Below are 55,833 nucleotides of genomic sequence, written 5' to 3'. Positions count from 1 at the left end.
AAACATCCATTTTTATTTGACGTTTGCCTATTTCAAATTGGCTGTCATTTGCCAGCAAATTTATTACCGGTTCCGCCGCGGACAGACAACTGACGAACGTTTTAGTAAATTTGGAGATTTTGTTCAGTCGCTCATTCAGCATGCGTGGCAGTTGACGATCGGTTGAGGTGAGCAGATGAGAAAGGTTCACCTTTTATTTCGAAAGGAAGAAATGGATGAAACGAACTTGGTTAACGGGAACGTAGCGGTTGTTTTTGATATTTTGTTGGCTACATCGACGATCACAGCCGTATTGTCATTTGGAGCGGCTTCTGTCCTCCCCGTACGGAATGAGGAAGAAGCGAGAGAGAAAGCGAACCAGTTGCCAAATGGCAGCTATCAACTGGTGGGAGAGTATGAGGGGGCTATAATTGACGGCTTCTCTTCTCCAGCCCCGCTTTCTCTTCAATATGCCTGCCAAGGAAAAACGGTCATTTTATCGACTACGAATGGGACAGTAGCGATCCAAAAGGCGGCGCAGGCAAAATATCTATATGCTGGAAGTTTGTTGAATAGCCGTGCTCTTGCCCAGTATATTGTCCGTCGCCATTTGTCGGAAACAGTTGTCTTGATATGTTCGGGCACATCAGGGAGATTTTGTTTAGAGGATTTTTATGGAGCGGGCTATTTTATCTCATGTTTACTAGAAAATGGCGTTTCTGTTGATGAGCTTTCCGATTCAGCGCTGGCGGCTCTTTTGTTATATCAAAACTATCGTACTATAAGCGAAGGAAAGACGATACTGCGGCTTTCTCGTGTAGGAAAATGGATGGCGGCATGCGGACTTGAAAAAGAAATAGATTATATTAGCCAGCATGGGGTCCTTTCAGTCATCCCAATATTTGAAGTCACCAAATGGGGAGGAGAAATGTTCGACGCGGCCACCCGCCCGTTTCCCGCATGAAATTTACGTAGGTAAAACTTGCAAACAATGCGAGGGGGTTGCCGAGTTGCCGTATTAAGAAAGCAATGGAAAGGGGAAATAAAAATGAAAGTGATACAGTTTAACGAATACGGCGGTCCGGAAGTTTTGCAGATGATGGAGACAGAAACACCGAAGCCATCAGGGAAAAAAGTTCTCATTGAAGTCAAAGCGATCGGTGTCAATTATGCGGATACGGCGCGTCGTGAAGGAAAATATGTGGTTCCAACGCCGCTTCCATTCATTCCAGGCACAGAAATTGCGGGGGTCGTATGCGAAGTCGGCGAAGATGTCACTTCGGTGCAACGTGGACAGCGAGTTGTTGCCTTAATTGAATCCGGAGGATATGCCGAATATGTGCTTGTTGATGAGCGAAGCATTATTCCGCTTCCAGACGGTCTTGATTTTCAGACTGCGGTCGCTCTCCCTGTGCAAGGTTTGAGCGCTTTTCACATTTTAAAAACGATGGGGAGGCTAGAAGAAGGAGAAACGGTATTAGTTCACGCGGCAGCTGGAGGAGTCGGGACGATTGCTGTTCAGTTAGCCAAAATATTTGGTGCAGGGAAAATCATCGCCACGGCAAGTAGCGAAGAGAAGAGAATGCTTGTGAAAAAGCTTGGGGCTCATATCGCTATAGACTATACGAAAGAAAGATGGAAAGAAGAGGTATTAGCAAACACAGATGGCAATGGGGTTGATCTTGCCTTGGAGATGGCAGGAGGTGCGGTGTTTCATGAGACGCTTGCATGTTTAGCTCCATTTGGCCGTCTTGTTGTATATGGTGTAGCAAGCGGACAATTTACGAGGATGAATCCAGCGGCGCTCATGGGGAAAAACATATCAGTGATCGGATTCTTTTTGCCGCAAATCATGCGAAAGAAGAATTTGTATCAACAAAGCTTGCTAGAGTTGCTGGCATATGTACAAACTGGCGCTGTTCAGCTGATGATCGGCGGTGTTTATCCGCTTGAACGGGCGGCAGATGTCCATCGCTTATTGCAGGCACGAGAAACGTACGGAAAGCTCATTCTCGTGCCGTAATGAATAAAAAGGTGGGAAGCGGATCCGCTTCTCACCTTTGATATTGCCGAATGTATTGTTCCATTCGATCTAAACCTTCCTTCAACGTTTCAAGGGAATACGCATATGAAAGCCGCACGTAGCCTTCCCCGTATTGGGAAAATGCGCTGCCGGGAACGACCGCTACTCCAGCTTTGTCTACCAAATCGAGGGCAAAATCGAAGGACGATTGTCCAAACGAATGAATAGATGGAAACAAATAAAACGCGCCAGTCGGCTTTTCCACTGACAACCCCATATCGACGAGACGTTTGTATGCATACTCGAGCCGTTCTCTATATTGTCTTTTCATTTCTTCGGCATCGTCTTTTCCGGTTGTCAAGGCGGCGAACGCCGCTTTTTGCGAGATGGAAGTGGCACATGATACACTATATTGATGCACTTTAATCATATGCTTGATTAAAAATTCTGGAGCGAAGACAAATCCAATTCGCCATCCTGTCATCGAGTGGGATTTGCTTAACCCGTTAATGACGATCGTTTGATTGCGGAGCCGCGCAGCGATCGAGTGATGCTTTCCATCATAAACGAGTTCGCTGTAAATTTCGTCTGATACAATCCAAATTGGACGGCCTTCAAGCAGTTCGGCGATTTTCGCAAGTTCCTGCTCAGACAATGTGGCCCCTGTTGGGTTCGAAGGGTACGGAAGAACGATGCAACGTGTCCGGTCGTTTATGTATGGAGCGATGAGTTCAGCTGAAAGGCGAAACCCGTTGTCGCGCGTATCAACATATACAGGTACAGCTCCGCACATGCGAATAATTGGTTCATATCCTGGATAGACCGGACCCGGTAAAATCACTTCGACACCTTCTTCTAAAATCGTGCGAAAGGTGATATCAATCGCTTGGCTTGCACCAATCGTGACAATGACTTCTTGTTCATGATAATTTAGTCCGTATTTTTCAAGGACAAAACGACAGGCCGCTTGGCGCAGTTCAGGCACTCCAGCGTTATGAGTATATGTGGTAAAGTTGTTTGCGATCGCTTCCTTCCCAGCCTCTTTCACATGCTCGGGAGTCGGAAAATCCGGCTGTCCGATCGTTAAGGAAATCAAGTTTGGCCGGTCAGCCACCATGTTGAAAAATTTTCGAATCCCTGAAATTTCAATGTTTTTGACACGTGGATGAATGAGGTGTTCCACAATAGGTCCTCCCTTCCGTCATAAGATTTTTTTTTATTGTATCACGGAAAACATAAAAGGTGAGCCTTCTTCTATCATTTATGAAGAAGTGGCTCACCTATCCACACGTCAGAATGCTATGTTTCTGTGAGGCTTCACATTCCACCATTTTCTATGCTCCCGTTTACGCTCCGTGTTTTTTTAGCAATTCATTATATTGAGCGGACAACTCTAAAAATAGATCCTTATTTTTTTTCGATAACGCTTCATCGATTTTTTCCATTAGTTTATTTTTCTGATAAAGGAAGATCGCTTGTTCAAGAATTTTTTCAGCAAGAGAGCCGTAGCTATTTTTTTCTTCCGACTGACCAAACATCATAATTCCTTCGTGAGGATATTGTTTTTCATACATAATGACTCCCCCTTGTTCGGGAACGAGAGATTCCCTTTTTTATATTATCTTCTTTTTTAATGCAAATGTAAAGAAAATTTTGATAAATAGAAAGGTAGTAATTTTTTCAAACAATGGACGTTTTTTCGGTTATCATATGTAAAGGAGGGTGGATACGATGATCCGAACGTGTGCTATTACAAAAGATTTTGAAGTTATTTATGATGTGCCCTTTGAGTTTTTAAACAAACCGGACGTTTCTTGGTATTGGGTCGACTTTCATGAGCCTACAGATGAAGAAGCAAGGTTACTTGCGGATTTTTTTCATTTCCATCCGCTAGCGATTGAGGATTGTTTAGAATTTGTGCAGCGTCCCAAGCTTGATTTTTATGAACAGTATTTGTTTGTGATCGTGCATTCAATCAATCAAGCGACGCTAGAGGCTGAGGAAGTCGATTTATTTATCGGACAAAATTTTCTTGTATCGTTTCATAAACACCCTGTTTCGGGGATTAATCAAGTATGGGAACGCCTGCAGAATGAAAAGCATTTTAAAGCAGGTCCATTCCATGTGATGTATCATATTTTAGATAAAATCGTGGACGATTATTTTCCACCGCTTTATCGCATTGAAGATATGTTAAACGATCTTGAAGAAAATACGAACGACGAAACGATTCAAGAAATTATCGAAAAAGTGTTTGACATTCGCGGGGACTTATCGAAGCTCAGGCGAACGATTGTGCCGATGCGCGATTTACTGTATCGGATCATTAATTCTGACCGGCTTGCGCGCATGAAAGAACAGCATATTTATTTCCATGATATTTATGATCATCTTTTAAAGCTTGTAGAAATGATTGAGGCTAATCGAGATATCACGTCTGATATTCGAGATAGTTATTTGTCATTGAATTCGAACCGGATGAATACAATTATGATGACATTAACAGTTATTACGACGATTTTTATGCCGCTAACGTTCATTGCTGGAGTGTACGGAATGAATTTTGAGTATATGCCAGAATTGCATTGGAAATATGGTTATTTTGCGGTAATTGTCGTGATGGCATTGATCGCAATAGCAATGTTTTTCTGGTTCAAGAAAAAAGGTTGGTTTCGTTTTCATAAAGGAAATCGGTGAAACGGGAGAGACTATAAATGAAACGAATTGCAGTGATTGGACAATCAGGGGATATTCCTGAAGAAGTAAGAAAAATTGCTGAACAAGTAGGAGCCGAAATTGCCAAGAGGAAGGCGGTGCTGCTCACTGGAGGCGGCAGTGGCGTGATGGAAGCAGCTTCTAAAGGAGCGAAGGAGGCAGGAGGACTTGTAATTGGAATTTTGGCGGGCGACCGTACGGACGTCGCCAACGATTATCTAGATGTACCGATTACAACGGGGCTTCATTTTGATTTCCGCAGCATCGTCCTCGTTCATTCATCGGATGCTCTTATTATGATTCGCGGCGGCAACGGTACGCTTGGGGAGTTGTCTGCTGCCTATATGAACAAAAAACCAGTTGTGATTATTGAAACAACCGGGGGATGGGCAACTAAAATAAAAGAAGCGGCTTTCGAAGGAGGATATTTGGACGAGCGACGCACTGTTGAAATCGTTTTTTGTAACTCAGCTGAGGCGGCGGTGGAGTTGGCGTTCAAACGAATCGAAGAACCGCTCGATGAGGAAAAAAATACAGGGCGGATCGGCGAATAAAAACGGGATTCCTATAACAGGAATCCCATTTTTTATGAGTTTGCTCCTTTCGATTGCGCAGCGAATTGGTCGGTTAAGCGTGCCGGTCCCATTAGAAAAATGAGGATAATCGCAATCACGACCGGAATAACGGCCCAAGCAAACATTGTGGCAATCGAGTCTGATAAAGCATTGATAATTTTATCGAGCACTTGCGGAGGAATGTGCGAGCGAGCTTCTTTTGAGAGCAGAACCCGCGAATCGCCAGATGGGTTAAATTGTTTCATCATCGGCAATGCTTTTTCTAATTTGTTCATCAATAGGTGATTTTGAATCGTTCCATAAATCGTGACCCCTAATGTCATGCCGATAGAACGGAAAAACGTGTTCGTTGAGTTGGCTGATCCTCGCTGACGCACATCAATGCCGTGGATCGAAGCCATGCTTAATAAAGGAAAGGAAAATCCAACTCCCATTCCCGTAATGACCATATAGATGGTAACAGCCGAGCGAGCGGTATCAGCAGAAAGGGTGCTAAGCAGATAAATGCCAAGTAAGAATATAAAGCCGGATGCAATCATTAAGTTGCGGTATGACGTTTTCGCCGCAAGACGCCCGCCAATTTGGCTGCCAGCGACAGAACCGAGCATCATCGGCGTTAAAATCAAACCAGAGTTAGTTGCCGTTCCTCCATATACCCCTTGTACAAAAATCGGAATAAAAATCGTTCCAAGAATGAATGTCGCTCCATATAAAAATCCTATTCCCTGAGCGGCCGCAAATAGCCGTCTTTTAAATAAATGGAACGGAATAATAGGGTCTTTCGCTTTTGTTTCCGCCCATAAAAATAAAAGAAGAAAGGCAGCAAATCCAGCAAATAAACTAATAATCACAAATGAATCCCAATCGTATTCTTTTCCGCCTAGTTCGAGCGCAAACATGAGGCAGAGAACAGAAGATACAAGCAAAATGGCGCCCCACCAATCGATTTTTTGTTCGCGGCGATCAAGCGATTCAAAATAGCACTTAACAATCAAACCAAGCGACACAAGCCCCAGTGGAACGTTGACGTAAAATACCCAGCGCCAGTCGATGTAGTCCGTGATATAAGCACCTAATAGCGGACCGAATACGCTGGAGATGCCAAACACAGCTCCGAACAGTCCAGACATTTTCCCGCGCTGTTCCGGCGGAAAGGTATCGAACATGATCGTAAAGGCAATCGGCATTAAAGCTCCCCCGCCTAGACCTTGAATTGCCCGGAAAATGCTTAGCTGCACCATATCTTGGGCAAGACCGCAAAGAATGGAACCAATTAAAAATAGTGTCAATCCAGATATGTAGAAAAGTTTTCGTCCGTACATGTCGGAGAGTTTTCCGAAAATCGGCATGCCGGCTACGCTGGCGATCATATAGGCTGACGTGACCCAAACAAATTGATCAAGCCCGCCAAGTTCGGAAACGATCGTTCCCATGGCCGTAGCGACGATCGTATTGTCCATCGCCGCCATTAAAATGCCAAGCAGCAACCCGAGCACGACGAGTTTTTTATTGCTTTTTTTCGTCATCATTGTCATTCTTCCCCTTTTCTAAAAAAAATCAACATAACTTTATTATAATCAAAGTCTTTACGCTTACAACAAAAAAGGACTATCCGATTGGACGGCATCATACGATAAAGTGAAGGGATCTTTGACCAGAGGAGGGGGTATCATGAACCGTCTTGATCCATACGGTGCGTTTTCTACGTATGTACCGGGATTTACTGAAATGTTAATTGACTATTACGAACGTGAACAGAGCGAACGAAATCAGGAGTTAGATGAGATTTGGCGCGTCATTCGTCCAGCGCTCGCGCCTCTATATGCAAAGCTGGAACAATATTATGTTCCGCGCAATGTATCGCGCTATATGTTTCGCGTCATTGTGCAAATTACACTCAATCATAAAAATGAGGTTAGCGGAGCGCTTGAACAAAGGGTTCAGCAATTGTTTCAAACTGTAAGATTGACGTCCCCTTGGATGTTTACTGTTTTTCAAGCGTATCGCATTCCGCAAAATGAAATTGAACAGATTGTGAAAACTGTCATTCGAGCGGTTCTAGAGAATATCGGCTATCGACCAGAGCGAGAGTGGAGTAAGTGGGAAAGCTTGGGTGGGGTGTTATCATCAGGACCGACTGTTGCCTCTTGGCGCCCCAATCGGTTAGATGTATTTGCTAGAGGCGTGAACCGGCAATTGCTGCATAAGTGGTGGGACGGTGTTCGTTGGAGCGAGTGGGAAAATCTATCTGGAATGTTAACTTCATCTCCAGCGGCCGTTTCGTGGGGAGAGAATCGAATTGATGTGTTTGCCCGCGGTCCGGAGCGCCAGTTATTGCATAAATGGTGGGACGGTGTTCGTTGGAGCGAATGGGAGGATTTAGGGGGAGTATTAAGTTCCACTCCTGCTGTAGCATCATGGGCAGCCAATCGCCTTGATGTATTTGTGCGGGGGGATGATCGCCATTTATATCATAGATGGTGGGACGGCGCTCGTTGGAGCAATTGGGAGAATCTGGGTGGTGTGATTACATCGGCACCAGGAGCAGTTTCATGGGGAGAGAATCGAATTGATGTGTTTGCCCGCGGTCCGGAGCGCCAGCTGTTGCATAAATGGTGGGACGGCGCCCGTTGGAGCAATTGGGAGAATCTAGGGGGTTCTCTCACGTCAAGTCCAGCTGCCGCTTCTAGGGGTGTGAATCGCCTTGATGTGTTTGCCCGCGGAGCCGACAACGAACTTTTATACAAATATTGGGACGGAACACGTTGGAGCGATTTTCTTCGTTTAGATGGCCGCATTACATCGGAGCCAGCCGCCGTTTCATGGGGCGGAAATCGTCTTGATGTATTTGCGCGCGGCGAACGCAATGAACTGCTCCACCGTTGGAAAAGCTAAAAACAAAAAACACGCTTGGCTATCGATTTGCTGCCGGCGTGTTTTTTTATTTTGATGAAAAAGCAATACAATATAGAAACAGAATATGGTACAATGATGGGCGATGTATGGATGAACGGAGGAAATCAAGAATGATTTTCATGATTAAGCCTCTTATTGTTAATATTACAATATTATTGTCATTAACGTTTAATGCCAATTTATTTTTTCCGTTTCGCGATCGGTTTATGTTAACCACAAAGCAGCAAATCGTTTATGGATTGTTTGCCGCGTTTGCCGCGGTATTATGCATGTTTTATCCGATTGAAACGCTCGGTGACACACATTTTGATTTTCGTATGCTTGTGATTTTAATCGTTACGTTGTACATTGGTTGGCTGGCTGGTGGGATATGTACAGCCGTTGTAGTAGTTGGGCGGATCTTGATCGGCGGTTCTTTTGTTTGGATTGGAGTGCTTGTTTCGGTTGTTTCATTTGTGATCGCTCTATTGTTTCGCCCATTTTATCGAAAAGCGGAAAATAGATGGGGGTACGCATTGATCATTGTGCTCCTTTACTTCGTTTTTTATTTTACCGTTATTATTCATACAGTGTTCTTTTTAAAATGGGAATTTTATAGTATATACTTTGTTATGTTTTTGCTGACATATATCATTATCGTTTTTTTAATCGAGCGTTTAGTGGTTTATAATCGCCAATTTGATGAAATGGTATATATGGATAAATTAGCAATGGTCAGCGAAATGGCTGCCTCGTTCGCCCATGAAATTCGCAATCCCATTACAACTGTCCGGGGGTTTATCCAGCTTTTACAAAAGGATGCTGGGGATAAGCAGCTAGAACAGTTTGCTCCTCTTATTTTAGAAGAATTAGACCGGGCCAATAAAATTATTACCGACTACTTAAAATTAGCAAAACCAGCCGATTTTTGCCTCCGTTCCATTCATTTAAATAAAGTGTTGTACGATTGCATTAACTTGCTTCGTCCGTTAGGCGCGTTCTCTAACGTATCGATTGAATGGAAGGTTCGAGGGAATTATTCTGTATGGGGAGACGAACAGTATTTAAAGCAATCATTTTTAAACATTATTAAAAATGCGATTGAAGCAATTGACAAAAGCGGAACAGTGACGATTACAGCTGAATCCCTTCCGCAACAGCAAGCAGTAAAGGTGGTAATCGAAGATAACGGAAAAGGGATGACAGACGAAGAATTAAAAAAAATTGGTCTTCCCTACTATACGACAAAAACGAAAGGAACAGGATTAGGGAGCATGATTGCGAACCGCTTAATTCGTGAGATGGGAGGAACGGTTCACTATACAAGCCGCCTCGGAAAAGGCACGCGTGTTGAGATTACATTGCCCCTTATGAAATAAGACAAACTGTTCACGTCATATATATAGAAAAAGTGCAGGGAGAAAGGAAGGAGAGGTATGGCGAGAACGGTTTGGGGAGTGGATTCTGCAGCGAGAGTAACAGAACAACTATTTTATTGTGTAAGAAATGAATTGGGCTATCCGAAGTTTTGGGGACGTTATTTAACAGATGTGCCAAACGTTTCCGATGGATTGACAGGACAAGAAATCACGCTTCTGCGAAACCATGGCGTAAAAATATTGTTGATTTATAACGCATTTCGTCAAGCAACTGGATATGCAAACGGACAAGTAGCCGCGCGTAATGCTGTGTTTCATGCGCGACGTCTTGGCATTCCAAAAAACAAAGTGCTGTTTGCAAACATTGAAGATTTTTTTGCCGTCGACGAAGCGTGGATTCGGGCGTGGGTGGAAACGCTCCATCCGACAGGCTATCGTCCGGGACTGTATGCGGACCCTTCAAAAGGAGATTTTGCAAAAGCGTATTGTGAAGCAGTGCAAAACAACAACCAAATCGCTGTGCAATCGATTATTTGGAGCTCAGCTCCAAGACCCGGAACAACAAAAGAACAAAGAGCGCCCAAATACGCGCCAGCTGCCCCAAACTGCAAAGCGAATGTGTGGGCATGGCAATATGGGCGGGACGCAGAATCGTGTCCTGTGGATACGAACCTAGCTGATCGTCGCTTACTTGAATTTTTTTATTAAAAAGTTGCCTTTATACCGGCAGCTTTTTTTTACGAATCAAGGGAAATGGAGAAGAAAATATGAAGGAAAAATATTTCTTCTTCTTTCTCAAGAAAATATAATAAAAACAGACATGCTATAACATCATAATCAGGGAAGGAAGTCATTAAAATGAATGAAAGACGGGAAATTTTGCTAGAAAGCGGAACAAATGAGTTAGAAATTGTCGAGTTTTTAATTGGTGATAACCAGTTTGCCATTAACGTTATGAAAGTAAGAGAAATCCTAAATCCGGTTCCAATTACAAAGGTTCCTCACTCGCACCCTAATATAGAAGGTATTATTGAGCTGCGCGGCGAGGTGCTGCCTATTATTGATATGGCAAAAGCGCTCGGATTTCCGCCTTCTGACAATCCGCAGCAAGATAAATTCATTGTTGCTGAATTCAATCAGCAAAAGGTTGTGTTTCACGTTCATAATGTGACACGCATTCATCGCATTTCTTGGAAGCAAATTGAAAAGCCGTCACAAATGTATCAAGGGTTGGACGGTCAAATTATCGGCGTTGTCAAACTTGAAGGAAAAATGATTTTATTACTTGATTTTGAAAAAATGGTTGTCGACATTAATCCGGAGACAGGGATTAACGTGCAGCAAGTGAAGAAGCTAGGAAAACGCGAGCGCTCCGACAAAAAAATTGTCGTCGCTGAAGATTCGCCGTTATTGCGGAAATTATTGCATGATACGCTCGCAGAAGCCGGTTATGTGTTCGTTGAGTTTTTTGAAAACGGGGAAGATGCCCTTCGTTATTTGCAGTCGATTACCAAAGAAGGAAAGCCAATCGAACAAGAAGTGCAGCTCGTGATTACAGATATTGAGATGCCGCAAATGGATGGTCACCATTTAACAAGAAGAATTCGTGAGGACGAACAGCTCAATAAATTACCTGTTGTTATTTTCTCCTCGCTCATTACAGATGATCTGCGCCATAAAGGAGATCAAGTAGGAGCGACTGCACAAGTCAGCAAACCGGAAATCGGCGAGCTCGTTAAAATTATCGATAAACATATTTTATAAAAAGCCTATTTAAGATGCACTGGCTCTCTCAATATAGATGGTTTTGAAATTATTGTTAGTAATAGATACAGGCATTTAATTAATAGGAAATTGTGAGAGTTTGCTCACTTAAAAAACGGCAAGTGGAGGATATCGTAGTTCGATTTTGTGGGGAAGAGCTCGCTAAAAAATGCTCCAATTGTTTTTCGTTTGGATACACAGAGAAAGCTGCCCGTACTAACGGAAGAATATAAAATGGATCAATTATAGCTGGACAGCCTATTTAGGAAAGAGGCTGTCTATTTTTTATGTACAAATTGCTTGTGCTCGCACCTGTAAAGCAGCCATTTATGTAAAAAAAGCATTTCTATTTTACTAGGCTGCTTTTCCCTTTCTTCTATGGTGCCTTTTCACTCTTGGTCAAAAACTCAAACTACATTCTCTCAAACCTTCTGTCGGGTTCTTTAGTTGCTAAGAGTGGTGATGATGTTGCAGGAGGGGGATTCTTTCCATTTTCGCTCCTAGTAGTAAGAGAGAAGGATAGAAACAGAAATTTTATACATAATAATGGGTAAACAAAGAGGGAGGCCGATTGCGAGTGGGCAAGGAGGAGCTAGCGATTCCGCCATCGTTGAGCGATATTGAACAAACGATTCAAAATAGATGGGCACAGACGCCGGATTTAGTTGTTTGTCGATTGTATAGTCAGCAATTAAATAGGAATGTCTTGCTTATATATTTAGACAGCTTGATCGATAAGAACTCCATTAATAATAATGTGTTGCAGCCTCTATTGTTTGAACGAACCGATGCGCACAACGTGGGCGATCTAGCCTTGTTAATTGGACAAAAGAAACATGCGACGTTATGGTCGGATGTCGAAGAGGCGATTTTTCAAGGAGAGAGTGTTCTATTTGTTGAAGGACAAGCCGAAGCGATTATTTTAGATACGCAAGGATGGCCGCAACGAGCAATCGCTGAACCGCAAGTGGAATCGTCGCTCAAAGGTTCGCATCAAGGTTTTATTGAGACAGGCGAAAAGAATATCGCTCTTATTCGCCGCTATCTTCCCAACCGTGAATTAAAGATTAAAGAGTTAACAGTTGGAAGAAGGGGAAAGACGAAAGTGGCGCTTCTTTATTTGGAAGATGTGACATCGAAAGAAGTATTGCAAGAATTGGAGGGCCGCATTCGTCAGGTGGATATTGACGCGATTGTCAATACAGGGGAACTTATGCAATTGATTGAGGATAACCCGTTTTCTCCATTTCCACAGTTTTTGTTAACAGAACGGCCAGACGCAGCGGTCAGCCATTTGCTGCAAGGAAGAATCGTCGTCGTTGTAGACCGTTCGCCGAGCGTTATGATTGGCCCGATGTCGTTTGTTGCTTTTTTTCAGACCGTTGATGATTATAGTACGCGTTGGATGATTGCCTCATTTTTGCGCTTGTTGCGCATGCTCGCTTTTTTTTGTGGCCATTTTTTTACCGTCGTTATATATTACAACGATTTCGTTTCATTATGAACTTCTTCCTTTAAATTTAATTTTGACTGTCGGTGAATCGCGTGAACAAGTGCCACTTCCACCGATTTTGGAAGCCATTTTGATGGAGTTAGCGATTGAAATGTTGCGGGAGGCGGGATTGCGTTTGCCTGCTCCCATCGGACAGACGGTCGGGATTGTAGGGGGGGTCGTTATTGGACAAGCTGCTGTGCAGGCGGGGCTTGTAAGCAATATCATGGTCGTGATCGTCGCTATTACAGCTATCAGTTCGTTTATTATTCCGAATCCGGACATGTCAGAATCAGTGCGTCTGATTCGCTTTCCAATGATGGTTGTTTCCTCGCTATTTGGCATTGTCGGCATGTCAATTGGCTTGATGATATTAGTAATCCATCTTTCGTGTTTACAATCACTTAGCACCCCGCTTGGCAACCCGTTTGCGCCAGTGCGGTTTCGAGATTGGAAGGATACTTTTGTCCGCTTTCCTCTTTGGGCTATGCGTTTTCGACCTTTGTCAGCTCGTCCGATACAGTTAAAAAGGCAGGAAAAAACTAGAAAATGATGGAGATTGGATCATGAAGCAACATCAAAGCAACGAGATTACCATTTTTCAATACATCTTTTTTATTGCGGGTGCACAAATTGGCATCGGCATTTTATCATTACCGGCCGATTTGGCGAAAGGATGCGGAACAGACGGATGGATCGCTATCATTCTCGGAGGGGCGATGTCCATGATTGCGAGTCTAATTATTATCAACATTATGGAAAAACACCCTAATGATACGATTTTTGAGCTGCTTCCTCGCTATTTCGGCAAGTGGCTTGGAAAGATCATGACGGTTGCATTTTCCCTATACGCAGCATTGGCGGCTACGACGGTTACTTTTACATCGATTCACCTAGTTCAAGTATGGATTTTACCGCAAACATCTAATTATTTTTTAATGATGTTATTGATGATCCCTACCTTTTTGGCGGTGCGCAATGGGGTGCGCTTTCTCGGGCGCTATGCAGAAATCGTGTTTTATATGACGCTTTGGATGCCAATTTTAATTGCTATTCCGCTAAAGGACGGTCATTTCCTTCACCTTCTTCCGGTTTTAAAAGAAGGGTGGGGCCCAATTATAAAAACAGTTAGAACAACGATTTTATCGTTTTTAGGATTCGAGCTTGTTTTTCTCATTTACCCGCTTTTACGAGAAAAACATCTTGCTAAAAAAGGGATTGTGATTGCGAACCTCATTTCTTTGACAGCTTTTGTGTTTGTAACGATCATTTGTTTTATTTTTTATAGTCCCTATGAAATTACACATTACCTCTGGCCGACGTTGTCACTATTGAAAACGATTGAGTTTCCATTTATGGAGAGGTTTGAAATTGTGTTTTTAGCAGCTTATTTGTTTGTGTTGTCAACAACAAGCTTCCCCTATCTTTTTACAGCAGTTTTTGGCATTTCCCGCATGCTTAACCGACAACATCATATTGGCCTGCTCACTGTGTGTATTGCGATTTACATCGTTGTTTCGTTGTTATACAATCCGCCGTTTGTCGATTTAAAAGTATTTTCACAATGGTGGGGCAAAACCGGCACCATTGTTGCGTACATATTTCCACCTTGCATGCTTTTATACATGAAACTGTATAGCTTGCTGAAAGGGAGAAAAAGCACATGAAGCGCAGTTTGCTCATATTTATAAATTGTTCTGTTTTATTGCTATCAGGCTGTTTGGGCAATACGAGGCTTGATACATTGACGATGACGCTCACGCTCGGGCTTGATGTGTCGAACAAGGGAACGTTTTATATGTATTCATCGAGCCCGGTTTTTAACAAAGATGCGAAAGAGCATACGGAGGTCATTCAAGTAAAAGCGACATCGTTGCGGGAAGGAAGATACAACGTAGATGTATTCGCGTCAGGCCGGACGGTAGGCGGAAAGCTGCAAAATATCGTGATCGGCAAACAGCTCGCAAGGAAAACGCCAGTGTTTCCATTGTTAGACGTAATGTATCGCGACCCTAAAAACTCGACGACGGCCCTTTTAATTATTTATGATGGACCAGTAAAAGAGCTTATGACCTCGAAGCAAAGAGAAAAGCCGCGGCTTGCGGTCGCACTTCGGGATTTAATCATTAATACCGCCATCGACAAACAAACTGTGAAAGTCAATTTATTAGACTTTCACCGGATGATGTTTGAAAAAGGGTGCACCCCGTACATGGCGGAAATGACAATGAAGAATGGAAAAATGGCCACCAAAGGCGTAGCGCTTTTTGATAGTCGTGGAAAATACGTCACATCTTTATCGCCTAAAGAAAGCGCGTTTTTTCATTTGCTTTTGAAAGATGTCAAGCCAGCTGTCCCGATTACTATTCGCATGCCACCGACAGCAGCGAATATGAGCGTATCTATCGAACATGGAAAATTTCGTTATAAAACTGCATATAAAAATGAAAGGTTTCAATTTGATTTACAAATGAATGTAGGCGTCATCATTACAGAACAAATAGCAAATAGTGATATTAGTAAAATACAAAAACAATTAGAAAAACTGATAGCAAGTGAAATAAAAAAGCGGACGGAACAATTAATCGAAAAGTTTCAGAAGCACAAAATCGATCCGCTTGGCTTAGGATTGTACGCTCGCGCTTATGAATACAACCATTGGAAGAAGGTGAAGAATCATTGGGGGGAAGCATTTGCTGAATCGCATATTTCTATCTCGCCGAAAGTTAAAATCATTAGCTACGGGGTCGTAAACTAATTGAACACCGAACGAGCCGTTCGATTTGTTCGGTGTTCAACGTTCGCCAAGACGTTTGAATATAGGTTTTTGATACGATTTTGCCGATGGTTTTTTTCGTGTTTCACTGATGCCTGTATACGATTGCAGCAGCGCTTTTGCCTGTGACAGTGGCATTCTGATGACAGGGTTGCGATATGAGCTGTTTAAAGCGCCAAGATGTGGAAGGGTCGCGAAGTCTTCTTTTGTTGGAGGAATGTGAAAATAATATTCGCCAACCGATACGAGAACATCTGATTGCTGCTGGCTATTGCGCGGATTCGGTGAAAAATGGAGACCGACCTTTTTCGCTTTTCCTTCATTGATCAGCTTTTCGATCGCTTTTTTCTTAAGAAGGTACAAAAATGAAGGATTTAGTGCAGTCTTGGCATGGCGATTTACAGTAAAAATGGCTTTTGCCAAGTTGTCTATCGTTGGTTCTAAGCGTTCCATAACTTGTCCCCTTTTCGTTAGGCTTGTCTAGTACTTTTATTATACAGTATGAACATCTGTTTGCAATACATGATATAATTTATAAAATAAACGCAAGGATGTGCGAGTGTGAAAGAAAAGTATGGAATTATCGATATCGGTTCAAATACGGTTCGTTTGGTTATTTATGAGCGACAAAAAAGTGGGCGGCTTCGGGAAATTGAAAATGTAAAAGCGGTTGTGCGGCTGCGCAACTATTTAACACCTGAAAATCTATTGATGGCGAACGGAATAGAACTTCTTCTTGATACGTTGCAAAGCTTTCAAGAAATTGTGCGCCATCATCGGTTAGAGCGGGTAAAATGTGTAGCCACTGCGACGGTTCGTCAAGCGAAAAACCAAAAGGAGATTATCGAGTTAATAGAAGCTCATACCGACTTTCGTGTTCGGGTGCTGACTGGCGAGGAAGAAGCTTATTATGGGTTTCTTGCAGTTGTCAACTCCACTCCTATTTCTGAGGCTGTCACGATCGACATCGGCGGCGGAAGTACGGAAATTACCTACTATAAAGACCGTGAGTTGCTCGAATTTCATAGTTTTCCTTTTGGGGTGTTGTCGCTCAAGGAAGCATTTGTTTCCGGTAATATTCCGACAAGTGAAGAGCTTGTACAGCTTTCTTCTTATTTAAAGAAGCAGTTTGAGACGCTGCCGTGGCTGTTAGGAAAGAATGTACCGCTTGTTGCCACGGGGGGAAGCGCTCGAAACGTTGCCCAAATTCATCAGTTTATGATGCAATATCCATTAGCCGGCATTCACCAATATGAAATGAAACAAAAGGACCTGCTAGAGGTTCGAAAACGGTTGACAGAGCTTTCATTTGAAAAAATTCAAAAATTAGAGGGGTTGTCTAAAGATCGAGCGGACTTAATTATCCCGGCTCTCGAAGTGTTTTGTGTCTTATACGACGCGGTTGACGCCTCTTCGTTTGTGTTAAGCCGAAAAGGACTTCGCGACGGAATTTTTTACGAGGAAATGATTCAACCGTTTGGTACGCGATTATTTCCTAATGTTCTTCAAGAAAGCTTTTTTGAACTCGCACAAGATTATGATGTTCGTTTAGATGATGTTCAACACGTCAACAAATTGATTATACAGCTAGTTGAACAAATTCGTTTCCTGCAATTATACCCCCTTACGGATGAAGATGTGTGCGATATGAAACAGGCAGCACATGTGTTTTATCTAGGGCAATATATTGACGAAGAATCAAGCAGTCAGCATACGTTTTATATACTGGCGAATCGCACCATTGATGGATTGATGCATAAGGATCGAGTAAAGCTTGCACTAATTGCTTCTTACAAAAACAAACCGCTGTTTAAGCAATATATTGCTCCGTTTGATGACTGGTTTACAAAAAAAGAGCAGAGGCGCATTCGCGCTCTTGGAGCGCTTTTAAAATTTGTGTATAGCTTAAATGAGACGAAACGAAAGATTGTCGAACAAATCAAGATGTCTGAGCAGGACGGGGGGATCGTAATCAATATACATTGTTGCGGTGATTTTCGTGCGGAAGAATATCAGGCAGAGAAAAATAAGAAACATATTGAAAAAATATTTAAACGGCCTGTTGAGTTATGTTTTCAGCAAAAGTAAGGGCGGGGAAGCGAAATGGAACTAAATAATCCGAATTATTATAATAACCGGGAGTTAAGCTGGCTTGCTTTTAATGAGCGCGTATTGCAAGAAGCGTTCGATGAAAGAAATCCGCTTCTTGAACGGCTAAAATTTTTGGCGATTTTCAGCTCAAATTTGGATGAATTTTTTATGGTGCGCGTTGCTGGGCTAAAGGACCAAGTTAAGGCTGGCTTTAATAAGCCGGAAAATAAAGCGGGATTGACGCCAAAGCAGCAATTGAAAAAAATCTCTGAGAAAGTGCATGAACTTGTCAGGGCACAGTATCAGCTTTATAATGAATCGCTTCTGCCGATGCTCGAAGCGGAAAACATTCAGCTTGTGTCTTTCGATGTGCTAACAAAGGAACAGCATGAATTTTTGCGTATGTACTTTACCGAACAAATTTTTTCTGTACTCACCCCGATGGCAGTTGATGCGTACCGCCCATTTCCAATGTTATTAAATAGGAGCTTAAATTTAGCAGTTGTGCTTGATGATGAAAAAGAAGAGGAAGATCGGCGAAGAAAATTGGCGATTGTCCAAGTGCCTTCGGTATTAAATAGGTTTGTCCGTCTACCATCTGAACAAGATCAATTTGTATATATTTTGCTCGAAGATGTGATTACTGCGCATATTGACATGTTGTTTACAGGATATACGGTTATTTCCGTAACGCCATTTCGCATTACGCGAAATGCCGATTTAACGATTCATGAAGAAGGTGCGCGCGATTTACTGAAGGTGATCGAAAAAGAACTGAAAAAGCGAAAATGGGGAGCGGCTGTTCGTCTTGAAATGAGAAAGGATGGATTTGATCCATTTATTTTACATTATTTGTTAGAGGAACTTGAAATTCATGCAAAAGATGTGTACGAGATTAACGGTCCGCTTGACTTGACCTTTTTCTTTCATTTTCACAAAGAGCTGTTTAAATATAAGGAGCATTTGATATATGAAGCGCTGATTCCGCAGCCGCCGAGAGATTTGGATTCTGATGAAGATATTTTTGAAAAGGCGGCTGAGCAAGATATTTTACTTCACCATCCGTATGAATCGTTCGAGCCAGTCATTGATTTTGTGTCCAATGCAGCAGACGATCCACACGTCTTAGCAATTAAACAAACTCTTTATCGGGTGAGCGGTGATTCACCGATTATTAAAGCGCTGAAACGAGCGGCGGAAAATGGGAAACAAGTAACTGTTTTAGTAGAACTGAAAGCGCGTTTCGATGAGGAAAGGAATGTACAATGGGCTAAAGAATTGGAAAAATCAGGATGTCATGTAATTTATGGCATCACTCATTTAAAAACGCATAGTAAAATTACACTCGTTGTTAGACAGAAAAACGAAAAAATTGAACGTTTTGTCCATTTAGGAACCGGCAACTATAACGATGCTACTGCAAAACTTTACACCGATTTAGGATTGATTACGTCCAATCACGAAATTGGGGAAGACGCGACTAATTTTTTTAACTATTTAAGTGGATATACGGAAAAACCCGCTTTTCGTCATTTATCTATTGCCCCATTTGATATCCGCCGTGATTTTCTGCGTCTCATTGACGAAGAAATCCGCTTTCACCGGCTCTATGGAAACGGCCGCATTATTGCCAAGATGAATGCATTGACGGATAAAGAGCTGATTATAAAGCTGTATGAGGCCTCACAAGCAGGTGTTAGCATTGACTTGATTGTGCGCGGTATTTGCTGTCTTCGCCCAGGCATTCCTGGCGTGAGCGAACATATCCGCGTGCGCAGCATCGTCGGTCGCTTTCTTGAGCATAGCCGAATTTATTATTTTCATCATAATGGCGAAGAAAAAGTGTTTTTATCGTCGGCGGATATGATGACGCGCAACATGGAAAAGCGGATAGAAATTTTATTTCCGATTTTGACCCAGCAATTAAAAAAGCGAATTATAAAAATTTTAGAAGTTTTGCTTTCGGATAATGTCAAAGCGCGCGAACAAGACAAAAATGGTGATTATTATTACGTGAAGCGGGATGAAAATGAGGAAGAAATAGACAGTCAGTTATTGTTGTTTACTACAGCATATCGAGTAAGAGAAGATGAGGAGTAGAAGGGGAATATGAGCGGAACTTGGAAGATAGGAGCTGCCGTGGCAGTCGGTGGAGCCGCTGGAGCTGTCGCACGTTCTTTAGTGAATGGGTGGATCGATGCGCCATGGCCGATTGCGACGCTTGTTGTCAATATTGTGGGTTCATTCATTTTAGGGACACTTACCGGCTATTCACTTAAAAAGCCGGTTGACGATACGTTAAAAGCAGCGATCGGCACTGGTTTTTGCGGCGGTTTAACCACGATGTCAACGTTTAGCAAGGAAGCGGTTCAACTGGTGATCAATGGGCATCTATGGTCAAGCTTTACGTATGTTTCAATGTCGCTTGCTTCGGGGCTGATCGCCGGCTGGGGGGGACTTGCGATTTGCAGTCGGCAATGGAGACAAAAGGGGGGGACGGCATGAATCTTATGACGATTGCTTTAGGAGGAGCTGTCGGCGCGTACTTGCGCTATTGCTTTGGCAAGTGGTTTATGTCGCGAAACATCTTCCCCGCGTTTCCTTTAGCGATGGTTTTGGTCAATGGAATCGGGTCGTTTGGATTGGGAATGGTAACGGCATTTACCCGTGATTATCATTGGCAGATTCCCCACGCAGTGACCATCGGTTTTTTTGGCGCGTTTACAACGTTTTCAACATTCAGCATTGAAGCGATCCAACTGTTGCGTGAAAAACAATATACATACGCTTTTATATATATTGTTCTGTCCATCTTTGGAAGTATAGCGTTGTTTGTGCTAGCTTATAACTTTTTATAAATCAACCACCCCCTATGAGGGTGGTTGATGTTTTAATGTGAAAACAGTTAACTCAGGTGGGCTAAGAAAGCGAAACGGCATTCTCGTTGTGCCTAATCCTCTATTAACATAAAGGGTTAGATCCTGAATTTTATAAAATCCTTCATAATACTGAATAGCAAGCGGCGGCGTAATTAGGGGGCCGATAAATGGAAGTTGAATCTGCCCTCCGTGGCTATGCCCAGACAGTTGCAAATGAACGGGGTAACGGGCTGCTTTCATTGCTCCATCTGGCTCGTGTAGCAATAAAATCGTGTATGTGGAAGGAGAGATTTGATGGAACATGCGATCGAAATGAGGTTTGCCAAGCATGAGATCGTCAGAACCGGCGATAGCGATTTTGCTATTGTCAATCAACTCAATCATGACATGCTCATTAAGAAGCATGCGAAATCCGGCACGTTCCATGATGTTTCGGTATAAATCAGTGCCGTATCCTCCATGATCGTGATTGCCGTAAATTGAAAATTTCCCAAGCGGCGCTCGAATATCGGATAAAATTGGAATAATGTCGTCGATATATGGATATTGATTTGGTGCATCGATTAAATCGCCGGTAAACACGACAAGGTCAGGGCTGATATCATTGATTCGTTTGACAATATGGCTGAGTCGATCAAGCGAGTAGTAATGTCCAAGATGCGTATCGCTAAACTGTAGAATGGTTACACCGTCAAAGCCTTTCGGAATTAATGGGTGGACGATGGAATGTTCTGTGACGGTCAGCCGGCTCGGTTCAATAAACCTTGCATAATAATAGCCGAACGAAGCGACAAACATTCCCCCTAATAAAGAGAGAGCGCTTTTTTTTAAAAACGTTCTTCTATTTATTTGAGTCATCGGTTTCATCGTATCTACGTCCTTTCACAATTATTTATATTATAAATGGGAAAAGTCAAACAGAAAAGTAAACAAACAAACCAAATAAATGTTAGAAAATTATGTCTATTTATAGTACAATTAAAATGAATGAATAGTCACTCATTAATTAGGGGGAGAAATATGAAAGAAAAGGTGATTATTGTAACTGGCGGATCGAGTGGAATGGGAAAGTATATGGCCAAGCGATTCGTAGAGCAGGGAGCAAATGTTGTGATTACGGGACGACGGATGGATGCGCTTGAAGAGGCAAAGAGGGAAATCGAGTCGCCAAATGGTACAGTATTGCCGATTCAAATGGATGTGCGAGACCCGGAGCTTGTAGCAGAAATGGTAAAACGTACAGACGCTGCTTTTGGCAAAATTGATGCACTTATTAACAACGCGGCAGGCAACTTTATTTGCCCGGCAGAAAAATTGTCAATTAATGGATGGAATAGCGTTATTAATATTGTATTAAACGGAACATTTTATTGCAGCCGTGAGGTGGGGAATTACTGGATTAATAAGCGGGAAAAAGGATCCATTATTAATATGGTGGCTACATATGCATGGAACGCAGGGGTAGGAGTCATTCATTCCGCGTGCGCCAAAGCGGGCGTATTGACGATGACGCGTACCCTTGCTGTAGAGTGGGGAAAAAAATATGGAATCCGCGTGAACGCAATTGCTCCAGGACCGATCGAACGGACAGGAGGAGCGGAAAAGCTTTGGGAATCAGAAGAAGCCGCCAAGCGAACATTAGAAAGCGTTCCTCTCGGTCGGCTTGGCACCCCTGAGGAAATCGCTGCGCTTGCCTCGTTTTTGCTTTCTGATGAAGCTGCCTACATTAATGGGGAGTGCATTACAATGGACGGAGGCCAATGGCTCAATATGCATCCATTTTGACAGGGGAAAAGGGCGGTTTTAATTATACGAAACCGCCCTTTTTCTTAAAGCGATCCACGAGTCAATAAACTGATGTTTAGCAACTTTGTGCGCTTTCTTTCCCGATAATGGATCGTTAATATAAACAAAATGTTTATCAAAGCCAACGAGAACGACCGCATGCAAGTCAAGAGGTGTTCGAATGGTTTGTCCTCCATGTTTCCAGCTCTCCCAGCGGTCCGGAAGGCGATAATCGCCAGTCGTCCATACGACGACTGGACGTTTATTGGCAACATATTTTAACAATTCATCGAAAGAATGTCCTGTTAGGTTGATAGCGCGTTCTGGTAAATATTTTTCCATCAATTCTGTGATTGGTTCATCATATACTGCATAGCCGCTTGTTTTTCCCGTCATATCTCCAACAAATCCGTCGGCTGGATTTCCCCATGAGATAATGTCGCCGCGCTTGTTGTGCACTTTTGGATCCACGTCTTTTTTGATTTGCTTCGCCAACGTCATTTTGTTGACGTGTACACCAGCATATTGCAACACCATAGCTAAGCTTGTTACTTCGCAGCCATATTTTAGTTCAGGTTTTTGCTTAATTAAAGGAACATCGAGAATGATTTTTTCTGGCTGTTTTACTTCAGAAGAGACGGCTTTATTAGTCGGAGTGCCTTCTAATGGTTTGATGGATTGTAAACTTATGTTGACTATAGCCGCTTCCCTGCTGCTTATATATTCGTTTTTTTCTTCGTAGGAACAACCAAGCAATATAAAAAGGGCCATTGATATATAAATTCGTTTCACCGTAATCACCTATATTTTTGCTTATAGTATGCCAGCGATGTTTTTCTTTATGAGGAAAAGAAGCTATATGGTATAATATGCAAAATGGCGAGTGCAGAAAATGAGGTGAGCGACATGGATGCCTTAGACATTGTAGCGAACTTGCAACACGTCATCCCATATTACCAAGCGATTTTTAGTGCAGATGAACACCGTGTTATCGGTTATGAAGTATTAGGGAGGTATGAATCAGAAGGCTCAGTATTTAGTTTAGGGCCATTCTTTCATGATGAAACGATACCGGAAGAATTTCGTCTCGAGGTTGATGAAACAGTAACGAAAAAAGCGCTTGATTACTTCCTTTCCAATGGAGATGATTCGACGTTTATTTTTCTTAATCGGGATGCAAATTTACTTATGCTTGACCGGGCGGAGTCGTTTTTAAAACTGCTCTTCCAATATGAAGAAAAGGGGTTATCGCTTGAACGCATTGTATTAGAGATTAATGAACAACACTTTAAAGGCGATTTCAATCAGCTTGGTCATTTACTAACATATATTCGTACATATGGGATTCGTGTTGCTCTTGATAATATTGGAGAGCACAGCAGCAATCTAGAACGGATTAGTTTGTTGGATCCTGATATTTTAAAAATCGATTTGCGCGAACTGCGGAAAACGTCGACCAACTACTCGTATCAAGATGTGCTTTACTCTCTCTCTTTACTGGCAAGAAAGATTGGTGCAACCCTCTTATATGAGGATATTGAAGCCGCGTTCCAGCTGCAATATGCTTGGAGAAATGGCGGGCGGTATTATCAGGGATATTATCTGGCAGAACCGTTTCCGCATTTGTTGTCGCCTGATTTTTTGAAGGAGCGTCTTCGTCAAGAATGTCATCATTTTATCCAACAGGAGAAGAAAAAACTGCAAACATTGTATAACATCTCGGAGCAGTTTCAACTGAGAATCACGTCGCTGTTAATGAAATATAAAAAAACAGCTAATTTTAATGAGCTTATTACTTGCCTATCGACTGAGTTAGGCGATGCGTGTTTTCGGATATATATATGCGATGAGGACGGATTCCAACAATCGGCGAATATATTCAGGCAGAACAATGAATGGAAGCTGCAGCCGGAATATTGTATGAAAAATTGGAGTTGGCGCCCATATTTCCTAGAAAATATCATACGTATGCGTTCACGAAAAAGAGGGATTTTGTCTGATTTGTATGCGGATATCGAAACAGGAGAAACGATTCGCACGTATTCATATCCGATTGATGAACGCCATTACTTGTTTATCGATTTATCGTATAGTTACTTATTTGAGCATGACGCACATTATTAGTCGAATAAAATGAAGCGTTTGTGGGAAAGTAAGCCTGAGGTGAAAATACGATGGCACAACTCTCATTTATATTATCAATCATTGTATTTCTAATCGCAGTCGTAGGATTTATATACACGTACTCACTCGGGAGACGCCAAAGGCTGCAAGAACAGTATGATGCACCTATAAATGGAAAAATTCAAGAGCATCCGTATATGCGCAACCCTGTGCTTCTGGCTTACTTAATTGCTGGTTTATTGGCGATCGGCATGATTGCTTATTTTGCATGGAATTACCGGTAGTAATCAGAGAAGGACAATCCGATGAAAGGATTGTCCTTTTTTTGTTATAATAAAATGGGGGAACATTGTCATGTACTCATGTTTACCGCTGTTTGGGCTCATACTATAAAATAAAGCGCCCTTTTTCGCATAAAAGGAGGAAAAATTATGTCTCAATTGTTAGGGATTATTCAACGTCTCACGCAGCTTCGTGACCAAGAACCTAATGGAAACGAGGCTCCGCAACGAAATTTTGAAGTAAACGGGGAAAAAAGATGCAGTGTTACATATTTGGCGAAAACCGACATGTTTATATTAGAGGTGTATGAGAAAGGAAAAAAACCGAAAACATACCAATTTGACAATATCGATATGATTGCGATTGAAATTTTTGAACTATTACATGAACGAAGCGAGGTGAGATGATGAAACGGCCTCTAGTGACCTGTCCGATGTGCCAAAAACAGGCACAGTTAGAAGAAGTGTTGACCGCACAGTCAAACCAGAATGTGATCTATACATGCCCTTCCTGCCATTTTACATTGCGCAATATTTATACAAGCAAAGGCTAAAAAGTCTTCCCACTGGCGAAGGCTTTTTTTTCGGACTTTTTTATTGAGGTTGCGAATATATACTAGTGACGTTGACAAGGAGGGTGAATGATGCAGAACCAATGGCTTGAGCGGTTGTCGTTAGATGAGCAAACATTATTGTTGGATGTGCTCTTTACTCAGCAGTATGCGTTAGAACTTATTAGCTGTGAAATTGCCGATATGGAGTCTGGTTATAAGCAAGTAGACGAAGCAAGGTACAGAAGTTTAATGAAACTGTACCGCCGAATTGTTGAAGAACTGTCGCTTTAGGAGCGATAGTTATTTTTTTATGGACAGCGTCGAGTATGTTAAACTGAAGGAGGGAAGAAGTATAAGGGAAAGGCGGAAAAGAAAAATGATCAGTTTTGATAGTAAAGAATTTTTAGATAAGACGGTTGGACAATTTCTTATTCCTGCCGACAAAGTCGCCCACGTTCAGGTCGGGAATTATTTGAATCATGCTTTGTTAGTCTTAACAAAAACAGGATATTCTGCAATCCCTGTGCTCGATACATCATATAAACTTCATGGGTTAATTAGCATCACGATGATTATGGATGCGATTTTAGGGCTCGAACGAATTGAATTTGAGCGATTAGAAAAAATGAAAGTGGAAGAAGTAATGAACAAGGATATCCCGCGGTTATCGTTAAACGATCATATCATTAGAGGAATTGATCTCGTCGTAAACCACCCGTTTGTTTGTGTCGAAAATGAAGAGGGATATTTCGAAGGAATTTTTACAAGAAGGGAAGTATTAAAGCGGCTAAAGAAGCAACTTAGACGCTTTAACCATTACGGTCAATGAGGCTACTCTTTTTACGTCACAGCTTTCCATATCAGTTGGACGATAAGAAGAGCAGTCACCGTATTTAAAATGATTTGCAGATGTTGTTTTTTTAATTTTTGCGCAAGCCTTATAGAAATTTGCGCCCCGATGATCGATCCGGTAGCTAAAAAGGGAGCGATGTGCCAGTTAACGTGGCCTGCGTATAAGTATGTTACAAAGGCGCCAAAGCAGCTTATAAATGTTTGAAACCTTGTAAAAGCGACGGCTGTTAAGTAATCCATCCCTGTGGACAGATAAGTATACATTAGTAATGTAGCCTGGCCTGGTCCGAACATCCCGTCGTAAACGCTGATTGCGTAAAGAATGAAATATAATTTTTTCGGAAAAGCAGCAGGTCGCTGTTGCACCATCTGTTTTCGAAACAGCTGCAAACTAAGAGCGAACGTTAACAACGCGATGGCAATGGCTGTCATTGTTTTTTCGGATAAAGCCGAGGCAAGCGATCCACCAGTAATGCCGCCGAATAGGCTTATAGGAATCAGCATCAATGTTTGTTTCCATCCGATTCGTCCTTCGCGAAAGAGCACAAAAAAGCTAGAAAATGAACTAATCGTATTAGAGAACTTAGCGGCGGAGATGGCTTGGTGAACAGGAACGCCCATCAAGAGCAAAACAGGCATTCCCACCAAGCCGCCGCCACCAGCCAACGTGCCAATAAACGATGTGAAGGCTCCAACGATAATAAATAAGACAAACTCCATCTTTTAATCTTCCCTTCCTTGTTTCATTCCTTCTAATACCATCATATACGTTTCAGTGTGATAAGGAAATTTCGTAAAAATGAATGAGAGTGATAAGAAAAACTTATTGTAATGGGAGAGGGGAACTATTGATGACAGAGTACGAATTGCTTGTTATTTTGGCGGAAGAGCTGAATATGAGAAAGGCAGCAGCTAAATTGTACGTGACCCAATCCGCACTTTCACAGCGCTTGCAGACGATTGAAAGCAATTGGAATACAAAAATTTTCATTCGTTCACAGCGAGGGCTGATATTAACGCCAGCTGGCGAGAAAATTGTCCGGCTTGCTAGAGAGGTTGTGAAAGCAACCAAACAAATTAAAGAAGAAATTGTGCAAATGAATGGGGAAGCAAGCGGGACGTTAAAGCTGGCAGCCGCTTCGATTGCCGCTCAACATTGGCTTCCTACAATTTTGAAGCGGTTTACCGAACGATATCCGAATGTCCAAATTTCGCTGGCGACAGGTTGGACAAGCGATATTATGGCATTGATGTATGAAGGCGATTTTCATATAGGCATTGTTCGTGGTAAACCGACTTGGAACGGTGTGAGACACCTGTTATTTACTGATCGATTATATTTAATTGATCAGCAAGTCGAATGTTTAGAACAGCTGCGCAGCACGAACCGACCATTTATTCAGTTCAAAAGCGATTCTACCTATTCTCTCCACATTCAGCAATGGTGGCACGAGCGATTTGCCACATTGCCTGAGCGGACTATCGTTGTGGACCAAATCGAAACGTGTAAACAATTAGCTTACCATGGAATTGGCTACGCCATTTTGCCGGAAAGTGCCCTCCGTGACTTAGACAGAACAATGCACAAAATTTCGCTAGAAGATCGAAGCGGCCATTTTATCACGAGAGGCACATGGCTCATTAGTACAGAAATAGCATGGCAGCTTCCGCAAGTGCAAGCATTTTTTCAAGTGACGCAAGAGCGGCTTCAATGAATTGGTGCTTGTCAGCACTATTCCTGTTTTGCTAAAGTAAAGAAATAAGAGAACAAAAGGAGGATGCTGCAATGAAAATGATGGATGCTAATGAAATCATTTCGTTTATTCAAAATAGCAAAAAAGCGACGCCTGTCAAAGTATACATAAAAGGGGATTTAGAAGGAATCGATTTTGGAGCGAGCGCTAAAACATTTATTTCCGGAAATACGGGAGTGGTGTTCGGCGAATGGCAAGAAATTCAAGCGGCGCTTGAGGCAAACAACGATCGAGTTGAAGATTATGTCGTTGAAAATGACCGCCGCAATTCCGCGATTCCGCTTCTTGATTTAAAAGGAATCAAAGCGCGTATTGAACCGGGGGCGATCATCCGCGACCAAGTGGAAATTGGCGATAATGCGGTGATTATGATGGGCGCTGTCATTAATATCGGTGCTGTTGTAGGCGAAGGTACAATGATCGATATGAATGCAGTGCTTGGCGGACGTGCCACGGTCGGCAAAAATTGCCACGTTGGTGCTGGAGCGGTATTGGCAGGGGTGATCGAGCCTCCTTCTGCGAAGCCTGTGATTGTCGAAGATGATGTCGTCATCGGCGCTAACGCTGTAATTTTAGAAGGGGTGACGGTAGGAAAAGGAGCGGTCGTAGCGGCTGGCGCTGTCGTCATTGAAGATGTTCCGCCTTATACGGTTGTTGCTGGTGTACCGGCCCGCGTTATTAAACAAATCGATGAAAAGACGAAAGCGAAAACAGAAATTAAACAAGAATTACGACAATTATAAAGGGAACAGGACGTCCGATTTTGCTGGTGAATGTTCTTTGTCGACTCACCAGCGACAAGCCGGTTATGAAGTCTCATCATAGAGAGCGTGGAGATACTCCACGCTTTTTTACAAGGAGGAGAAAACATGCTGAGCCCATTTGTGTCCATTCGGCGCGATTTGCATAAAATTCCCGAATTAGGATTCCAAGAATTTAAAACGCAACAGTACTTACTCAACTATATAGCCGCATTGCCACAAGAGCGATTGGAAATCCAAACGTGGAGAACGGGCATTTTTGTAAAAGTGAACGGCCTTAAACCAACGAAAACGATTGCCTACCGTGCGGATATAGATGGCCTTCCGATTACCGAAGAAACAGGATTGCCGTACCGCTCCGAACATGAAGGACGGATGCATGCTTGCGGCCACGATTTTCATATGAGTATTGCCCTCGGTGTATTGACATATTTTGTGCACCACGCAATTAACGACAATTTGTTGTTTATTTTCCAGCCGGCCGAAGAAGGTCCGGGAGGTGCGCTGCCGATGCTTGAGAGCGAGGCGATGAAGCGATGGATGCCCGATATGATCATCGCTTTGCATATTGCACCTGAGCACCCTGTCGGCACGATCGCTGTGAAAGAGGGGTTGTTATTTGCCAATACATCAGAATTATTTATTGATTTAAAAGGAAAAGGCGGGCATGCCGCTTTTCCGCATTTGGCCAACGATATGGTTGTTGCTGCTTGTTCGCTCGTCACTCAGCTCCAATCGATTGTAGCGCGCAACGTCGATCCGCTCGATAGCGCTGTTATTACAATTGGAAAAATTTCTGGGGGAACGGTGCAAAATGTAATTGCTGAAACAGCACGGCTTGAGGGGACGATTCGCACACTATCGGTGGAATCAATGAAAAAGGTGAAAGAACGAATTGAAGCCATTGTTAAAGGTGTTGAAATCGCTTATGAGTGTGAAGCAACCATTGATTATGGCTCCATGTATCATCAAGTATATAACGATGAAGCGCTTACGAAAGAGTTTATGGAATTCGCAGGTGGAATTCCCGGCATCGATGTTGTCAGATGTAAAGAAGCAATGACCGGGGAAGATTTTGGTTATATGCTTGCGAAAATTCCGGGATTTATGTTTTGGCTCGGTGTAGATTCTGCGCACGGGCTGCACCATGCGAAGTTATCGCCTGATGAGAGCGCTATCGATAAAGCGATCTCGTTATTGACAACGTATATTTCGTGGAAAGGAAACAATGAATGATACGTATATTTCCATCTCCTATAAGACACATTATGTAAGTGAGGAGGTGGATGGGACATGGCGAAAATTGGTGTAGAACCATCATTAACGAATGTTCAGACAGCGTTACAAGAAAGAGGACATGAAGTTGTTCCGCTTCGCCAAGAAAGCGATGCCAAAGGTTGCGATTGCTGTGTTGTTACGGGACAAGATTCGAATGTAATGGGCATTCAAAATGCTGTGACGGCGGGCGCTGTGATTGAAGCGAGCGGCTTAACAGCGGAAGAAGTATGCCAAAAAGTTGAAGAAAAATTGCGATAATAATCATAACACATAAAAGCGCACGTAAAAAGACTAGGCGCCTTTCCTAGTCTTTTTGTTCGTGCAAATCATTTGGTATATCAAGAAGAAAATAGTAAAATAATGATAGAAATAAGTCGATAATAATAGTACAAAAACAAGTATCTCTTTAAATTAATTATCATTTAATATTGACTAAAAATATAGTGTTTAGTATAATCCTATATGGATAAAAGTTTATCTAATTGAGAAAATGTCTGTCATTTTCTCAATAAAATCATTATGGAGGGATACATATGGCAGAACGTATGGTAGGAAAACAAGCTCCACGTTTCGAAATGAAAGCTGTTTTACCAAGCGGCGATTTTGGTACAGTGAGCCTAGAAGAAAATATGCGAAATGGAAAATGGACAGTTCTTTTCTTCTATCCATTAGATTTCACGTTCGTATGTCCAACAGAAATTACAGCTATTTCTGATCGCTACGATGAGTTCGAAGATTTAGATGCTGTTGTAATCGGTGTATCTACAGATTCTGTATACTCTCATAAAGCATGGATCGATACGCCACGCACAGAAAACGGACTTGGAGAAATCAAGTATCCGTTAGCTGCTGATACAAATCATGCAGTATCTCGCGACTACGGTGTATTGATCGAAGAAGAAGGAATCGCACTTCGCGGTTTATTCATCATCGATCCAGAAGGAGAATTGAAATACGCCGTTGTTCACCACAACAATATCGGTCGCGATGTAGATGAAGTATTACGTGTGCTTCAAGCATTGCAAACTGGCGGTCTTTGCCCAGCTAACTGGAAGCCTGGTCAAAAAACATTAGAAGTATAATCAAAGAAGGTCTAACATTACGTTAGACCTTTGTTTACATGGAGGGATACGATGAAATTACGCGAACCAATGCCTGAATTAAGCGGAGCGACCGCTTATTTAAATGGTGAGGTAACAAGAGAAGAATTAATTGGCAAGAAGCCGACGCTTATTCACTTTTGGTCGGTGAGCTGCCATCTTTGCAAAGAAGCAATGCCGCAAGTAAACGAGTTCCGCGATCGCTATCAAAATGAATTAAATGTCGTAGCAGTCCATATGCCTCGCTCCGAAAGCGATCTCGATATTGAACTCGTCAAAAAGACGGCAGAAGAACACGGCATTACACAGCCGATTTTAGTCGATAACGAACATAAAATTACGGACGCTTTCGAAAATCAGTATGTTCCTGCTTATTACGTGTTTGATGCGGAAGGGAAGCTTCGTCACTTCCAAGCTGGAGGAAGCGGGATGAAGATGTTAGAAAAACGCGTCAACCGTGTGCTTGAGGAAAATCAAAAAGCTGAATAATGTGAGTTGAAAGGAACGAAGGCCATTCGTTCCTTTTTTGATGTGCGTTTTTTTACGTTGCGTAATGAATGAGGCAGCCGGATTATTGTTTCTCCGCTCGCTTCAGAAATCATCCGCAAAGGCGACGTCTAATAATTATTAAAACAAAAAGCAGGGATTTTCCCTGCTTTTTGTTATTCCGCGAAACGCTAGGCACGTTTTTTATATTTCCATAATGATCGGCAAAATCATCGGTTTTCGTTTTGTTTTTTCATATAAAAATGGTGCCAGTGTGTCCGTGATTTCATTTTTAATTTCTGACCATTGGTTTGTTTTTCTCTCAAGCACTTTTTCAAGATGTTTTGCGATGAGCGCTTGAGCGTCGCTAATTAAGTCACCAGATTCACGCATATAGACAAATCCGCGTGAAATGATATCCGGACCCGCAGCAATTTTAAATTCTTTCATATTAATGCTGACAACGACGATCACAAGACCCTCTTCAGAAAGAATGCGGCGGTCACGCAGCACGATATTGCCGATATCTCCGATGCCACTACCATCAATGTAGACAGAACCTGATGGGATTTTACCGACAATGCCTGCTTCCTCCTCGCTTAATCCTAGCACTTCGCCGTTGTCCATAATAAAGCAATTTTCCTCTGGCACGCCACAATCCACCGCAAGTTTAGCATGCATTTTTTGCATGCGGTATTCTCCGTGAATAGGCATGAAGTACTTTGGCTTTATTAAACGGATCATCAATTTTTGTTCTTCTTGTCCGCCGTGGCCAGATGTATGAATATCATTCAACGGACCGTGAATGACTTCGGCACCTGCGCGGTATAACATATTGATTGTACGATTGACGCTCACCGTGTTTCCTGGGATCGGGGAGGATGAGAAAACGACAGTATCTCCCGGAATAATTTGGATTTGCCGATGTGTACCATTGGCGATGCGCGATAGTGCGGCCATTGGTTCACCTTGGCTTCCTGTACATAAAATTGTGACACGGTTCGCTGGGAGACGGTTAATTTGTGCAGCATCAATGAATGTATCTTTCGGACATTTAATGTAGCCGAGTTCCTGCCCAATTTCAATTGCAGCTTCCATGCTCCGGCCGAAGACAGCGATTTTGCGATTGTTAAGCACCGCTGCTTCCGTCACTTGCTGCAGGCGATGAATGTTGGATGCAAATGTCGCAAAAATGATGCGCCCTTGAACTTTGCGGAAAATATCGTGGATGCTTTCGCCAACGCGGCGCTCGGACATTGTAAAATGCGGAATTTCACTGTTTGTGCTGTCCGAAAGCAAGCATAGCACGCCTTCTTTTCCGATCTCCGCCATTTTTGTTAAGTTAGCAGGCTCGCCTACTGGTGTAAAGTCAAATTTAAAGTCTCCCGTATGCACAATTTGTCCGGCCGGTGTTTTCACCACAATGCCGTAGCTGTCCGGAATGCTGTGTGTCGTCCGGAAAAACGTGACCGCCGTTTTTTGAAAGCGAATCACATCGTCTTCTTTAATTTCAATCAGCTTTGTTTGGCTTAAAAGCCCGTGCTCTTCCAATTTGTTGCGGATCAGTCCCAAGGCAAGCTTTCCGCCATATATCGGAACGTTTACTTGCCGAAGTAAATAAGGAATGCCGCCGATGTGGTCTTCGTGCCCATGAGTAATAAATAAACCTTTAATTTTCTCGGCATTTTTTACTAAATAACTGTAATCAGGGATTACATAATCAATTCCAAGGAGCTCGTCTTCTGGAAATTTAATCCCCGCATCAATAACAATAATCTCATCTTGGAATTGCACGCCGTATGTATTTTTTCCGATCTCTCCTAATCCTCCGAGTGCAAATACGCCAACTTGATTTTCTTTTAAAAATTTCATCATCTAAATCTCCAATACGTGAAAATGTGGACTTTGTTTCTCATACTCTAGATGAGCACCTTCAAGCGGCTGAATGTACTCGATATTAATGGTGCGGTTTTTTAGCTTTTGGCGTACTTCGCGCTCTGATTCCGCTTCAATATACAGCGTTTTTGTTTTTTCTCTCACAGGCACTTCATCAGGATTTTCTTGGTAAAATACTTTAAAAATCATTGCAAAATCTCTCCTTACTAGCCAATAATTGATCAGGTTATGAATAATGTTAAAAATATAGCATTATTCTTTGCTAAGCGATGTTTTATATCATCGGGTGTCATTTTGCGCCATTCACAAAGGCGTTTGGGGATTATTTTTTGTTACGCGGTATTAACAAAAAATTTTCGCTCCTCATCATATCATAATATCATAAACATACTTTAACGGCGAAAATCAATATATTTTATTGTTAAATATTTCTTTTCGCCTGACTAGCTTTTATTTTTACGTACCTCTGTGTCCAAGACGGCAAAGTCGATTTCACTTTTATCATCTTTGACGGAATGGAATACTTTCATTCATGCGCTTCTTCTAAAAGAAGCCCTTCTTTCTAGAGAAGGGCTTTAAACTTAAGCGATTGACTTTTTACGGAGCAAATCTTTCCATTGTTGGAGCAATTTTTTCTTGAGCTTCTTCAACATCTCTCATCACTCCCTACTTTTATTGTACTTATTTCTTGCGGAAAGTAAATGTTCTCTTATTTTTTATTTAGTATTAGTATATGAATATAAGGGCTTGTTTTTCATGGTGAAAGCTGGAAGTCCTTTTTGTTTGACATCTCTGCTTTTTTTCATTACCGTAGTGATGAAGAAGCGCAACGATTTTATTATTAAGGTGAGAAAACATGAAGAAAAAGATTGTGTTTTTTGACATTGATGGAACGTTATTAAATGAGAACAAAGAATTGCCCCCTTCAACTGTCCAAGCGATTCAAAAGTTGAAGGCGGCTGGAGTGTATGTGGCGATTGCTACGGGAAGGGCCCCATTTATGTTTGCGGAATTGCGAAAAAAATTAGGGATCGACTCATTTGTCAGCTTTAATGGTCAATATGTTGTTTTTGAGGGGGAGGTCATTTATAAAAATCCTTTGCAACGTCAAAAATTGCACGAGCTAAAAGAGCAAGCGCATAAACAAGGTCATCCGCTTATTTTTATGGATGCAGAAGATATGAGGGCAAGCGTCAATGATCATTCTTACATCCATGTGAGCATGGGAAGCTTGAAATTTCCTCATCCTCCCGCAGATCCCCTTTACTATGAGCGTCGTGAGATTTATCAAGCCCTGTTATTTTGTAAGCCGGAAGAAGAAAAACAGTATGTAACGTCATATCCGGAATTTCATTTTGTTCGTTGGCATAGTTTATCAACAGACGTGTTGCCATTCGGGGGCTCAAAAGCAGAAGGGATTCGGAAGCTGATGGAGCGAATCGGAGCGGCAAAAGAGGATGTTTATGCGTTTGGCGATGGCCTGAACGACTTAGAAATGCTTCAGTTTGCCGGTACGGGAGTGGCGATGGGCAACGCGAAAGAAGAGGTAAAGGAAGTCGCGGATTTTGTGACAAAATCAGTGGATGAAGAAGGAATTTTGTACGGATTGAAGCAGCTCGAGCTTATCAAATAAACAAAAAGGGCTTTCTCTCCTAAAGGAGATAGCCCTTTTTTATAACTTACCGTTCGATAGGAACGGCGTTTTCAGGAATTTTGAAAGGATTTTTTGGATCAATATGATCGTAAAACATAATGCCATTTAAATGATCGATCTCATGCTGAAATACAATCGCTGGCAACCCTTTTAATCGAAGGGTGATATTTTCTCCTTCGAGAGTAGTGCCAGCAACGGTAATCCGCGCATAACGCGGCACGTAGCCGGGAACGTCGCGGTCGACGGAAAGACACCCTTCCCCGCTTGTCAAGTAGCACATTTGCACGGAATGGCTTGTAATTTTAGGGTTAAATAAGGCATAACTATGCAATGTGCCTTTTTCATCTTTCACATGTACTGCAATCATTCGTTTAGGGACATTAATTTGCGGTGCTGCCAATCCAATTCCTGGGCGTAGCCCGTATTTTGCTGCCAGTTCGGAATCTTGGCTCATTTTTAAATAATCAAGCATGCTTCGCAAAATATCTTGATCTTCTTTCGAAGCAGGAAGGGGAACGGGCTCAGCCGTTTTTCGTAATGTCGGGTGTCCTTCTCTAATGATATCTTTCATTGTAATCATCGCCCTTCACTCCTTTATATACATAAATATGCGTGATAAAACCAGTCTATCAAACATTTTCGTTTATCGTAAATATGGGTCGAAAAAAATGGCAAAGAAAGAAGGGAATGAGAGTTGAAAGCGGCAAAAATCTTTTTGATGTTTCTACTCGCTCTTATTTTTTTGCAATCGTGCAGCATATTAGCTCCTGAACAGCAGGTAGTCGATACGTTTGAACAAATCGCTAAATTGGAGGATAAAGTGAATAAGCATCATGCGACTCTCGTCCGTTTGGAACGCGAGCAGACCACTCTTTACGGCCAAATCACATCGCTAGGAATGAAACAATTTAATAAAGTGGCAGAGCTTTCAAAGGAAGCGCAGACCATTATTGATAAAAGGGAAAAGGAAATTGACGCTGAACATGAAAATATCAAGCGAGCTCATAAGATGTTACCAATTGCGAAAGAAAATGCGGAGCGTTTACATGAGTCGGCTATTAAGGCATGCGCGCTGCGCTTAATCAATGTGATGGAAAAGCGGTATGCGGCATATGATTCGTTGTACACACACTATCAAAAAGCATTATTGCTTGAAAGAGAACTTTATCGACTTTTTGAACAGGAAAATGTTACGTTAGAACAACTGCAAAAACAAACGGAGAAAATTAATCGTGTCTATGCAGAAGTAGTAGCTGCCAACAATCAGTTTAATGACTATACAGAGGAGTATAACGAAGCGAAAAAGAAGTTGTATAATGAACTTCAATAGCTGTCGAAATGACGGCTTTTTTTATACCTTTTTACACGAAAAGAGAGAGGGTTTTTATATAGTACAGAATATAATACAGGTGTTTATATATACTATAACAGTTTTTATTTTTATCCAATATTTGTATATTGTTTTTAAGGAGTTAAAGTAATTGACGTTCAAAATCAGAAAGTGTAAACTTGAAATACAGGTGGTTGTTGTACTAATTTTATTTTTTAAATCATTAATACAGTTTTTATTTTATCCGTATATTTCCATACCATGCGCAGACGACAGGTGGATGTTGTCTGTTTATAGCGAAATTTGGGTAAATTAATGCTGTATTGCAGAACTGGAGATCGTTTATTTTTATTTTTATATAAGAAAGGTAGAGGTGAATGGAATGGGTGCAAAAACATCCGTGTTCAATGTGAAGAAACAACTTGAAAAAGTTGCTGAACAATTTCCGACGTTTCAAATTTTAAACGAAGAAGGCGAAGTCGTTAATGAAGCGGCCATGCCAAATTTAAGCGATGAGCAGCTGAAAGAATTAATGCGGCGCATGGTATATACGCGTGTGCTTGACCAACGCTCCATTTCGTTAAACCGTCAAGGTCGTCTTGGCTTCTACGCGCCGACAGCAGGACAAGAAGCGAGCCAACTTGCAAGCCAATTTGCCCTTGAAAAAGAAGATTTTATTTTGCCTGGTTATCGTGATGTTCCACAAATCGTTTGGCATGGTCTTCCGCTTTATCAAGCGTTTTTGTTCTCGCGCGGTCATTTCCACGGCAACCAAATTCCTGAAGGTGTTAATGTATTGCCGCCGCAAATTATCATCGGCGCGCAAATCATTCAGGCTGCTGGTGTAGCTTTAGGTATCAAAAAACGCGGCCAAAAAGCGGTAGCAATTACATATACAGGTGACGGCGGGGCATCTCAAGGCGATTTCTATGAAGGAATTAACTTCGCCGGCGCATTTAAAGTACCAGCCATTTTTGTAGTGCAAAATAACCGTTTCGCAATCTCTACGCCGGTAGAAAAGCAATCTGCAGCAAAAACGATCGCTCAAAAAGCAGTAGCAGCAGGTATTCCTGGAATTCAAGTGGACGGAATGGATCCATTGGCTGTATATGTCGCGGTACGTGAAGCACGCGAGCGCGCAATTAACGGGGAAGGCCCAACGCTTATCGAAACGTTATGCTTCCGTTATGGTCCGCATACAATGGCGGGTGACGACCCGACTCGCTACCGTACGAAAGAGCTTGAGAACGAATGGGAGAAAAAAGACCCGATTGTTCGTTTCCGCAAGTTCTTAGAGAGCAAAGGATTGTGGAGCGAAGAGGAAGAAAACAAAGTGATCGAACAAGCGAAAGAGGATATTAAAGAAGCTATTAAAAAGGCAGATGAAACGCCAAAACAAAAAGTAACGGACTTAATGAGCATCATGTATGAAGAAATGCCATTTAACTTAAAAGAACAGTATGAAATTTATAAAGAGAAGGAGTCGAAATAGGCCATGGCGCAAATGACAATGATTCAAGCAATCACGGATGCGTTGCGCATCGAGTTGAAAAATGATCCAAATGTATTAGTGTTTGGGGAAGACGTTGGGGTGAACGGTGGCGTGTTCCGCGCAACAGAGGGATTGCAAGCGGAATTTGGCGAAGATCGCGTATTTGATACACCGCTTGCGGAGTCAGGAATCGGTGGCCTTGCTGTTGGTTTAGCTGTACAAGGCTTCCGTCCAGTCCCTGAAATCCAATTCTTTGGATTTGTATACGAGGTGATGGATTCCATCAACGGACAAATGGCTCGTATGCGCTATCGTTCAGGCGGACGCTATAGCATGCCGATCACTGTTCGTTCTCCATTTGGTGGCGGTGTTCACACTCCTGAGTTACACGCTGACAGCTTAGAAGGATTAGTGACGCAGCAGCCGGGGTTAAAAGTCGTGATCCCTTCAACACCATACGATGCAAAAGGATTGTTAATTTCAGCGATTCGTGACAATGATCCAGTCATTTTCTTAGAGCATATGAAACTATACCGTTCCTTCCGTCAAGAAGTGCCGGAAGGCGAATATACAATTCCGATTGGCAAGGCCGACATTAAACGCGAAGGAAAAGACGTGTCCATTATTACATACGGAGCGATGGTGCACGAGTCATTAAAAGCGGCAGCAGAGCTTGAAAAAGAAGGCATTTCAGCGGAAGTAGTCGATTTGCGTACTGTCCAGCCGCTCGATATCGAAACAATAATCGGCTCAGTAGAGAAAACAGGCCGTGCTATTGTTGTGCAAGAAGCGCAAAAACAAGCGGGAATCGCTGCGCATGTTGTAGCAGAAATTAACGATCGCGCCATCCTGAGCCTAGAGGCGCCTGTATTGCGTGTAGCAGCACCGGATACAGTTTATCCATTCTCGCAAGCAGAGCCGGTTTGGTTGCCAAACTTTAAAGACGTCATCGAAGCAGCGAAAAAAGTAATGAGTTTCTAACCGGTGAGGAGGAAACGTGTTTCCTCCTCAAATATGCTAAACAATAGGAGGTCGACGAACAGTGGCATTTGAATTTAAACTACCGGATATCGGCGAAGGAATTCATGAGGGCGAGATTGTCAAATGGTTCGTAAAGCCGGGCGACGAAGTTAATGAGGATGACGTGCTTTGCGAAGTACAAAACGACAAGGCAGTTGTTGAAATTCCTTCACCGGTTAAAGGAAAAGTGCTAGAAATTTTAGTGAACGAAGGAACAGTTGCAACAGTTGGTCAAACGCTAATTAAATTTGACGCACCGGGATATGAGAATTTAAAATTTAAGGGTCAGGATCACGATGAACCGAAAGCAGCAGAAGAGCCCAAACAAGAAGCCGCTGCTTCACAAGCACCGCAAGCGGCAGAAGCAGATCCAAACCGCCGCGTTATCGCGATGCCTTCTGTGCGTAAATACGCTCGTGAAAAAGGTGTTGACATTCGTCTTGTACAAGGAACCGGGAAAAATGGCCGCGTCTTAAAGAGCGATGTTGATGCCTTCTTAGCTGGAGGAACATCAGCTGCGCCGGCTGCAGAAACAGTTGAGGCTGCACAGGTCGCTGTCGAAGAAAAAGCAGCACCAAATGCGGAAGCGAAACCAGCATCTCAGCCTGTTGTACTTGAAGGGGAGTTCCCTGAAACACGCGAGAAAATGAGCGGCATTCGCCGTGCTATTGCTAAAGCGATGGTAAACTCAAAACATACGGCTCCACACGTAACGCTAATGGATGAAGTGGATGTCACAAAACTTGTTGCCCATCGCAAAAAATTCAAAGATGTTGCAGCGCAAAAAGGAATCAAGCTTACATTCTTGCCGTATGTCGTAAAAGCATTAACTTCGGCGCTACGCGAATTCCCAACGCTCAACACATCGATTGACGATGCGACGGAAGAGGTTGTATACAAACATTACTACAATATCGGTATTGCTGCAGATACGGACAAAGGTCTTCTTGTTCCTGTTGTGAAGCATGCAGATCGCAAATCGATGTTTGCGATTGCACAAGAAATTAATGAGCTTGCTACAAAAGCGCGTGAAGGAAAGCTTCTGCCAAATGAAATGAAAGGTGCATCTTGCACGATTACGAATATCGGCTCAGCAGGCGGACAATGGTTTACTCCAGTGATTAACCATCCAGAAGTGGCGATTCTCGGAATCGGTCGCATCAGTGAAAAGCCAATTGTTCGTGACGGTGAAATTGTGATCGCGCCAGTATTAGCGCTATCATTAAGCTTTGACCATCGCATGATTGACGGTGCGACAGCGCAAAATGCGTTGAACCACATTAAGCGTTTGTTGAATGATCCAGAACTATTACTAATGGAGGCGTAAAACGAATGGTAGTCGGTGATTTTGCAATTGAAACGGAAACTCTCGTCGTTGGCGCAGGACCTGGTGGGTATGTGGCGGCTATTCGCGCGGCACAATTAGGTCAAAAAGTGACAATCGTTGAAAAAGAGAACCTCGGTGGGGTTTGCTTAAACGTTGGATGTATTCCATCAAAAGCGTTAATTTCCGCAGCTCATCGTTATGAAACAGCAAAGCACTCCGATGATATGGGAATTAAAGCGGAAAATGTAACGGTTGATTTTGCAAAAGTGCAAGAGTGGAAAGCAAGTGTTGTGAAGAAGTTAACGGGTGGCGTAGAAGGTCTTTTAAAAGGAAATAAAGTAGAGATTGTTCGCGGGGAAGCGTACTTTGTCGACGCCAATACGGTGCGCGTGATGACGGAAAACAGCGCGCAAACGTATAAATTTAAAAACGCCATTATTGCAACGGGTTCTCGTCCAATCGAACTTCCAGCATTTAAGTTTTCAAAGCGCGTTCTGAACTCAACAGGAGCATTGAACTTGCCTGAAATTCCAGGATCGATGGTCGTTATCGGTGGCGGATATATCGGTACGGAATTAGGAACAGCGTATGCGAATTTTGGAACAAAAGTAACCATTCTTGAAGGCGCAGATGAAATTTTGTCTGGTTTTGAAAAACAAATGAGCGCGATTGTAAAACGCCGTCTAAAGAAAAAAGGTGTGGAGATTTTTACAAACGCGCTTGCTAAAGGTGTAGAAGAGCGTGAAGATGGTGTAACCGTCACATTTGAAGTAAAGGGCGAAACGAAAACAATCGATGCCGATTACGTACTTGTGACAGTCGGTCGCCGTCCGAACACGGACGAGCTTGGTCTTGAACAAGTAGGCGTTAAAATGAATGAACGCGGCTTGATTGAAATCGACAAACAGTGCCGTACGAGCGTACCAAATATTTATGCGATTGGCGACATTGTTCAAGGACCGCCTCTTGCACATAAAGCCTCTTATGAAGGGAAAGTAGCAGCGGAGGCAATTGCAGGACACCCAGCTGAAATTGATTATTTAGCGATTCCAGCCGTTGTGTTCTCTGATCCAGAATGCGCTTCTGTCGGATATTTTGAAAAACAAGCAAAAGACGAAGGCATCGAAGTGACAACGGCGAAATTCCCATTTGCGGCAAACGGACGCGCGCTTGCATTGAACGATGCGGATGGTTTTATGAAGCTTGTTGTACGTAAAGACGATGGAGTCATTATTGGGGCGCAAATCGTGGGACCGAATGCTTCCGACATGATTGCAGAGCTTGGTCTTGCGATTGAAGCTGGTATGACAGCTGAAGACATCGCAATGACGATCCACGCTCACCCTACGCTAGGGGAAATTGCAATGGAAACAGCTGAAGTGGTCCTTGGAAGCCCGATTCACATTATTAATAAATAAAACAAAAGGATATCCCAACACGGGATATCCTTTTGTTTTATTTATTGTGCAATAAAGACTTCTTGAAATGGCCCGATCCCAACTCTACTACTCCGTATTTGTCAAATGAAATAATATGGATCGTGAATAAGTAGGATTTATTGCTACTAAATTTCTTCATTGGCTCATATCGTTATGGTAAAAGATAAAAGGGGATCGTCCAATGAAGGAGTACATTGTTTTTCTATTGCAGATGATGATTTGGAGCAGCTTTTCGCTGATTGAATGGCTGTCTGGCCGCGATCGCCCGCTGTTTCGGGGGATGTTGCTTTGCATCTTTTTATATCTCGCTTTTTTGCTTGCGCGAAAAATAGGATTACGAACGCGAAAAGCCATTATGACGACGCTATGTACAGCAGTGATTTATTTCAGTTGTCAACATTTTATATGGGAAACATTATAAAAAAACGATAGCCTGTATGCTATCGCTTATAGAAATACATGATTCGCCCGTTAAATAAATGAAGTTCACCTTCTAATTTTTTGGCAAGAAACTTGCAAAATTCGTTCGCTTTTCCTTTATCACCATGAGTAGATCCGTTTGGAAGAGTGACTTGGATAAACGATGTTTCTTCAGTTTCGTTGTACTCTTGTCCGACACCAATAATGATTGTGTGGTAACGTTCGTTTGTTCCTTTTAAATAAAACCATTGTCCTTTAGCATCATCTGTTTCCACAATTTTATAAGGAAAAGCTGCCTCTTCATATTGCCAACCTAGCTGTTCTCCTGTTTTTTTTATCATTTCTTGATACAAAAAGAACAGTTTTTTTACCTCTTCTAATGTAATCGTTTTTTGTTTTGATGCTGAAGTCAGCTTTATGTATGCATGAGTAGACATTAACGCTCACCTCTATCCTCATTGTAACATTGTTGAAAAATTTTTGCTATTGATTTTAAAACATATTAGAATTATAATAAAATTCAGTATATTTTCAAGGGGGGAGCTTATGAATTTATTTGAAAAGCTGTATGACGATTACGAAAAGGTGAAAGTGCGGTTCGTCGGATTTACTACAAAAGATACGCGCTATGATTTCGGTATCGTGTACACAAATATGTTTTTTGGCAAACCTCTTGTGATTTGCATGCAAACAGGCCGCTCCACTCTCCTCGATCCAAAAGATGTAGAAAACCACGAATATTTGCAGCGTATGTTCCGAATTGATACGGAGGAACAGGCTGCTGATCTAGCTGAATTTTTCTCCGATGTCATTCCAGCAACAGCATTACATCCCGAATATGAATATTAAAAATATGGCAAAAAACGGGCGATGATGCCCGTTTTTTGTATGTAACAAAAAATAAATGTGACATACAATTTGTTTATTGACAATCGAAATGTGATATATTATTATTGAATTAGCCGATCACTAAATCATTATAAAGGGGTTATAGGGATGGGTACGATTGTTTGTCAAACGTGCAATTCGACCATCGGGCATTTTGAAGATGAAAAAGTAACGACGCTTTACGGAAAATGTACAGAATGTGTACATGAAGAAATGGATGATAACGAGTAAGTCACGGTCAAACATGGGGGAAGGGTTTTAAATAATAAAAGCGCATGCGAACGGGAGAAGCATGCGTTTTTTTTTGTTAGTTGTTGTAAAAAAGACGCAAGCAAGCTTGCGTCTTTTTTATTGAATAGGCTTATGCTCTTTAATGACGCGCAATGTTCGTAGCGTATCATCTTCCGGCCCTTGAACAGGCAATCCGACCTCTAAGTTCTTTTTAATATAATTTAAGTTTTCTTGTGTAATAATTTCTCCAGGAATAAAGATTGGGATACCTGGCGGATAAACCATGACAAACTCGGCGATAATCCGTCCCGCTGATTCTTCAAAAGGCACCACTTCTGTTTCCGAATAAAAGGCGTCCCTAGGCGTCAGTGCAAGAGCAGGAATATCGGGCAGCAACACTTTAGGTTTGACGCCTTTGTCGGCTTTATGGCTAAATTCCTCTGATAAATGGCGAAGAGCTTTTACTAGCAGGTTCGTTTCTTTCTCTGTATCGCCTGGTGTAATAATACATAAAATATTATATAAATCCGATAGCTCGACTTCGATGCAGTACATTTCGCGCAACCATTTTTCAACATCGTATCCGGTTAGCCCCAGTTCTTTCACGGAGATAATCAATTTTGTCGGGTCATAATCGTATGTTGCTTTTGTTCCTAAAATTTCTTTGCCGACACAATACAAATGCGGAATTGCATTAATTTGCTCGCGAACGGCTTCAGCCAGCCGCATCGCTTTTTCCGCAAGTTCACGTCCTTCGGTTGCCAAACGTTTGCGGGCGACATCTAAAGAAGCAAGCAACAAATATGAAGTCGATGTCGTCGTTAACATGCTTAAAATCGCTTGAACACGTTTTGCGGAAACAAGCCCTTCACGTACGTTTAAAACGGAACTTTGTGTCATTGAACCGCCCAGTTTGTGAACGCTCGTTGCTGCCATATCAGCTCCTGCTTGCATGGCGGAAAGCGGCAGTTTTTCATGGAAGTGAATATGCACGCCGTGAGCCTCGTCAACAAGAACAGGAACATGGTGCGCATGGGCAATTTCAACAATTTTTTTCAAATCACCAGCAATTCCGAAGTACGTTGGATTGATGACGAGAACCCCTTTCGCATCAGGGTGCTGCTCGAGCGCTTTTTCTACTGCCTCTGGTGTAATTCCGTGTGAAATGCCAAGTTCTTTATCGACTTCCGGATGTATAAAAATGGGTGTAGCACCGGAAAAAACAATGGCTGACATTACTGATTTATGAACGTTGCGAGGTACGATAATTTTGTCGCCGGGTCCCGCGACGGACATAACCATTGTCATGATGGCTCCGCTCGTTCCTTGCACAGAAAAAAATGTATAATCGGCCCCGAAAGCTTCGGCCGCCAGTTCTTGAGCACGTTTAATCATGCCTTTTGGTTGATGTAAATCGTCTAAAGGACCGATGTTAATTAAATCAATCGCCAAAGCGTTTTCGCCGATAAACTCACGAAATTGTGGATCCATTCCGGTCCCCTTTTTGTGACCGGGAATATGAAATTGAATCGGATTTTTTCTCATATGTTGTAGCAGTCCGGTAAATAACGGTGTTTCAAACTGTGACAATTCTTCCTCACACCTCTTTTTGCATAAAAATAAAACAAAAGCATTATAGCACTTATTTAATAGTTTGCAAAGAATCATTTTTATATCGTATAAAAATTTAGGTTTGAACGGCTTGGAATCAGTTTAGAGAAAAAACGGCGAAAAACAGGAAAACGGGCAAACAATCTCGAAACATATTATACTTATACATTAGGAGGGATCACATATGAGATGGAAGACAAGAGTAACAGAATTGTTAGGAATTGACTATCCAATTATTCAAGGAGGGCTCGCCTATTTAGCTTATGCTGATTTGGCTGCAGCAGTTTCTAACGCTGGAGGATTGGGGCAAATTACGGCGATGTCGTTGCCTTCGCCGGAGGCATTGCGCAACGAGATTAGAAAAGTAAAAGATAAGACAGACCGACCATTCGGTGTCAACTTTGCGATCGGGCAGCATGGTCGTCCATTTTCGCATATGTTGGAAGTGGCCATTGAAGAGGAAGTCCCTGTCGTATCTGTCACTGGAGGCAATCCTGCGCCGTTTTTCGAACAGTTAAAGGGAGTTAACGTAAAAAAGCTTGTTCTTGTCGCTGCTGTTCGTCAGGCAGTCAAAGCGGAAGAATTGGGTGCTGATGCGGTCATGGTTGTTGGACAAGAAGGAGGAGGACATCTAGGGAAACATGATACAGGAACGTTTGTGTTAATTCCAAAAGTAGTCGATTCTGTTTCCATTCCTGTGATCGCATCGGGCGGTATCGGAGATGGAAGAGGATTGATGGCCGCGTTAGCGCTTGGAGCGGAGGGCATTGAAATGGGAACGCGCTTCATTGCAACGCAAGAATGTGTTCACGCTCATCCGCTATATAAAGAAATGTTAGTCAAAGGGTCTGAGTACGATACGGTTGTGATTAAGCGAACTTTAGGAGCGCCGGGAAGAGCGATTGCCAATGAGTGGACTGAAAAAATTTTGCAGCTTGAAGAACAAGGCGGAACGTACGAACAATTGAAAGATTACATAAGCGGAGAAGCGAATCGTCGATTTATTTATGAAGGAAAAACAAATGAAGGATTTGCTTGGGCAGGACAAGTCATGGGGCTCATTCATGATGTTCCAACCGTCGCCGAATTGTTCGAGCGCATGATTCATGAGGCGGAACAAATTCGAAGCAGATGGGCAAACTAACAGCGGAGGTGAAGATTTTGGATTATTCGTATCCATTTTCATACGATTGGACAACGCAAGAAATTATTGATGTAATCAAGTTTTTTGAAGCAATTGAAACAGTATATGAAAAAGGAATGGAACGCGAACAGCTGATGAACGCGTATCGGCGATTTAAGGAAATCGTCCCGAGCAAAAGCGAAGAAAGAAAGCTGTGCGATGAATTTGAAAACGCGAGCGGCTATTCTTCTTACCATGTTGTGAAAAAGGCAAAAGAGGCGAAAAATGGTGACTGGATTCGAATGGAGTGAAAAATAACTAGACGAACACACAAATTTGTTGCATAGCCCCCTTTTCTTACATAAATATATATAAACATTAAATATCAGAAAATTTCGTGATTTAGGCCGACAATGATGAAGGAAAGGGGTGCCTATGTTGATGAGAAAAACAGTCAATTCACCAAAACGGACGGATGGAGAGAAGCGGATGGCGGTGCTTCGGCTCGAGCTCGATTATGAATTAGCCACTCTTTACGAGGCGATGATGGAAAACGATGAAGAAAAGAAAAAAGAATGCAAACGAAAATTAGAAAGGCTGCGCCAAGAACTTATGCGTCTTCAACTATAAAGAAACATGTATGGCGAACCACGCACTACGGTTCGTTTTTTCTTGCCGAATCAGCCAAATCACACTATTCTAATTGTATATTCATACATACATGTTTATGACCATTTTTATAACAGGAGGAATAAAATGAGCGTAAATTGGGAGCAAATTGACGAATGCGTACAACAGTGGATTATAGAAGCGGGCGCGCGTATTAAGGAAACATTCGATCAAACATTAACCATTGAAACAAAATCGAGCCGAAGCGATTTAGTAACGAATGTAGACAAAGAAATTGAACAATTTTTCATAGAGCGAATCAGAAAGAAGTTTCCGACTCATCGCGTGCTTGGAGAAGAGGGGTTTGGCGACGATGTATCAGCGCTAGAAGGCGTTGTGTGGGTCATTGATCCGATCGATGGAACGATGAATTTTATTCATCAAAAGCGAAACTTTGCAATTTCAATCGGTGTTTTTGAAAATGCTGTTGGAATGCTTGGTTATGTGTACGATGTCGTAAACGATGAACTGTATTATGCGAGAAAAGGCAAGGGGGCTTTTTTGAATGATCGTCCGCTTCCGCGATTACAGCCTGTATCGATCCCAGAGGCTATCGTTTGTTTAAATGCTGCATGGGTCATTGAAAATAAACGAATCGACCCGAGTGTATTGACCCCGCTTGTAAAAGAAGCAAGGGGAACGCGGTCATATGGCTCGGCTGCTCTTGAGATGGCATATATCGCCGCGGGACGGCTTGATGCGTACATCACGATGAGACTTTCACCGTGGGATTTTGCCGGAGGGCTTGTCATTGTGGAAGAAGTAGGCGGTGTTGTGACGGATATATACGGCGAACCGCTTCAACTGCTTCGCCCAAGTTCCGTCTTTGTATCGAAGCCAGGACTTCATGAGGAGATTTTAAACCGGTACATACGCAAATCGTAAATCGGGACAAGCAAGCCCTTTGTCCCGATTTACAACATGCCTTTTTCGCGCATCCGTTTTTTAGTCGCAAATCCGATTCCCATGACTACTAGGAAAATAATGAAAGAAATGACGACACCGATTATGCTTTGTTCAGCAATAAAAATGCCGATGGCCATAATCGCGGAAGCCGCTAAAATTGCAAACAATAAAAACACCGGTTGGAACGGTTTCATGCCAATCTCCTTTCTTGTGCTGCACTTTCCTCTTACTTTAGTCTACACGAAAACATTCCGCTTTGCCACGTTCTTTATGGTATAATATACGAGCAATTTACACATAGGAGTGAACAAAGTGAAACGGCGAGAAAATCTTCGAAATATTGCTATTATCGCCCATGTTGACCATGGGAAAACGACGCTAGTCGATCAATTGTTGCGCCAATCAGGAACATTTCGCACGAATGAATATGTGCAAGAGCGGGCGTTAGACCGCAATGATTTAGAACGTGAACGCGGTATTACGATTTTGGCGAAAAATACAGCCATTCATTATAAAGATACGCGCATTAACATTTTAGATACGCCGGGACACGCCGATTTTGGCGGTGAAGTGGAGCGGATTATGCGAATGGTCGACGGCGTGCTGCTTGTTGTGGATGCTTATGAAGGATGCATGCCGCAAACGCGTTTTGTATTGAAAAAAGCGCTCGAGCAGCAGCTGACGCCGATAGTTGTCGTCAATAAAATCGATCGAGAGTTTGCCCGTCCGGAAGAAGTGGTAGATGAAGTCATTGATTTATTTATTGAATTGGGGGCATCAGAAGAGCAGTTAGAGTTTCCGGTTGTTTATGCGTCTGCCTTAAATGGAACGGCGAGCTTAGATCCACATAAACAAGACGATGATATGACAGCCTTGTTTGAGACGATTATTGAGCATATTCCTGCCCCTATTGACAATCGAGAAGAACCGTTGCAATTCCAGGTCGCCCTTCTTGATTATAACGACTATGTCGGACGGATTGGGATTGGTCGCGTCTTTCGCGGCACGATTAAAGTTGGACAACAGGTCGCATTAATGAAACTCGATGGAACGGTTAAGACATTCCGGGTGACAAAATTGTTCGGTTTCATCGGGCTTAAACGGATCGAGATTACAGAAGCAGAAGCGGGCGATATCATCGCGGTGTCAGGCATGGAAGATATTAACGTGGGTGAGACGGTATGCCCAATCGAGCACCAGGAAGCGCTGCCAGCGCTGCGCATTGACGAACCGACGCTAAAGATGACATTTTTAGTGAACAATAGCCCATTTGCCGGAAGAGAAGGAAAATATGTAACAGCACGTAAAATTGAAGAGCGTCTCCGGATGCAGTTAGAAACCGATGTCAGTTTGCGTGTCGAGGAAACGGATTCTCCCGATGCGTGGACTGTGTCAGGCCGCGGCGAGCTTCATTTGTCCATTTTAATTGAAAATATGCGACGTGAAGGGTTTGAATTGCAAGTATCAAAACCGGAAGTGATTATGAAAGAAATCGATGGGGTGCTTTCTGAACCGATCGAACGGGTGCAAATCGATATTCCGGAAGAGTATACAGGAGCGATTATGGAGTCGCTTGGCATGCGTAAAGGTGAAATGGTCGACATGATTCATTATGAAAATGGACAAGTCCGTTTGATATTTATGGTGCCAGCGCGCGGTTTAATTGGCTATCGCACGGAATTTATGTCTTTAACACGCGGCTACGGCATCTTAAATCATTCATTCGATCATTATGCTCCTGCGCAAAAAGGAGCGGTCGGAGGACGGCGTCAAGGTGTGCTCATTTCAATGGAAACAGGAAAGGCGACGTCTTACGGAATTATGCAGGTAGAGGATCGCGGTACGATTTTCGTGGAACCGGGCACGGAAGTATACGAAGGAATGATTGTTGGGGAGCACACGCGGGAAAATGATTTAGTCGTCAACATTTGTAAAGTGAAACACGCAACAAACATTCGTTCATCGACGAAAGAGCAAACGGTAACGATGAAAAAACCGCGTCTGATGACGCTTGAGGAAGCGCTCGAATATTTAAATGACGATGAATATTGCGAGGTAACGCCACAGTCGATTCGATTGCGCAAGAAAATTTTAGATAAAAATGAGCGAGAGAAGCTAGCTAAGAAAAAGAAAGCAGCAGAACAGGCAAGATAAAGAGGTAAGGAGGGAAGAATGTTGAACGTCATTGAAAGACTTTCCTTTTTTGCATCGTTATATCAAGTGCATACCAATCCGAAGCAAGGAATGTGGCTTCTCTATATTACAGTCCTTATATTATCGGCTATTGTATATCGACTCGGATTCGCCAAAAAGCTGCCGTTGTTGAAAAATGTAATCATTTACGCATTGCTTGCATTAGGCTGCACTATTTTAACGTTTTTTGCCGTATTTTTGCCCGTTGCCGAAGGACTAGTGATAGCCGCTCTTATTTTAATTATTTATAAAGTGCGGCTGCATCAGTCAAAGAAACAGGAAATCAAGGCGAGCGAATAAGGCGGTGGCAATGATGAAATCGTTGCAGGATGCTTTTTATAATTGGCTTACGATTCAGGTCGTAGCGGATGCTCGTCCTAATGATCGAGCGGCACAGGAAACAGCTTCCTTTTTTCGAGAAATATTAAAAAACGATTTTCGTGTTGCTAATGTTGAAGTGCAAAAAGAGGACGCGATGTATCTCATCCATTATGAGAAAGAGGAGCAACAAAAAACAATGCGCTTCCCGGCTGAATTGATTGAAGCGCTGCTTGAACAAATCGAAAATGAACCTGACAAGTATATGAATTATCCAATGTAACGGAAAAGCACTAGGCATGAAGCCTAGTGCTTTTACCATTCGTCATGGGACGCCTGCGACCGGTACAGACGAAACTTTCCCGTTGCTAGCCGCGCTTTTGTTTTTTCTGCAATCCGCTCATGGCAATCTTTACACATGTATGTGTGGATTGGACGGTTGCGTAACCGTTTAGCAAGCAATGATTCATCGTCAATGATGTTGATTTGATCACAAAGAATACATTTAACTCTCATTATACACCTCGTTGCTTCGAATCACTCTAGCTTTATTATATCATTTTTCTTTTCCTTTTTGGAGAAAATAGGTATGATAAAACCATAAATAACATTGTTTTGGAGGGGTTTTACATGGCAAACGCAGTAGAGCAAAAGCTGATAGAGCCGCTATTTCAAGCGCTACAAAAAGAACGGTTTGTGACGCTAGCGACTATTGATCATGAAACAGGCGGTCCCAACGTGAGCGCAATTTCATGGATTTACGCGCCGAGTGAAGATCGGCTTTATTTTGCGGTAGACAACCGTTCTCGTATCGTGCAAAATATTCAAAAAAATCCGCTTGTTGTTGTAAACATTATTGCTAATGAATCGACGTATTCTATTAGCGGAAAGGCGAATATTAAAGCGGAAAAAATGGAAGGGGTGCCGCTTAAGTTAGCGTTAGTGGAGATCGCTATTAGCGAAGTGCGCGATGTCATGTTTTACGGGTCAAAAATCTCTGTGGAACCAAAATATGAAAAAACGTACGACGCCCAAGCGGCTGCAAAACTCGATAACCAAGTGATGACGGCGCTTAAAAATGCTTAAGGAATAAGAGCTTAGCCTATTTCGGCTAGGCTCTTATTTATTTAAATAATCATTTGATTGCTTATTTTGCCGGTCATTTAGCTGCCTTTCTTCTCGTTTATTAAGCTCAGCGTTATTTTCATTCGTTGGGGAAGGGTTTTTCGTTTGCAATAAATCGCTTGGTATTTCCGGCATGACCCGTCCAACAATAGCAGCGATTTCGTTCATAAATGCTTGCACAGGGCGCCCATTGTCAACTTGACGAACGATATTCTTTAATCGCATATATAAATCTGGGTCAGCAATAATAATAGCATTAGCTCCGTATGGGTCCTTTTGCAAGCTTTCAGCAACAGAGTATTTAACAGTGCCTACTCGTGACGTATCCATTTTGCTATTCACGTCAATGCCGACAATCGCGTATTTTCCAACAACGAGAACGGTTGCATCGTTCACGTTCGGCACGCGGTTGGCTAAATCGACTAACCGATGAGCGATTTGTTGTCCAGATTTATTTTCGATCTTTTCATTAACCGTATTTTTCACTCGAACTAAAGATTGATCTGTCGTGCTTGAGTTATCATTGCCTAGGCCGCACCCAAACAAAAGAAAAAAGGGAAGAGCAATGCTAAGAAGAGAGCGATAGTTCATTGTTTTGCACCTCTATATGTTTTTAACTTTATTTTGCGAATCACCTTCTATCTTTATACGTTTGCTCATACTATATAACAACATCCCGTCCAAAAAAATTTAACAAATAAACGAAATGGGGGCGTGGAATTTTGGGGAACAAAATATATGTGTTAGATACAAATGTGCTTTTGCAAGATCCTTATTCCATTTTTTCATTTGAAGATAATGAAGTGGTGATCCCGGCTGTTGTGTTAGAAGAAGTTGATTCCAAAAAGCGGAACATGGATGAAGTCGGGCGAAATGCGCGTCAAGTATCGAAACTAATCGATAGGCTGCGGGAAAATGGAAAATTACACGAGAAAATTTTGTTAGACAACGGCGGGGTCCTTCGTATTGAATTAAACCATCGTTCATTTCACCAATTGCAGGAAATTTTTGTGGAAAAAACGAACGATAACCGCATTCTGGCTGTCGCCAAAAACTTATCGCTTGAAGAGCAAACAAAAGAAGACGGGCGTTCGGTCATTTTAGTGAGCAAAGATGCTCTCGTTCGCGTCAAAGCGGATGCGATTGGATTGCAGGCCGAAGATTTTTTGAGTGACCGCGTTGTCGACATTGACCATATTTATACCGGGTTTCTTGAGCTGTACATAAATATGGAGCATTTAAAGCGTTTCTATGAAAAAGGTGAACTTGTTCTTTCGGAAATTGCCCACCATCCTTTTTATCCAAATCAATTCATTATTATGAAAGATGCTCTCGGCAGTTCAGCATCCGCAATCGGAATTGTCGATCATGCAGGAAAAAAAGTGAAAAAATTAGTGTTTCAGCATGAACAGGTATGGGGGATTCGCCCCCGCAACGTCCAGCAGACGATGGCGTTTGAACTATTGATGCGCGAAGATATTTCACTTGTCACGCTGATCGGAAAGGCCGGGACAGGAAAAACGCTTCTTGCGTTAGCGGCAGGACTCATGCAGACGGAAGATATAGGAACGTATAAAAAGCTGCTTGTTGCTAGACCGATTGTTCCAGTTGGCAAGGATATCGGATTTTTACCTGGAGAAAAGCAAGAAAAGTTGCGACCATGGATGCAGCCGATTTTCGACAACCTTGAATACTTATTTAACACAAAAAAACCAGGAGAGTTAGACGCGATTTTAGCAGGAATGAGTTCCATTGAAGTAGAGGCTCTTACGTATATACGCGGTCGCAGCTTACCAGAACAGTTCATCATTATTGATGAGGCACAAAACTTAACGAAGCATGAAGTCAAAACGATTTTAACGCGCGTCGGCGAAAAAAGTAAAATTATTCTCATGGGAGATCCAGAGCAAATCGATCATCCATATTTAGATGAATATAACAATGGTTTAACATACGTTGTGGAAAAGTTTAAGGAACAAAAAATTGCCGGCCATGTCCGCCTAATTAAAGGAGAACGATCGGGATTGGCCCAGCTGGCTGCAGATTTATTGTAAAAAAGGCTGTCCCGTTTTATCGGACAGCCTAAGGGGCCATGCTATCGAACAATAAATTGCCGTACATAAGTGATTGGATGTGAGCGGTTTGAACCGTCTCCAAAATACACGTGAACAGGTCCATCTTCTTTCAATGGTTTCCCATCTTTAGAAAAACAGAGAATCAATTCATAGGCCTTTTCAAGAGGGATTGCCACCTCTTCGTTTTCGGTGATAATGCTAAACGATGTTGCCTCAGGGAGCACTTCGGCATTGCGCAAAAACGGCGCAAGCGGCATGGCAAATGTTCCAGTAATCAGCTTTTCTTTAGCGAATTTTTTTTCCGTTTTCAACGTTGGCGGAAAGACGGCCCCTTCTTGAATTTCACGATCCCAATAAGCTGAAATTTTTTGAATTTCGTCCTCTTTTTGCGATTGCTCCTCTTTTTGATTTTGACCGGAAAAATAAGATTCCAACTCGACTTTACGATCGTCGAAAATCCATACACCCGGATCCAGCGTAATCGAAAACTTAACTTTTCCTGTAATTGGAATAATACGATCCATTCTGCCTCCACCTCTGTAAAATGTTTGCGCACTAACATTCATTTGTTTATCGTAAAATAATGGATAACGAAAAAATACGCTAGTTTTAGTATAATGATAAATAGCAGGTTTGTCATGCTCAAGCGGTGACAAGTCTTTCATCTTGCAAAATTTTTTGATTCACGTTAAGATTTATAGAAGGATTAGGGGAGAACGGAGGGATCGATGTGACAGACGGTGCAGTTAACTATCGAGAAAAAGCGTATGCGCTTCTGAAAACAGATGCGGACAAAATTGTCAAGCTCATTCAAGTGCAAATGGACAACTTAACAATGCCCCAATGCCCTCTTTACGAAGAAGTGCTTGATACGCAAATGTTTGGCCTATCGCGCGAAATTGATTTTGCCATTCGGCTAGGTCTTGTTGACGAAAAGGATGGAAAAGCACTTCTTGACACGTTGGAACGTGAACTTTCAATGCTTCACGAAGCTTCCACAAAAAAGCGTGTACGATAATGATAGATGTTGACTCAAACGGTTGAAATCCGGCAATCGTTTGAGTTTTTGTGTTTTTAGAAGGAAAACGAAATCTTATTGCGAATGTTACTTAATAGTATAACATCAGTAAGGAAGAGGAAAGATGGACAAGCAACTGTTTAGAAATATTATGAAATCTTATGATTATCCGCTCATTATTGCTATTTGGATGCTTGCGATCTTTGGACTAATTATGGTGTACAGTTCGAGCATGGTAGCGGCTGTGACACGATTTGGAGTAGCGAGCGATTATTTTTTCCAAAAGCAGAAAATGTGGCTGATTATTTCTGCTTTTTGCTTTTTGTTTACGATGATCGTCCCATATAAAATATGGGCGGGAAAAAAAATGGTCCAAGCAATCTTTTTTATTTCTCCAATCCTTTTGATTGCCGTTGCTTTTCTTGGTCATACTGCAAACAATGCGACAAGCTGGTTTAGGCTAGGCTTTTTTAGCATCCAACCGGCGGAGCTTGTAAAGCTAGGACTCATTGTCTATTTGTCGGCGGTGTTTGCCAACAAACAAAAAAGGCTAGCAGAGCCGGTGAGAGGGCAGCTCTTTCCTATTTATTATACATTATGGATTTGTTTTCTTATCGCCATTCAACCCGATTTTGGAACAGCGATGATTGTGCTGTTTATCGCTTCATGCATTATTTTATCTTCGGGTTTAAGTTTTCGTTTATTATGGAAGCAATTGTTGTTTTTTATATTAATGGCTTCTTTGGCTGCTCCTGCTATTCTTCCTTTTGTGTGGAGCAAAATTTTCTCAAAAGAAAGAATGTCGCGCATTTACGGGTTTCTTGATCCATTTAAATATTTTGATGACGCTGGATTCCAATTAGTCAATTCTTATTTAGCCATCGGTCTTGGCGGATTGAAAGGGCTTGGGCTCGGTCAAAGTATTCAAAAATATGGATATTTGCCTGAATCGCATACCGACTTTATCATTGCTGTGATTGCTGAAGAATTGGGACTGTTTGGGGTTGCATTTGTCCTTTTGCTTTTAGCCTTTATTGTTTTAAGAGGATTTTGGATTGCTAGGAAATGCAATGATGCGTTCGGCAGTTTACTTTCGATCGGCATTTCTTCAATGATTGGCATCCAGACATTCATTAACGTAGGCGGTGCCACGGGACTAATACCGATTACTGGTGTCCCGCTTCCACTGGTGAGTTATGGTGGTTCGGCGCTTGTTCTGTTTATGACTTCTCTTGGTGTATTAACGAATATATCGATGTTTGTAAAATACGAAGCCCAATATAAACATAAAACAAAAGTGGACGTTGATGAAAAAAAACCGTTAAAAAGAGGTCTGACTTTTTAGAAAGCATATTTACAAATTTACAAAACCATTATAGTTTTATTAGAAAGGAGGAGAGGAATAAAAGATGAAAACACGTCGAATTAACAAAGTATTAGTTGCAAACCGCGGCGAAATCGCAATTCGCGTCTTTCGTGCCTGCAATGAGCTAGGCATTCGTACTGTTGCTATTTATTCTAAAGAGGATGCCGGCTCTTATCACCGATATAAGGC

General features: G+C 42.3%; 65 protein-coding genes and 1 pseudogene (2 of these 66 running past the window's edge). 50 read left to right on the top strand and 16 right to left on the bottom strand.

Annotated elements, in window-relative coordinates; all coding sequences use genetic code 11:
* The 3 genes from N667_RS0103695 to N667_RS0103685 form a co-directional block, all read left to right on the top strand.
* Positions 1-166: the 3' portion of a phosphotransferase family protein gene (locus N667_RS0103695; protein WP_027408329.1), read on the top strand. Its footprint begins 890 nt before the window's first position; the window shows 166 of its 1,056 coding nt (coding positions 891-1,056); the start codon falls outside the window, past its left edge; the stop codon is at positions 164-166.
* Positions 167-175: 9 nt separating this feature from the next.
* Positions 176-943 (top strand): 2-phosphosulfolactate phosphatase, encoded by a 768-nt coding sequence (locus N667_RS0103690; RefSeq protein WP_027408328.1) that lies wholly within the window; start codon positions 176-178, stop codon positions 941-943.
* A gap of 84 nt (positions 944-1,027) precedes the next feature.
* Positions 1,028-2,002 carry a zinc-binding alcohol dehydrogenase family protein gene (locus N667_RS0103685; RefSeq protein ID WP_027408327.1) on the top strand — a complete coding sequence of 325 codons (975 nt, stop codon included), beginning with the start codon at positions 1,028-1,030 and terminating at the stop codon, positions 2,000-2,002.
* Between the two features lie 31 nt (positions 2,003-2,033).
* Here the strand turns inward: N667_RS0103685 and N667_RS0103680 are convergent, their stop codons facing one another.
* The gene (locus tag N667_RS0103680) at positions 2,034-3,185 is read right to left on the bottom strand and encodes an aminotransferase A (protein WP_027408326.1); all 1,152 of its coding nucleotides are present in this window, start codon (positions 3,183-3,185) and stop codon (positions 2,034-2,036) included.
* 163 nt (positions 3,186-3,348) lie between these two features.
* Positions 3,349-3,576, bottom strand: coding sequence for an IDEAL domain-containing protein (locus N667_RS0103675; RefSeq protein ID WP_027408325.1), 228 nt, complete (start codon positions 3,574-3,576; stop codon positions 3,349-3,351).
* Between the two features lie 157 nt (positions 3,577-3,733).
* Between N667_RS0103675 and corA the strand changes: the two genes are divergently transcribed.
* Both corA and N667_RS0103665 read left to right on the top strand, forming a co-directional pair.
* A complete protein-coding gene (gene corA / locus N667_RS0103670; protein WP_027408324.1) occupies positions 3,734-4,699 on the top strand; it encodes a magnesium/cobalt transporter CorA in 966 nt (321 codons plus the stop codon).
* A gap of 17 nt (positions 4,700-4,716) precedes the next feature.
* A complete protein-coding gene (locus tag N667_RS0103665; RefSeq protein ID WP_027408323.1) occupies positions 4,717-5,271 on the top strand; it encodes a TIGR00725 family protein in 555 nt (184 codons plus the stop codon).
* Positions 5,272-5,303: 32 nt separating this feature from the next.
* Here N667_RS0103665 and N667_RS0103660 read toward each other — a convergent pair whose 3' ends face one another.
* Positions 5,304-6,827 (bottom strand): MDR family MFS transporter, encoded by a 1,524-nt coding sequence (locus N667_RS0103660; RefSeq protein WP_027408322.1) that lies wholly within the window; start codon positions 6,825-6,827, stop codon positions 5,304-5,306.
* A 136-nt stretch (positions 6,828-6,963) separates the two neighbouring features.
* On the opposite strand from N667_RS0103660, the gene N667_RS0103655 reads away from it, so the two are divergent.
* The 7 genes and pseudogenes from N667_RS0103655 (at position 6,964) to N667_RS0103620 (ending at position 15,580) form a co-directional block, all read left to right on the top strand.
* Complete coding sequence (locus N667_RS0103655) at positions 6,964-8,187, top strand: DUF346 domain-containing protein (RefSeq protein WP_027408321.1); 1,224 nt, start codon at positions 6,964-6,966, stop codon at positions 8,185-8,187.
* A 131-nt stretch (positions 8,188-8,318) separates the two neighbouring features.
* Complete coding sequence (locus N667_RS0103645) at positions 8,319-9,566, top strand: ATP-binding protein (protein WP_027408320.1); 1,248 nt, start codon at positions 8,319-8,321, stop codon at positions 9,564-9,566.
* A gap of 57 nt (positions 9,567-9,623) precedes the next feature.
* Positions 9,624-10,274: a glycoside hydrolase domain-containing protein gene (locus N667_RS0103640; protein WP_027408319.1), complete on the top strand. Its 651-nt coding sequence runs from the start codon at positions 9,624-9,626 to the stop codon at positions 10,272-10,274.
* A gap of 150 nt (positions 10,275-10,424) precedes the next feature.
* Entirely contained in the window at positions 10,425-11,330 is a 906-nt protein-coding gene (locus N667_RS0103635) for a chemotaxis protein (protein ID WP_027408318.1), read from the top strand.
* Between the two features lie 577 nt (positions 11,331-11,907).
* Positions 11,908-13,375: pseudogene (locus tag N667_RS18225) on the top strand (spore germination protein).
* 13 nt (positions 13,376-13,388) lie between these two features.
* Positions 13,389-14,489: an endospore germination permease gene (locus N667_RS0103625; RefSeq protein ID WP_027408317.1), complete on the top strand. Its 1,101-nt coding sequence runs from the start codon at positions 13,389-13,391 to the stop codon at positions 14,487-14,489.
* The gene (locus tag N667_RS0103620) at positions 14,486-15,580 is read left to right on the top strand and encodes a Ger(x)C family spore germination protein (RefSeq protein ID WP_027408316.1); all 1,095 of its coding nucleotides are present in this window, start codon (positions 14,486-14,488) and stop codon (positions 15,578-15,580) included. Before N667_RS0103625 ends, N667_RS0103620 begins: the two co-directional genes overlap by 4 nt.
* A 36-nt stretch (positions 15,581-15,616) precedes the next feature.
* On the opposite strand, the gene N667_RS0103615 is transcribed toward N667_RS0103620, so the two are convergent.
* Positions 15,617-16,051 (bottom strand): YkyB family protein, encoded by a 435-nt coding sequence (locus N667_RS0103615; RefSeq protein WP_027408315.1) that lies wholly within the window; start codon positions 16,049-16,051, stop codon positions 15,617-15,619.
* Positions 16,052-16,159: 108 nt separating this feature from the next.
* Between N667_RS0103615 and ppx the strand changes: the two genes are divergently transcribed.
* From ppx to crcB (N667_RS0103595), 4 genes are read left to right on the top strand one after another with little or no spacing between them, the layout of a single operon-like run.
* Positions 16,160-17,686 (top strand): exopolyphosphatase, encoded by a 1,527-nt coding sequence (ppx, locus tag N667_RS0103610; RefSeq protein ID WP_027408314.1) that lies wholly within the window; start codon positions 16,160-16,162, stop codon positions 17,684-17,686.
* A gap of 15 nt (positions 17,687-17,701) precedes the next feature.
* A complete protein-coding gene (locus tag N667_RS0103605) occupies positions 17,702-19,789 on the top strand; it encodes an RNA degradosome polyphosphate kinase (protein ID WP_027408313.1) in 2,088 nt (695 codons plus the stop codon).
* A gap of 9 nt (positions 19,790-19,798) precedes the next feature.
* Positions 19,799-20,194 carry a fluoride efflux transporter CrcB gene (gene crcB / locus N667_RS0103600; RefSeq protein ID WP_027408312.1) on the top strand — a complete coding sequence of 132 codons (396 nt, stop codon included), beginning with the start codon at positions 19,799-19,801 and terminating at the stop codon, positions 20,192-20,194.
* On the top strand, positions 20,191-20,547 hold the full coding sequence (gene crcB / locus N667_RS0103595; RefSeq protein ID WP_027408311.1) for a fluoride efflux transporter CrcB: 357 nt from the start codon (positions 20,191-20,193) through the stop codon (positions 20,545-20,547). The genes crcB (N667_RS0103600) and crcB (N667_RS0103595) overlap by 4 nt, the downstream gene beginning before the upstream one ends.
* A 12-nt stretch (positions 20,548-20,559) precedes the next feature.
* Here crcB (N667_RS0103595) and N667_RS0103590 read toward each other — a convergent pair whose 3' ends face one another.
* Positions 20,560-21,426: a metallophosphoesterase gene (locus N667_RS0103590; protein ID WP_409978169.1), complete on the bottom strand. Its 867-nt coding sequence runs from the start codon at positions 21,424-21,426 to the stop codon at positions 20,560-20,562.
* 162 nt (positions 21,427-21,588) lie between these two features.
* Here N667_RS0103590 and fadH point away from each other — a divergent pair, with 162 nt between their 5' ends.
* A complete protein-coding gene (gene fadH / locus N667_RS0103585; RefSeq protein ID WP_027408309.1) occupies positions 21,589-22,353 on the top strand; it encodes a 2,4-dienoyl-CoA reductase in 765 nt (254 codons plus the stop codon).
* 18 nt (positions 22,354-22,371) lie between these two features.
* On the opposite strand, the gene N667_RS0103580 is transcribed toward fadH, so the two are convergent.
* Positions 22,372-23,145 carry a C39 family peptidase gene (locus tag N667_RS0103580; protein WP_027408308.1) on the bottom strand — a complete coding sequence of 258 codons (774 nt, stop codon included), beginning with the start codon at positions 23,143-23,145 and terminating at the stop codon, positions 22,372-22,374.
* Between the two features lie 114 nt (positions 23,146-23,259).
* Here N667_RS0103580 and N667_RS0103575 point away from each other — a divergent pair, with 114 nt between their 5' ends.
* From N667_RS0103575 to cbpB, 6 genes are all read left to right on the top strand, one after another.
* Positions 23,260-24,477: an EAL-associated domain-containing protein gene (locus tag N667_RS0103575; protein ID WP_027408307.1), complete on the top strand. Its 1,218-nt coding sequence runs from the start codon at positions 23,260-23,262 to the stop codon at positions 24,475-24,477.
* Positions 24,478-24,527: 50 nt separating this feature from the next.
* Complete coding sequence (locus N667_RS0103570) at positions 24,528-24,761, top strand: hypothetical protein (protein ID WP_027408306.1); 234 nt, start codon at positions 24,528-24,530, stop codon at positions 24,759-24,761.
* A 147-nt stretch (positions 24,762-24,908) separates the two neighbouring features.
* Positions 24,909-25,166: a YkuJ family protein gene (locus N667_RS0103565; RefSeq protein ID WP_027408305.1), complete on the top strand. Its 258-nt coding sequence runs from the start codon at positions 24,909-24,911 to the stop codon at positions 25,164-25,166.
* Positions 25,166-25,312, top strand: coding sequence for a hypothetical protein (locus N667_RS19925; RefSeq protein ID WP_198020513.1), 147 nt, complete (start codon positions 25,166-25,168; stop codon positions 25,310-25,312). The genes N667_RS0103565 and N667_RS19925 overlap by 1 nt, the downstream gene beginning before the upstream one ends.
* A 90-nt stretch (positions 25,313-25,402) precedes the next feature.
* Complete coding sequence (gene abbA, locus N667_RS0103560; protein WP_027408304.1) at positions 25,403-25,603, top strand: antirepressor AbbA; 201 nt, start codon at positions 25,403-25,405, stop codon at positions 25,601-25,603.
* A gap of 85 nt (positions 25,604-25,688) precedes the next feature.
* Positions 25,689-26,141, top strand: a complete 453-nt coding sequence (cbpB, locus tag N667_RS0103555) for a cyclic-di-AMP-binding protein CbpB (RefSeq protein ID WP_027408303.1) — start codon at positions 25,689-25,691, stop codon at positions 26,139-26,141.
* Positions 26,142-26,152: 11 nt separating this feature from the next.
* Here the strand turns inward: cbpB and N667_RS0103550 are convergent, their stop codons facing one another.
* Positions 26,153-26,884 carry a sulfite exporter TauE/SafE family protein gene (locus N667_RS0103550; RefSeq protein WP_027408302.1) on the bottom strand — a complete coding sequence of 244 codons (732 nt, stop codon included), beginning with the start codon at positions 26,882-26,884 and terminating at the stop codon, positions 26,153-26,155.
* Between the two features lie 131 nt (positions 26,885-27,015).
* On the opposite strand from N667_RS0103550, the gene N667_RS0103545 reads away from it, so the two are divergent.
* The 6 genes from N667_RS0103545 to N667_RS0103520 all read left to right on the top strand — a co-directional run bounded on the left by N667_RS0103545 (position 27,016) and on the right by N667_RS0103520 (position 31,546).
* The gene (locus N667_RS0103545) at positions 27,016-27,879 is read left to right on the top strand and encodes a LysR family transcriptional regulator (protein WP_035097965.1); all 864 of its coding nucleotides are present in this window, start codon (positions 27,016-27,018) and stop codon (positions 27,877-27,879) included.
* A 71-nt stretch (positions 27,880-27,950) separates the two neighbouring features.
* Positions 27,951-28,661 carry a 2,3,4,5-tetrahydropyridine-2,6-dicarboxylate N-acetyltransferase gene (gene dapD, locus N667_RS0103540; protein WP_027408300.1) on the top strand — a complete coding sequence of 237 codons (711 nt, stop codon included), beginning with the start codon at positions 27,951-27,953 and terminating at the stop codon, positions 28,659-28,661.
* 126 nt (positions 28,662-28,787) lie between these two features.
* Entirely contained in the window at positions 28,788-29,915 is a 1,128-nt protein-coding gene (locus N667_RS0103535) for an N-acetyldiaminopimelate deacetylase (RefSeq protein WP_027408299.1), read from the top strand.
* A 57-nt stretch (positions 29,916-29,972) separates the two neighbouring features.
* A complete protein-coding gene (locus N667_RS0103530; protein WP_027408298.1) occupies positions 29,973-30,215 on the top strand; it encodes a YkuS family protein in 243 nt (80 codons plus the stop codon).
* A 275-nt stretch (positions 30,216-30,490) separates the two neighbouring features.
* The gene (locus N667_RS0103525) at positions 30,491-31,039 is read left to right on the top strand and encodes a peroxiredoxin (protein ID WP_027408297.1); all 549 of its coding nucleotides are present in this window, start codon (positions 30,491-30,493) and stop codon (positions 31,037-31,039) included.
* A gap of 51 nt (positions 31,040-31,090) precedes the next feature.
* Positions 31,091-31,546, top strand: a complete 456-nt coding sequence (locus tag N667_RS0103520) for a TlpA family protein disulfide reductase (RefSeq protein ID WP_027408296.1) — start codon at positions 31,091-31,093, stop codon at positions 31,544-31,546.
* A gap of 201 nt (positions 31,547-31,747) precedes the next feature.
* Here the strand turns inward: N667_RS0103520 and rnjA are convergent, their stop codons facing one another.
* Positions 31,748-33,415 (bottom strand): ribonuclease J1, encoded by a 1,668-nt coding sequence (gene rnjA / locus N667_RS0103515; RefSeq protein ID WP_027408295.1) that lies wholly within the window; start codon positions 33,413-33,415, stop codon positions 31,748-31,750.
* Between the two features lie 3 nt (positions 33,416-33,418).
* Positions 33,419-33,628 (bottom strand): DNA-dependent RNA polymerase subunit epsilon, encoded by a 210-nt coding sequence (locus tag N667_RS0103510; protein WP_027408294.1) that lies wholly within the window; start codon positions 33,626-33,628, stop codon positions 33,419-33,421.
* A gap of 667 nt (positions 33,629-34,295) precedes the next feature.
* On the opposite strand from N667_RS0103510, the gene N667_RS0103500 reads away from it, so the two are divergent.
* Positions 34,296-35,072: a Cof-type HAD-IIB family hydrolase gene (locus tag N667_RS0103500; RefSeq protein ID WP_027408293.1), complete on the top strand. Its 777-nt coding sequence runs from the start codon at positions 34,296-34,298 to the stop codon at positions 35,070-35,072.
* Between the two features lie 46 nt (positions 35,073-35,118).
* Here N667_RS0103500 and def read toward each other — a convergent pair whose 3' ends face one another.
* Positions 35,119-35,673, bottom strand: a complete 555-nt coding sequence (gene def, locus N667_RS0103495) for a peptide deformylase (RefSeq protein WP_027408292.1) — start codon at positions 35,671-35,673, stop codon at positions 35,119-35,121.
* Between the two features lie 114 nt (positions 35,674-35,787).
* Between def and N667_RS0103490 the strand changes: the two genes are divergently transcribed.
* From N667_RS0103490 to N667_RS0103460, 6 genes are all read left to right on the top strand, one after another.
* Positions 35,788-36,423: a YkyA family protein gene (locus N667_RS0103490; protein ID WP_027408291.1), complete on the top strand. Its 636-nt coding sequence runs from the start codon at positions 35,788-35,790 to the stop codon at positions 36,421-36,423.
* A 382-nt stretch (positions 36,424-36,805) separates the two neighbouring features.
* Positions 36,806-37,915: a pyruvate dehydrogenase (acetyl-transferring) E1 component subunit alpha gene (pdhA, locus tag N667_RS0103480; RefSeq protein WP_027408290.1), complete on the top strand. Its 1,110-nt coding sequence runs from the start codon at positions 36,806-36,808 to the stop codon at positions 37,913-37,915.
* Positions 37,916-37,918: 3 nt separating this feature from the next.
* Positions 37,919-38,896, top strand: a complete 978-nt coding sequence (locus N667_RS0103475) for an alpha-ketoacid dehydrogenase subunit beta (protein ID WP_027408289.1) — start codon at positions 37,919-37,921, stop codon at positions 38,894-38,896.
* Positions 38,897-38,957: 61 nt separating this feature from the next.
* Entirely contained in the window at positions 38,958-40,262 is a 1,305-nt protein-coding gene (locus N667_RS0103470; RefSeq protein WP_027408288.1) for a dihydrolipoamide acetyltransferase family protein, read from the top strand.
* A 5-nt stretch (positions 40,263-40,267) separates the two neighbouring features.
* Positions 40,268-41,680: a dihydrolipoyl dehydrogenase gene (gene lpdA, locus N667_RS0103465; protein WP_027408287.1), complete on the top strand. Its 1,413-nt coding sequence runs from the start codon at positions 40,268-40,270 to the stop codon at positions 41,678-41,680.
* Positions 41,681-41,882: 202 nt separating this feature from the next.
* Positions 41,883-42,122: a hypothetical protein gene (locus N667_RS0103460; RefSeq protein ID WP_027408286.1), complete on the top strand. Its 240-nt coding sequence runs from the start codon at positions 41,883-41,885 to the stop codon at positions 42,120-42,122.
* Between the two features lie 19 nt (positions 42,123-42,141).
* On the opposite strand, the gene N667_RS0103455 is transcribed toward N667_RS0103460, so the two are convergent.
* The gene (locus N667_RS0103455) at positions 42,142-42,558 is read right to left on the bottom strand and encodes a DUF1885 family protein (protein ID WP_027408285.1); all 417 of its coding nucleotides are present in this window, start codon (positions 42,556-42,558) and stop codon (positions 42,142-42,144) included.
* 109 nt (positions 42,559-42,667) lie between these two features.
* On the opposite strand from N667_RS0103455, the gene N667_RS0103450 reads away from it, so the two are divergent.
* Both N667_RS0103450 and N667_RS0103445 read left to right on the top strand, forming a co-directional pair.
* Entirely contained in the window at positions 42,668-42,970 is a 303-nt protein-coding gene (locus N667_RS0103450; protein WP_027408284.1) for a DUF3055 domain-containing protein, read from the top strand.
* A 147-nt stretch (positions 42,971-43,117) separates the two neighbouring features.
* Positions 43,118-43,240 (top strand): GapA-binding peptide SR1P, encoded by a 123-nt coding sequence (locus tag N667_RS0103445; protein WP_035097960.1) that lies wholly within the window; start codon positions 43,118-43,120, stop codon positions 43,238-43,240.
* A gap of 117 nt (positions 43,241-43,357) precedes the next feature.
* Here N667_RS0103445 and N667_RS0103440 read toward each other — a convergent pair whose 3' ends face one another.
* Positions 43,358-44,830 carry an aminotransferase class I/II-fold pyridoxal phosphate-dependent enzyme gene (locus tag N667_RS0103440; RefSeq protein WP_027408282.1) on the bottom strand — a complete coding sequence of 491 codons (1,473 nt, stop codon included), beginning with the start codon at positions 44,828-44,830 and terminating at the stop codon, positions 43,358-43,360.
* A gap of 205 nt (positions 44,831-45,035) precedes the next feature.
* Between N667_RS0103440 and N667_RS0103435 the strand changes: the two genes are divergently transcribed.
* From N667_RS0103435 to N667_RS0103420, 4 genes are all read left to right on the top strand, one after another.
* Complete coding sequence (locus N667_RS0103435) at positions 45,036-45,995, top strand: NAD(P)H-dependent flavin oxidoreductase (protein WP_027408281.1); 960 nt, start codon at positions 45,036-45,038, stop codon at positions 45,993-45,995.
* Positions 45,996-46,012: 17 nt separating this feature from the next.
* Positions 46,013-46,285, top strand: coding sequence for a UPF0223 family protein (locus N667_RS0103430; RefSeq protein ID WP_027408280.1), 273 nt, complete (start codon positions 46,013-46,015; stop codon positions 46,283-46,285).
* A gap of 130 nt (positions 46,286-46,415) precedes the next feature.
* Positions 46,416-46,604: a hypothetical protein gene (locus N667_RS0103425; RefSeq protein WP_027408279.1), complete on the top strand. Its 189-nt coding sequence runs from the start codon at positions 46,416-46,418 to the stop codon at positions 46,602-46,604.
* 126 nt (positions 46,605-46,730) lie between these two features.
* Complete coding sequence (locus N667_RS0103420; protein ID WP_027408278.1) at positions 46,731-47,528, top strand: inositol monophosphatase family protein; 798 nt, start codon at positions 46,731-46,733, stop codon at positions 47,526-47,528.
* Positions 47,529-47,557: 29 nt separating this feature from the next.
* On the opposite strand, the gene N667_RS0103415 is transcribed toward N667_RS0103420, so the two are convergent.
* Positions 47,558-47,743: a YlaF family protein gene (locus tag N667_RS0103415; protein WP_027408277.1), complete on the bottom strand. Its 186-nt coding sequence runs from the start codon at positions 47,741-47,743 to the stop codon at positions 47,558-47,560.
* A gap of 118 nt (positions 47,744-47,861) precedes the next feature.
* Between N667_RS0103415 and typA the strand changes: the two genes are divergently transcribed.
* The 3 genes from typA to N667_RS0103400 are packed head-to-tail and all read left to right on the top strand — an operon-like array spanning position 47,862 to position 50,343.
* Positions 47,862-49,703, top strand: coding sequence for a translational GTPase TypA (gene typA / locus N667_RS0103410; RefSeq protein ID WP_027408276.1), 1,842 nt, complete (start codon positions 47,862-47,864; stop codon positions 49,701-49,703).
* A 21-nt stretch (positions 49,704-49,724) separates the two neighbouring features.
* Positions 49,725-50,042: a YlaH-like family protein gene (locus tag N667_RS0103405; RefSeq protein WP_027408275.1), complete on the top strand. Its 318-nt coding sequence runs from the start codon at positions 49,725-49,727 to the stop codon at positions 50,040-50,042.
* Positions 50,043-50,055: 13 nt separating this feature from the next.
* The gene (locus N667_RS0103400) at positions 50,056-50,343 is read left to right on the top strand and encodes a hypothetical protein (RefSeq protein WP_027408274.1); all 288 of its coding nucleotides are present in this window, start codon (positions 50,056-50,058) and stop codon (positions 50,341-50,343) included.
* Between the two features lie 32 nt (positions 50,344-50,375).
* Here N667_RS0103400 and N667_RS0103395 read toward each other — a convergent pair whose 3' ends face one another.
* Entirely contained in the window at positions 50,376-50,576 is a 201-nt protein-coding gene (locus N667_RS0103395; RefSeq protein WP_027408273.1) for a YlaI family protein, read from the bottom strand.
* A 114-nt stretch (positions 50,577-50,690) separates the two neighbouring features.
* Here N667_RS0103395 and N667_RS0103390 point away from each other — a divergent pair, with 114 nt between their 5' ends.
* Positions 50,691-51,146: a pyridoxamine 5'-phosphate oxidase family protein gene (locus N667_RS0103390; RefSeq protein ID WP_027408272.1), complete on the top strand. Its 456-nt coding sequence runs from the start codon at positions 50,691-50,693 to the stop codon at positions 51,144-51,146.
* 33 nt (positions 51,147-51,179) lie between these two features.
* Here N667_RS0103390 and N667_RS0103385 read toward each other — a convergent pair whose 3' ends face one another.
* Positions 51,180-51,776, bottom strand: coding sequence for a YhcN/YlaJ family sporulation lipoprotein (locus N667_RS0103385; protein ID WP_027408271.1), 597 nt, complete (start codon positions 51,774-51,776; stop codon positions 51,180-51,182).
* A 131-nt stretch (positions 51,777-51,907) separates the two neighbouring features.
* On the opposite strand from N667_RS0103385, the gene N667_RS0103380 reads away from it, so the two are divergent.
* On the top strand, positions 51,908-53,239 hold the full coding sequence (locus N667_RS0103380) for a PhoH family protein (protein WP_027408270.1): 1,332 nt from the start codon (positions 51,908-51,910) through the stop codon (positions 53,237-53,239).
* 41 nt (positions 53,240-53,280) lie between these two features.
* On the opposite strand, the gene N667_RS0103375 is transcribed toward N667_RS0103380, so the two are convergent.
* Positions 53,281-53,784, bottom strand: a complete 504-nt coding sequence (locus N667_RS0103375) for a hypothetical protein (RefSeq protein WP_027408269.1) — start codon at positions 53,782-53,784, stop codon at positions 53,281-53,283.
* A gap of 206 nt (positions 53,785-53,990) precedes the next feature.
* Between N667_RS0103375 and N667_RS0103370 the strand changes: the two genes are divergently transcribed.
* The 3 genes from N667_RS0103370 to pyc form a co-directional block, all read left to right on the top strand.
* Positions 53,991-54,278 carry a YlaN family protein gene (locus N667_RS0103370; protein WP_027408268.1) on the top strand — a complete coding sequence of 96 codons (288 nt, stop codon included), beginning with the start codon at positions 53,991-53,993 and terminating at the stop codon, positions 54,276-54,278.
* A gap of 124 nt (positions 54,279-54,402) precedes the next feature.
* A complete protein-coding gene (locus tag N667_RS0103365; RefSeq protein ID WP_027408267.1) occupies positions 54,403-55,623 on the top strand; it encodes an FtsW/RodA/SpoVE family cell cycle protein in 1,221 nt (406 codons plus the stop codon).
* A gap of 64 nt (positions 55,624-55,687) precedes the next feature.
* A protein-coding gene (gene pyc / locus N667_RS0103360; RefSeq protein ID WP_027408266.1) for a pyruvate carboxylase crosses the window boundary here: on the top strand, positions 55,688-55,833 show its 5' end (the start). 3,298 nt of this gene lie beyond the right edge of the window; the window shows 146 of its 3,444 coding nt (coding positions 1-146); its start codon is at positions 55,688-55,690; the stop codon falls past the right edge of the window.

Origin of the sequence: Anoxybacillus tepidamans PS2 (genome assembly GCF_000620165.1) — a bacterium.
Taxonomy (GTDB): domain Bacteria; phylum Bacillota; class Bacilli; order Bacillales; family Anoxybacillaceae; genus Anoxybacteroides; species Anoxybacteroides tepidamans_A.
This window is presented reverse-complemented; position numbering and strand designations above follow the sequence as displayed.

Bases quoted from the DNA above. Each gene is read 5' to 3' on its own strand.
- N667_RS0103690 (WP_027408328.1), top strand. From the start codon at position 176: ATGAGAAAGGTTCACCTTTTATTTCGAAAGGAAGAAATGGATGAAACG.
- N667_RS0103685 (WP_027408327.1), top strand. From the start codon at position 1,028: ATGAAAGTGATACAGTTTAACGAATACGGCGGTCCGGAAGTTTTGCAG.
- N667_RS0103675 (WP_027408325.1), bottom strand. From the start codon at position 3,576: ATGTATGAAAAACAATATCCTCACGAAGGAATTATGATGTTTGGTCAG.
- corA (WP_027408324.1), top strand. From the start codon at position 3,734: ATGATCCGAACGTGTGCTATTACAAAAGATTTTGAAGTTATTTATGAT.
- N667_RS0103665 (WP_027408323.1), top strand. From the start codon at position 4,717: ATGAAACGAATTGCAGTGATTGGACAATCAGGGGATATTCCTGAAGAA.
- N667_RS0103660 (WP_027408322.1), bottom strand. From the start codon at position 6,827: ATGACAATGATGACGAAAAAAAGCAATAAAAAACTCGTCGTGCTCGGG.
- N667_RS0103655 (WP_027408321.1), top strand. From the start codon at position 6,964: ATGAACCGTCTTGATCCATACGGTGCGTTTTCTACGTATGTACCGGGA.
- N667_RS0103645 (WP_027408320.1), top strand. From the start codon at position 8,319: ATGATTTTCATGATTAAGCCTCTTATTGTTAATATTACAATATTATTG.
- N667_RS0103640 (WP_027408319.1), top strand. From the start codon at position 9,624: ATGGCGAGAACGGTTTGGGGAGTGGATTCTGCAGCGAGAGTAACAGAA.
- N667_RS0103635 (WP_027408318.1), top strand. From the start codon at position 10,425: ATGAATGAAAGACGGGAAATTTTGCTAGAAAGCGGAACAAATGAGTTA.
- N667_RS0103625 (WP_027408317.1), top strand. From the start codon at position 13,389: ATGAAGCAACATCAAAGCAACGAGATTACCATTTTTCAATACATCTTT.
- N667_RS0103620 (WP_027408316.1), top strand. From the start codon at position 14,486: ATGAAGCGCAGTTTGCTCATATTTATAAATTGTTCTGTTTTATTGCTA.
- N667_RS0103615 (WP_027408315.1), bottom strand. From the start codon at position 16,051: ATGGAACGCTTAGAACCAACGATAGACAACTTGGCAAAAGCCATTTTT.
- N667_RS0103605 (WP_027408313.1), top strand. From the start codon at position 17,702: ATGGAACTAAATAATCCGAATTATTATAATAACCGGGAGTTAAGCTGG.
- crcB (WP_027408312.1), top strand. From the start codon at position 19,799: ATGAGCGGAACTTGGAAGATAGGAGCTGCCGTGGCAGTCGGTGGAGCC.
- crcB (WP_027408311.1), top strand. From the start codon at position 20,191: ATGAATCTTATGACGATTGCTTTAGGAGGAGCTGTCGGCGCGTACTTG.
- N667_RS0103590 (WP_409978169.1), bottom strand. From the start codon at position 21,426: ATGACTCAAATAAATAGAAGAACGTTTTTAAAAAAAAGCGCTCTCTCT.
- fadH (WP_027408309.1), top strand. From the start codon at position 21,589: ATGAAAGAAAAGGTGATTATTGTAACTGGCGGATCGAGTGGAATGGGA.
- N667_RS0103575 (WP_027408307.1), top strand. From the start codon at position 23,260: ATGGATGCCTTAGACATTGTAGCGAACTTGCAACACGTCATCCCATAT.
- N667_RS0103570 (WP_027408306.1), top strand. From the start codon at position 24,528: ATGGCACAACTCTCATTTATATTATCAATCATTGTATTTCTAATCGCA.
- N667_RS0103565 (WP_027408305.1), top strand. From the start codon at position 24,909: ATGTCTCAATTGTTAGGGATTATTCAACGTCTCACGCAGCTTCGTGAC.
- N667_RS19925 (WP_198020513.1), top strand. From the start codon at position 25,166: ATGAAACGGCCTCTAGTGACCTGTCCGATGTGCCAAAAACAGGCACAG.
- abbA (WP_027408304.1), top strand. From the start codon at position 25,403: ATGCAGAACCAATGGCTTGAGCGGTTGTCGTTAGATGAGCAAACATTA.
- cbpB (WP_027408303.1), top strand. From the start codon at position 25,689: ATGATCAGTTTTGATAGTAAAGAATTTTTAGATAAGACGGTTGGACAA.
- N667_RS0103550 (WP_027408302.1), bottom strand. From the start codon at position 26,884: ATGGAGTTTGTCTTATTTATTATCGTTGGAGCCTTCACATCGTTTATT.
- N667_RS0103545 (WP_035097965.1), top strand. From the start codon at position 27,016: ATGACAGAGTACGAATTGCTTGTTATTTTGGCGGAAGAGCTGAATATG.
- dapD (WP_027408300.1), top strand. From the start codon at position 27,951: ATGAAAATGATGGATGCTAATGAAATCATTTCGTTTATTCAAAATAGC.
- N667_RS0103535 (WP_027408299.1), top strand. From the start codon at position 28,788: ATGCTGAGCCCATTTGTGTCCATTCGGCGCGATTTGCATAAAATTCCC.
- N667_RS0103530 (WP_027408298.1), top strand. From the start codon at position 29,973: ATGGCGAAAATTGGTGTAGAACCATCATTAACGAATGTTCAGACAGCG.
- N667_RS0103525 (WP_027408297.1), top strand. From the start codon at position 30,491: ATGGCAGAACGTATGGTAGGAAAACAAGCTCCACGTTTCGAAATGAAA.
- N667_RS0103520 (WP_027408296.1), top strand. From the start codon at position 31,091: ATGAAATTACGCGAACCAATGCCTGAATTAAGCGGAGCGACCGCTTAT.
- rnjA (WP_027408295.1), bottom strand. From the start codon at position 33,415: ATGAAATTTTTAAAAGAAAATCAAGTTGGCGTATTTGCACTCGGAGGA.
- N667_RS0103510 (WP_027408294.1), bottom strand. From the start codon at position 33,628: ATGATTTTTAAAGTATTTTACCAAGAAAATCCTGATGAAGTGCCTGTG.
- N667_RS0103500 (WP_027408293.1), top strand. From the start codon at position 34,296: ATGAAGAAAAAGATTGTGTTTTTTGACATTGATGGAACGTTATTAAAT.
- def (WP_027408292.1), bottom strand. From the start codon at position 35,673: ATGATTACAATGAAAGATATCATTAGAGAAGGACACCCGACATTACGA.
- pdhA (WP_027408290.1), top strand. From the start codon at position 36,806: ATGGGTGCAAAAACATCCGTGTTCAATGTGAAGAAACAACTTGAAAAA.
- N667_RS0103475 (WP_027408289.1), top strand. From the start codon at position 37,919: ATGGCGCAAATGACAATGATTCAAGCAATCACGGATGCGTTGCGCATC.
- lpdA (WP_027408287.1), top strand. From the start codon at position 40,268: ATGGTAGTCGGTGATTTTGCAATTGAAACGGAAACTCTCGTCGTTGGC.
- N667_RS0103460 (WP_027408286.1), top strand. From the start codon at position 41,883: ATGAAGGAGTACATTGTTTTTCTATTGCAGATGATGATTTGGAGCAGC.
- N667_RS0103455 (WP_027408285.1), bottom strand. From the start codon at position 42,558: ATGTCTACTCATGCATACATAAAGCTGACTTCAGCATCAAAACAAAAA.
- N667_RS0103450 (WP_027408284.1), top strand. From the start codon at position 42,668: ATGAATTTATTTGAAAAGCTGTATGACGATTACGAAAAGGTGAAAGTG.
- N667_RS0103445 (WP_035097960.1), top strand. From the start codon at position 43,118: ATGGGTACGATTGTTTGTCAAACGTGCAATTCGACCATCGGGCATTTT.
- N667_RS0103435 (WP_027408281.1), top strand. From the start codon at position 45,036: ATGAGATGGAAGACAAGAGTAACAGAATTGTTAGGAATTGACTATCCA.
- N667_RS0103425 (WP_027408279.1), top strand. From the start codon at position 46,416: ATGAGAAAAACAGTCAATTCACCAAAACGGACGGATGGAGAGAAGCGG.
- N667_RS0103420 (WP_027408278.1), top strand. From the start codon at position 46,731: ATGAGCGTAAATTGGGAGCAAATTGACGAATGCGTACAACAGTGGATT.
- N667_RS0103415 (WP_027408277.1), bottom strand. From the start codon at position 47,743: ATGAAACCGTTCCAACCGGTGTTTTTATTGTTTGCAATTTTAGCGGCT.
- N667_RS0103400 (WP_027408274.1), top strand. From the start codon at position 50,056: ATGAAATCGTTGCAGGATGCTTTTTATAATTGGCTTACGATTCAGGTC.
- N667_RS0103395 (WP_027408273.1), bottom strand. From the start codon at position 50,576: ATGAGAGTTAAATGTATTCTTTGTGATCAAATCAACATCATTGACGAT.
- N667_RS0103390 (WP_027408272.1), top strand. From the start codon at position 50,691: ATGGCAAACGCAGTAGAGCAAAAGCTGATAGAGCCGCTATTTCAAGCG.
- N667_RS0103385 (WP_027408271.1), bottom strand. From the start codon at position 51,776: ATGAACTATCGCTCTCTTCTTAGCATTGCTCTTCCCTTTTTTCTTTTG.
- N667_RS0103375 (WP_027408269.1), bottom strand. From the start codon at position 53,784: ATGGATCGTATTATTCCAATTACAGGAAAAGTTAAGTTTTCGATTACG.
- N667_RS0103365 (WP_027408267.1), top strand. From the start codon at position 54,403: ATGGACAAGCAACTGTTTAGAAATATTATGAAATCTTATGATTATCCG.